Consider the following 57,671-nt stretch of genomic DNA (forward strand, 5'->3'; position numbering starts at 1 on the left):
TTGTTCTTGTACATTATGAAGTCAGCCGTAAATTAAACCGCAAGTTACTTGAGTTAGAAAAAGACATCACGCCTCCACAGATATATGCTCTTTCTATATTGATACAAGGAAAAGTATCACATGCTGAAGAGCTCAAACAAAGACTCTCTCTCAACCCAGGTGCCGCTTCCATTGCCCTCAATAAATTATGTGAGCAAGGCTACATTCAGAGAGAACGGGACAAGGACGATCATTCCCTTGTCCGGCTAGAAGCCACGGAAAAAGGGCTGGCTATTTACGAAAAGCATACACGTCTTTTTGGAAAGGTGATTCAGCATATGATGTCAGACTTCACAGAGGAAGACTTAAAGACCTTTCTAACGTATTTGCAAAAAATGAGACAGACCTTTCACGATGAATGAACCGCTCCTCTTTGTATAATCTGAGCGCTGTAGCACAAATTAAACAGGCAAAGGCATTTTATGAAAAGGGGGGAAATAGCGATGTCATTTTTCCAAAAGGATAAAAAGGCGAAAAGCGAGAAAGACCATCAGCAGGTAGATCAGCTGTTAGAAGAAGCAAGTAAAGAACTAGCAGGCGATCCGCTTCAAGAAGCTGTCCAAAAGAAGAAAAACAACCATCAATAAGCTGACAAAAAGGCGGAGAATCATTTCTCTGCCTTTTTTCTATGTTTTTCCCTTTGACAGATATGAGAATGTTTGATAACCTTCGTGTAGTAAAAATGAATAGAAATCCTCACGCTATGTCTCAGTGAGGTAGAGGTTGCGCGGATGATGAGTCACTCATGGGAGAGATGGAATCGTTGATCATGAGAAAAAAGGCATCAGCGCCGAAGTGTAGAGAGAGCTCCAACTTTCTTTATGCTGGGTCTGCATTGAACAAATGCAGGACTGCCACGTCTTTGAAGCGTGGAGGGCTATCCGGAGATCAAGGTGTATGTTTTGAAAAGCATGGACTTTTGTTCAGGCTTTTTTTTATGTTCTGATTGCCTAAGAAAAGGGTATGCTGGTAAGAAAGTGACCCAACATGAACATAAAGAATGCAAGTCATTGCTTCACAAATATATCAATGAAGATACTGCCGGGTCTGGTCCAAAGTGAATATAACGGAGGTACGAAAATGGAACAGACAAAAAAATGGGGTTTTTGGTTATTGACGGCTTTTGTCGTCGGAAATATGGTAGGTTCAGGCATCTTTATGCTGCCTAGTACACTTGCCCAGCATGCAAGTCCTTTAGGTGTGACGATGGCATGGCTTGTCACAGGTGGCGGCGTACTGATGATTGCCTTTGTGTTTGGACATTTGTCCATTCATAAACCGCAGCTGACAGCTGGACCACAAAGCTATGCAAGAGCGCTTTTTAAAGATCCGAAAAAAGGAAAAGCAGCCGGTTTTACAATGGTTTGGGGATATTGGGTGGCAAGCTGGATTAGTAATGTCGCCATTATCACAAGCCTAGCTGGTTATTTAACAACCTTTTTCCCAATTTTAACCGTGAAAACGGAGATCTTTACTTTTGGAAAAGAAGCGATCACACTTGGTCAGCTCACAACGTTTATCGTATGTACAATCCTTCTATGGGGGACTCATACGATTTTAATTACAAGCTTAAGCGCAGCAAGTAAGTTGAACTTTATTACGACCTTTTCAAAGGTGCTTGGATTCGTCCTTTTTATTGTCGCAGGCTTATTTGCATTCCAAACCGCATTATTTGAACATTATTACTTCCCTGTTGAAGCAGCAAGTGGTGAAGGAGTGCTCGGACTTGGAGGCCAAATTCATCATGCGGCCATCTCCACACTATGGGCATTTATCGGCATCGAATCTGCTGTCATTTTATCAGGAAGAGCTTCCTCGCAGCGTGATGTCAAACGTGCGACGATTACAGGACTTTTAATTGCACTGTCTATTTATATGATTATTACCTTGATTACAATGGGCGTTCTGCCGCATGATCAATTGCAAGGTTCTGATAAACCATTCGTAGACGTGCTTCAGCTCATTATCGGGCCGGCTGGCGGAATTGTCATGGCACTTCTTGCGATCATTTGTTTATTTGGTTCGATGCTTGGCTGGATTTTGCTTGGTTCTGAAGTCCCTTATCAAGCAGCAAAAGCTGGCGATTTCCCAGCAGTGTTTGCAAAAACAAACAAAAAAGGTAGTCCTGTTTTTGCTTTGACTGTCACAAATATCATGTCACAGCTGTTTATTTTCTCAGTCATGTCACGTACGATTAATGAAGCCTTTACTTTCTTAACAACATCAGCGACACTTGCGTATCTCATTCCGTATATCGTGTCGTCGATCTACAGCTTTAAGGTCATCATGCAAGGTGACACATATGAGCTCCAAAAAGGAAACCGGACAAGAGACGGGATCATTGCGCTTGTGGCCATGGGGTATTCCGCTTGGGTCATTATTTCAGGCACAGCTGATTTAAAAACATTTGGTCTTGGGATTGGATTGTTCTTAGTTGGCATTTTACTCTACCCATTCATGTCTAAAAAATTTGCCAAAGGTACAGTTTAAAAAATACGTTTCTCCAGCATTGGAGAAACGTATTTTTTTATGAGGCAGATGTTAATCGATCCACAATAAATTCGAGCTGACCTTCTAGTGACACAGGGTCATTAAAGAAGTAACCGACTGTATCTGTTTCAAATACGCGTTTGTTTTGGACAGCAGGAAGTGATGCCCAAATGCTGCTTTTATATACTTGATCGCCATTACTTTTTGAACCGCTCCATGGGCTTGTGAAAATATAATCACCTGCAAATTCTGGAAGCTTTTCAAGAGAAATGTTTGCATAACCGACACCACTGTCGATGGCTTCTTTTTGGACAGCCTTCGGAGCTTTTAATTTCAGCTCGTCATAAATGATTTCACCACCGCGTGCAAAAGTGTTACCGAAAATGTAAATGCCCTTATCGAATGGTGATACGATCGAAACGGTTTTGTTTCCTACAGCTTTTGTTACTTTTGGTTTCACTTCAGCAATTTTGGCATCCCATTTTGTGATCCAATCCGTTGCTTTTTTTGATGTACCTGTCATTTTACCGAATTCTTTTAGCTGGTCTTTAAACGAATATTGATTGTATTGAATGGCAACTGTAGGTGCAATTTTTTTGTATTGATCAAATTTCTCATCTTCTCCCCAAGCAATGATCATATCCGGCTTCAAAGAGGCTACTTTCTCAACAGAGGGAGATTTTCCAATATTTTTCACTCCATCTGTTTTTCCTTTATAGAAAGGGTTTTTAAAGATGGGCGCAGTGGCAGCAATTGGGGTTTTGCCTAGTGTGACGAGATCCCCGTAATAGCTTTCCGCCAGAAGCACAATACGTTGTGGGTTTTGAGGCAGTTTCACTTCACCCTTTACATCTTGATAGGTGATCGTGTCACTTTTTTTGGCTCCCGATTCTTTATTGGAAGTGCTGCCGCAAGCAGCAGTAAAAATCATAAGGGTCATGAAGGAAATCAAAAGAAGTCCAGTTCGTTTTTTCACTAAAGTTCGCTCCTATTCAATTGTTTGTGATAATGATTCTCATTCGCGATTATATCTTAACATGATAGAAGAAAAAATGCATCGGCTATTTTATGACCAAAATGAAAATGGTGAAATTCTCCCGGTTTTTTGATGAAAATAAAGAAATTTATCAGAACAAGGATTTCAAAACGTGAAGAAAGTGATATACTAGACTCCGAGATTGATAATCATTATCACTAATAACGAATAGATATGAACGGAAAGGAAGAGACTGGTTTTGGGCTCACAATCGAATAAACAGCTGTCAGCTAAAGATGATGCGATAGATATTGTGACAAAGCCTTTTGGTACAGCAGCTGTTGTCATCATAGGAATCATTGCTTTAGCATTTGGTCTTTTTTTATCAGTATCGCTAGGAGCGGCAAACATTCATTTACACACGGTATGGGAAGCCGTCTTTCATTTTGACTCACAACAAACCTCACATCAAATCATTAGGGAACTAAGGCTGCCGCGTACAGTTGGTGCCGCACTTGTCGGTGCCTTTTTAGCAGTATCGGGTGCCATCATGCAAGGCATGACAAGAAATGCGCTTGCGTCTCCTGAAATCATGGGTGTGACAAATGGCTCTGCATTTGCGATTGCCATTGCGTTTGCTTTTTTCCCAGGCCAATCTTCTTTTACATTAATTCTTTGGTCATTTTTGGGGGCAGCACTTGGCGCCTCTATTGTATTTGGGGTTGGAACCCTTTCAAAAGGGGGACTTACTCCTGTGAAGCTCGCATTAGCCGGTACGGCTGTTGGCGCACTTTTAAGCTCAATTTCCTCAGCGATTGCCATTCGATTTGACGTCGCGCAAGATATGAGTTTTTGGTACGCAGGCGGTGTGGCTGGTGTGAATTGGAGCAATATTAAGATCATCATTCCAGTTGCGGCTGTAGGACTGATCATCGCAATGATTCTTGCCCGCTCCATCACGGTTTTAAGCTTAGGTGATGAATTAGCAAAAGGGCTTGGACAATATACACGAACAGTCAAGGTACTTGGCATATTGGTCGTGATCCTTTTAACAGGTGCAGCCGTGTCAGTTGCAGGTTCTATTGGCTTTATCGGGCTTGTGATTCCTCATGTTACGCGTTTCTTGGTCGGCGTTGACTATCGCTGGATTATCCCTTGCTCAGCTATTTTAGGGGCTATTTTGCTCATTTATGCAGACATTGCGGCAAGGCTTGTCAATGCGCCGTTTGAAACGCCAGTTGGTGCCATTACAGCCATTATAGGCGTTCCTTTCTTCTTATATTTAGCGAGACGTGAAAGGAGCGGAATTTAAATGGAAATGGTGCAGCAGGCAAAGAAAAAGAAATACAAACGAACGATGGTCATGATCTTTTTAGCCATCGTGGCTGTGTTCCTGATTAGTTTAAATACCGGAGAGATACGGATTTCTCCGATGGATACATTCAAAACATTTTTTGGACTCGGAAGTGAAATGGATGAGCTTGTATTATTCGAGTTCAGACTTCCAAGGATGGTCATCGCTTTACTTGTTGGCGCTTCTATCGCTGTATCAGGAGCCATTTGGCAAGGTGTTTCTCAAAATGGTTTAGCTGATCCCGGCATTCTAGGTGTAAATGCGGGTGCAGGTTTTGCGGTTGTTTTGTTTATCTTTGCCTTTCAGGGCTCGATGTCGAACTTAGGTGATTTTTCAATATTTGTACTGCCGCTTTTCGCTTTCGTAGGTGCCGCCTTTGCTGCATTCCTCATCTATGTGCTAGCGTGGAAAAAGGGCATTACGCCTGTTCGATTGATTTTAACTGGTATTGGGATCAATGCTGCATTTTCGGCAGCAATTGTGGTCATTCAATTAAAGATGAGCCCAAATGATTTTAACCAAGCCATTGTGTGGCTGTCAGGAAGTATTTGGGGCTCAAGCTGGACATATGTCTTATCAGTCGTGCCGTGGATGCTGATTTTTCTTGTATTAGCGATGGTGAGGGCACGCTACTTAAATATCATGAATTTGGGTGATCAGATATCTTATGGCTTAGGGATTTCAGTTCATAAAGAAAGAAGTTTTCTCATGCTGATTGCAGTTGCATTAGCCGGTGCAAGTGTCGCTGTTGCAGGGAGTATATCGTTCCTAGGGTTAGCGGCACCACACCTCGCAAGAAAGCTAGTTGGACCGAAACATCAAGGAATGATACCGGCGTCCGCTATGATTGGTGCACTGCTGTTATTACTTGCAGATACACTTGGGCGTGTCATACTTGCTCCATCAGAGGTGCCCGTTGGACTTGTCGTTTCTGCCTTAGGCGCACCTTACTTCATTTACTTATTGATGAAAACGAACTAATGAGGAAGGAGAGTACAACAGATGAAATCACTTGAAACAGAAAAGCTTTGTATCGGCTATCATGACCGTTTGATTGTAGACGATTTAAATATCAGCATCCCAAAAGGCAAGGTGACGACATTAATTGGGCCGAATGGGTGCGGGAAGTCAACGATTTTAAAAACAATGTCTCGTATTATGAAATCCCATCAAGGTGCTGTTTATTTAAATGGCCAGGCTATCCATCAAACACCAACAAAAGAAATTTCAAAACAAATGGCCATCTTACCGCAGACGCCTGAAGCACCAAGTGGTCTGACCGTTTATGAGCTTGTGTCATATGGACGTTTCCCACATCAAAATGGATTTGGCCGTTTATCAAATGAGGACAAACGAATCATCAGGTGGGCACTTGAGGAGACGGGAATGATTGCATTTCATGACCGGCCAATTGAAGCACTCTCCGGTGGACAGCGTCAGCGGGTATGGATTGCGATGGCACTCGCTCAGGAAACAGAGCTGCTTTTATTAGACGAACCAACGACGTATTTAGATCTTGCTCATCAGCTGGAGATCCTTCAGCTATTAGAACGCTTAAACAGAGAGCAGGGCAGAACGGTGCTGATGGTGATTCATGATCTGAATCATGCTGCACGTTTTTCACATTACATGATTGCCCTCAATCAAGGGAAAGTCATTAAAGATGGTACGCCTCATGAGGTCATGACAAAAGAGGTGCTCAGTCAGGTGTTCCACATCGATGCAGAAATTGTTCTTGATCCGAGAACGAATAAGCCGATCTGTTTAACATATGACTTAATGAATCATGAAAGAAAGCTTGAAGCTGTGAACGGATAATAGATGGACAAAAAACTCGGTATGTATGACCGGGTTTTTTTGCATTTTTTGATATTACCTTGTTATGCCATTTTCTCCAGTTGATCTTTTTTCGCTTTTATGCAGAAAAGAGGTACTTTTTTACTTTGGACAATGGTAATATACGGTTAGAGATCATAGCTAGAAAGGAAAGAGATGCGTGGAAACAGCAAAAATATTGATTGCAGATGACGAAGAAGCAATTGTAAAAATGGTTGAACGCGTATTAAAAAAAGAAGGGTTTCAACATATTTATAAAGCCTATCATGCAGATGAAGCATTAGATATTGTCAAAAACGAGGACATCCACCTCTTACTTCTAGATGTGATGATGCCCGGTAAGTCAGGCTTTGATGTTCTGCCTGAAATCAGGAAAATGACGAAGGCACCGATTTTCTATTTAACAGCAAGAACGTCTGATGTAGACAAATTGACTGGATTTGCACAAGGTGCAGACGATTACATCACAAAGCCATTTAATCCGCTAGAGCTAGTAGCTAGAATTAAGGCGCACTTAAACCGAACTTATATCTCCTTACAGGAGGAGCAGGAAGAAGCGCACAGTCAATATGAATATGCTCATTTCTCGTACCATCCTCATGCAGCCGAGTTAAAAGTAAGGGGAAAGGTGACGGCTTGCTCAGCTCAGCTTTTGTCCTTGCTGAAGTATTTTTGTGACCATCCGAATGTGGTACTTTCAAAAGATCAAATCTATGAGAAAGTATGGGGTGTTCCGTCATATGGTGACAACAACACCGTCATGGTTCATATCCGAAAGCTGAGAGAAAAAATAGAGTTAGATCCAAGCCAGCCTGAATATATTGTGACGATCCGTGGTATGGGCTATAAGTTCATTCCCCAACCTGTGAAGGTTCTTCAATAGTTTATGAATTTACGAACAAAACTTTTCTTTCACTTTGTCGGACAAATGTTTATTGTCATCGTCATTCTGACGATCGGGCAAACATTCTCTGAAAATCTTTATTTTCAAAAGCGCTATGAGAATATGACTGAAACTGGTTTAACGAAGGCAGATGGAGATACACTCATGAGCTGGCTTTATTTTAACGAGGATGGAAAAATGGAAGCCGATGATCAGCTCAAACAAGCAGTGGAAAAACGTGATGGCTGGCTGCAAGTGATTGATTCCAAAAAACGCAATGTCTATAGCTATCAACTCCCTAAAAATATTCCAACATCCTATCAAAAGGATGAAATGATCAAGATCTTTGAAAAAAGACAATTTAAAGATTACAAGATGTACTTCTGGCCAATTGAGATTGATCAAGAAAGCTTTATCGTCTTATATGGATTTAAAACGAACAGCACAAAGGTAGCCAATTATCTCAAGCAGCATGAAAAAAACCTGGCTGCATTGTCTCAATATTCAGTTGAAACAAAAGAATTTTTGAAAAGAATGAATGGATCGGTGCATCTTTTTAATGAAGAAGGAAAATACTTAAAAGGTATCCGAGCCAAAAATAATTTGAAAAATAACGTAACGGATGTTGAACTGCTCAAGTATCAATCAAAGCCTTGGGAGTTTAGAAGTGACCTGTCTTATATCAGAGTGAATAAAGATCTGTATATGATTGTTTCGGTGCCAAACAAAGTATACAGCCCAGACGAGCTTTATGATAAAGAGACAGAGGCTTTAAACCAATATACAACGCTCTTGATTGCAGGTCTTGCGCTCACGATTATTATCGTTATGACATTATGGTACTCGTATCGCTATGGGCTACCGATCTATCACATTATCCGCTGGCTGATTTTCTTATCAAGAAATAAATTGCAGGAGCCAACAAATAGAAAAGGTATTCCAGTAAGTAAAAATAAAAAGGGCCGTATTAAGCGAGAGTATCGGCTGTTTGAGGATATCCTTAAAACAATGGATCAGCTCACCAATACGTTAAAAGAGAATGAAGCAAACCGAAGAAAAATTCAAACCACAAGGGAAGAATGGATCGCAGGGCTGTCTCATGATCTAAAAACGCCTCTTAGCACGATTTACGGCTATGGATTAATGCTAGAATCAGATCAATACCAATGGTCCAAGGAAGAAGTCATGGAAATGGGACAAGTCATTCGTGAGAAATCAGAATACATGTCGACCTTGATTGAGGATTTAAACCTCACGTATCGATTGAAAAATGGTGCATTGCCTATTAATCGAAAACCTGTTGAGCTTGGTGAATTTTTAGCCTCCATTATGGACGAGTTTTCAAGAAGCACGCTTTCTGAAGATTATATGTCATCCTTTGAAGATCAAACAGAGGGTGTCATGTTTGAGATCGATAAAGCCTGGTTTAGACGAGTCATTGAGAACCTGCTGGCAAACGCAGTGAAGCATAACCAGAAAGGTACTCTTATTCAAGCTGTTCTATCTGAAACAAATGATGAAGTTCGGATCGAAATGAAAGATAACGGACGCGGAATGGCGCAAGAAACGGTGGATCATTTATTTAATCGTTACTATAGAGGGACAAATACGAATGATCCAACAAATGGAACAGGATTAGGACTGGCGATTGCAAAAGAGCTTGTCTTGCTGCACGATGGCGATATTCAAGTAGAAAGTGAATTAGGTCAAGGAACAACTATTGCGATTATCCTAAAGAAAACACCATCTGTAAAATAGCCAAAAAACGATTTTCTTTTCTAAAGGAGATCGTTTTTTCTTGTTTTAGGATTGAAATCGATTTTGTAAACGATTACAATAAAATTGTTAACGTGAACAAATTGATTTTCATCATTATAAGAGATGGGGGAGTTTGATGAAAGCCTTTTTAGATGAGCAGTTTTTATTAAACAGTCAAACGGCGGAAAAGCTATACCATGAGTTTGCAAAGAACCTTCCGATTATTGATTACCATTGTCATTTAAGTCCAAAAGAAATCTATGAAAATAAAACGTTCCAAAATATAACCGAAGCATGGCTTTACGGAGATCATTACAAATGGCGCGCCATGAGAGCAAATGGGATACCTGAAACACATATCACAGGAGATGCCTCAGATTATGAGAAATTTTTAGCATGGGCGAAAACCGTTCCGATGACGATTGGAAATCCTCTCTATCACTGGACCCATCTAGAGCTAAGACGATATTTTGATGTCGAAGAACTGTTGAATGAAGAAAGCGCAGACATCATCTGGAAAAAAGTAAATGAAAAGTTGCAAGGAGACGGATTTGGTGCGAGAGATTTCATTGTGAAATCAAATGTTGAAACGGTTGTGACGACAGACGATCCGGTTGATTCGTTGATTTATCACCAACAACTGCGGGAAGAAGGCTTTTCTGTGCAAGTACTGCCAGGGTTTCGGCCAGATAAGGCATTAGATATCACAAATGACTTGTTTATCGAGTATGTTCAGCAGCTGGCGGAGGTTTCATCTATCCAGATCGAATCCTATCAAGACTTCATAAAAGCACTTCATATGCGAATCGATTTCTTTCATGAACAGGGCTGTTTGATTTCAGATCATGCCATCAATGAAATGACGTACGAAGACACGACGGAAGAAGAAGCTACGATCATTTTTCATAAAAGAATGTCTGGACATCCATTGACGGAAAAGGAGAAGGTTCAATTTAAAACGCACACATTCATTGAACTCGGTCAGGCATATGCTCAGCGGGGATGGGCGATGCAGCTTCATATCAATGCGCTCAGAAACAACAATTCAAAAATGTTTGAGCGGCTTGGACCAGATACCGGATATGATGCAATGAATGATGAAGACATTGCAAAACCTCTTTGCCGCGTATTAGATCGGTTAGAACAAGCACATGCATTGCCAAAAACCATCCTCTATTCCTTGAATCCAAGGGACAATGTGGTGATTTCAACGATAGCTGGAAGTTTTCAAGATGGAAAGACTCCTGGGAAAATGCAGCATGGAACAGCTTGGTGGTTTAATGATACAAAGCAGGGAATGACAGAGCAGATGATGACACTCTCCAGTATCGGACTGATCAGCCGATTTATTGGGATGCTGACAGATTCACGAAGCTTCCTGTCTTACACAAGACATGAATATTTCCGTAGACTGTTATGTGACATCATTGGAGATTGGGTGGAAAAAGGTGAAGCGCCTAATGATCTCAATTTGCTAGGGGGAATGGTAAAAGGAATCAGCTATGAAAATGCAAAGCAGTATTTTCAATTTGAACGGGCAAATGAGCTTCCGCATAAAAGCAAGATGATATGAACAAAAAGCAAGATTATGTAAGCGTTTTTATGATAAGATGATAAAAAATCATAAAAGGCGGAATAGCATGACAGTCACAATCAAAGATATAGCAAAATTGGCAAACGTTTCTCATACCACAGTATCAAGGGCTTTGAATAATAGTCCTTTTATTAAAGAGAAAACAAAACAAAACATCTTGTCGATTGCAAAACAGCTGAATTACTCACCGAATGTCCATGCCAGAGGCCTTGTCTCGCAAAAATCATTTACAATTGGTCTGTTTTTTACGAGTTTAACAGAAGGCACATCCTCAAGTTTCTTTGTTGATGCATTAAAAGGCGTCAACAGTGTGATAACAGAAAACTATCATTTGGTTGTAAGAGGAATTGACGATTTTCACGATTACACAACCATTCATAAACAGCGGTATGATGGTATTTTGCTCATGAGCCAAAGCGAGCATGATGAAGCGTTTATCCATCATGTGAAAAAGCAGGGCATTCCAATTATTGTACTGAATCGCCGTGTAGAAAGTAATCAAGTGATGAATATATTAGCAGATGATGGTGAAGGTGCATACCAAGCTGCACACTATTTCATTCAGCAGGGGCATAAACAAATTGCCATTATTGAAGGGAAAGAAGGGTTTAAATCCACACAGGAAAGAAAAGCTGGTTTTCTGCAAGCACTCATTGACCATCATGTACCCATGAAGAAAGAATACATGATCACAGGCGACTATCATATGAAGAGCGGCTATGAATCAATGGAAGCCTTACTCACTCTTGATGATCCACCAACTGCCCTTTTTTGCTCAAACGATGACATGGCGATTGGTGCGATGAATGCATTGTTTGCAAAAGGTAAAAGGTGTCCTGATGATCTCTCTATTATCGGTTTTGATGATATTTCATTTTCATCTTATACAACGCCTGCCCTCACAACAGTCAAAAAGCCAATTGAAAAAATGTGTGCGCTTGGAGCAGAAGCCATCCTTTCAGTCATCAACGGTGAAAAACAAGAAGACGATCATCTGGAAAAAGTGTATGTCCACACAGAGCTGATGATTAGAGATTCAGTAAAAAAGGTGCAGTAATCAGCATCTTTTAAATAAAAATGTTCACGTGTGCAAAAAATGCGGGGAGGAAAAGCGTTTGAGACGATTATCCAAAGATGTGTACCCAGTGGCTGAATATCCTGAAACCATTCTACAAATTGGCGAAGGGAACTTTATGCGGGGATTTATGAATTGGCAGATTCAGAAGCTAAACGACTGTACAGATTTTAAAGGAAGAGCAGTGGTTGTTCCTCCTCGAAAAGGATCAGTGACCGCTCTAAATGAACAAGATGGTTTGTACACTTTATGTATTCAAGGATTTCATGACCAAAAAGAAATGAACGAACGGATCGTCATTCAATCCATCAGCAGGGGAATCAGCACATATACAGATTATGAAGCCTTTTTACATGTAGCGGAAAGTCCTGATGTGCGCTTTGTCTTTTCTAATACAACAGAGGCAGGACTTGTGTTAAGAAAAGAGGACCGATTAGAAGATCGGCCGCAAGCAAGTTTTCCAGGAAAGCTGACAGCCTTCTTGTATCACCGCTTTAAAGCTTTTTCTGGAGATGAGAAAAAGGGCTTGATCATCTTACCTTGTGAATTGATTGAACAAAACGGTGATCGATTAAGAGAATATGTGATCACTATGGCAGCTGAGTGGAATCTTCCGCCTGATTTTGTGGCTTGGGTCAAGGAAGCCAACACGTTCTGTAATACGTTAGTTGATCGGATTGTCCCAGGCTTTTCTCAGGAAGTAGCGGAGACTGTTCAAAAAGAAGAGGGGTATATCGATGAATTGCTTGTCACGGCAGAATATTATCACCTGTTTGTCATTGAAGCACCTCCGTTTGTTCAAAAAGAGCTTCCTTTTCAAGAAGCAGGGTTAAACGTGCTTTTTGTGGAAGATATCGCTCCCTATCGTATGAGTAAGGTTCGGATTTTAAACGGTGCACATACAGCGATGGTGCCGATTGCATATGCATGTGGCTTGGATACTGTCAAAAAAGCGGTGGATGATGAGCATGTTGGTGTGTTCATTCGCCGCATGCTTGAGGAGGAAGTGTTGCCAAGTTTGCCACTTCCTGAAGAAGAGCTGCTTCTTTATACACAATCCGTCTGGGATCGATTCTGCAACCCTTTTGTCAAACATCAATTACTCGATATTGCCTTAAATGGTGTATGTAAATTTAGGGCGCGTATTCTCCCGTCTCTTCTAGATTATATAGAGCTAAAAAAACAGTTGCCTACGAAGCTTATGTTCTCACTGAGCAGTTTGATTTATTTTTATCAAGTCCATGCAGATCAAATAAAGGATGATGAGTCTGTGATGACATTCATGAAGGAAGCATGGGATGAAGTGGACCATTCCTATGAATTAATGGTCGATCAACTTCTTTCAAACGAAGTTTTATGGGGGATGGATTTGACGAGGATCGCAGGGCTGAAGGATGCAGTAGCCGAGCAGCTCACCTGCATACATGAAAATGGCATGAGAGCTGCTGTTCACCAAATACTTCAATATGAAAGTCAGGGGGAGAAGGCATGAGGGACTTTGTTGTGATTCATCCTTCAGATAATGTTGGCATCGCTTTAAAAGTGCTTGAGCAAGGCGAAGAGCTTCAGCACCAAGGTCATACAATCATTTTAAAAGAAACCGTTGCTAAAGGTCATAAATTTGCATTGACTGAGATCAAAGAAAAAGAGAATATCATCAAATATGGCTACCCCATTGGTCATGCATCCACTGCGATTTCGACTGGAGAATGGGTGCATACGCACAATATCAAAACGAATCTATCAGGTAAGCTCGATTACGAATACCGCCCTTCTTTAACAGAAAACCCCTATGAAAAAACGAATCTGACATTCAAAGGGTATAAACGGAAAAATGGCGCAAGTGGTATACGAAATGAGCTTTGGATTGTCCCAACAGTTGGGTGTGTCAATGGCATTGCCGATCAAATCATTCAAATATTTACCGCTGAAATGGGGGGAAGCATCCATCCTTTTGAAACGGCGTTAGTATTAAAGCACAATTATGGATGCTCACAACTTGGGGATGATCATGAAAACACAAAAACCATTCTTCAAAATGCCGTAAAGCACCCAAATGCTGGAGGGGTTCTCGTTCTAGGTCTTGGCTGTGAAAACAATGACATTGAGGATTTTCAGGCAACATTAGGGGAGTATGACCAGGCGAGGGTGAAATTTTTAAGAAGCCAAGAAGTAGGGGATGAGATTGAGACGGGTGTCGCTTTGCTCAAGGAAATTTATGACGCAGCGAAAGAAGATCAGCGTGAAGACATTCCGTTATCTGAGCTGAAAATTGGCTTGAAATGCGGAGGATCAGATGGATTTTCAGGCATTACCGCAAATCCACTTTTAGGCAGACTGTCCGATTTCATTGTGGCTCAAGGCGGAACCACCGTATTAACAGAAGTGCCGGAAATGTTTGGAGCTGAAACGATCTTAATGGAGAGAGCGGAATCAAAAGCGACATTCGACAATATTGTGCAGATGATCAATGATTTTAAACAATACTTTATGGATCATCGACAGCCAGTATATGAAAATCCTTCCCCGGGAAATAAAGCAGGAGGAATTTCGACATTAGAAGATAAATCTCTCGGCTGTACACAAAAAGCGGGTACTTCCGTTATAAAGGATGTTTTAACATACGGGGAGCTGCTAAAACGAAAAGGATTGAATTTATTAAGTGCGCCTGGGAATGATTTGGTTGCTTCATCTGCTCTCGCAGCGTCTGGCTGTCAGCTCGTCCTCTTTACAACAGGCAGAGGCACACCGTTTGGCACATTTGTTCCAACGATGAAGGTATCGACCAATACCGCGTTATACGAAACAAAAAAACATTGGATTGACTTTAATGCGGGGGAATTGCTTGAGGATGTACCAGAAGATGTGGTGCTAGAGAAATTCATTGCCACGGTGATTGATGTGGCGAGTGGAAAGCTGTTAAATCATGAAAAAAACAATTTTAGAGAGTTGGCTATTTTTAAAACAGGTGTGACACTTTAAGGCGTCTGGGGGATGATGAAATGTCTAAAAAACGAAATTTGATGTATGTGACAGCAGGAACAGTACTAACAGGAATTGGACTCGCACGTTTAGCAAAGCAAGGGAAAAAAGACAAAGAAACAAATGGCATAGATCAGGTGTTAAAGCAGATAAAAGCGCCAAAGTTCCCAGATCGTGAATTCAATGTCATTCATTATGGTGCAGATAACAAAGGGATAGAGCTTTCGACAAATGCTATTCAGTCTGCCATCGATGATGCACATCGTTTGAAAGGAGGGCGTGTGCTGATTCCTGAAGGGACATTTTTGACAGGCGCTCTTGAATTGAAAAGCAATGTAGAGCTTCATCTTCATAAAAACGCCTATGTGACCTTCAGCCAAGATACACGTCATTATCTCCCGCTTGTTCTAACAAGATATGAAGGAATTGAGCTTTATAATTATTCACCACTTATTTATGCCCATCATGCAGAAAACATCGCGATTACAGGAGCAGGCACGCTGGACGGGAGAGGGGATGAACACCACTGGTGGCCTTGGAAGTATGGAACAAATGGTCAGCCCTCTCAGGACCGGGATCGTCAGCTCCTTTTTGATATGGCTGAAAAAAGAATACCAGTGGAAGAAAGAGTGTTTGGCGAAGGACATTATTTAAGATCAAGCTTTATCCAGCCATACAATTGCCAAAACATTCTCATTGAAGGAGTAACAGTAAAGGATTCACCGATGTGGCAAGTCCATCCGGTGTTAAGTGAAAACGTCATCGTCCGCGGGGTGAATATCATCGGTCATGGCCCAAATACAGATGGTGTGAATCCAGAGTCGTGCCGACATGTGCTCATTGAAGATTGTTATTTTGATAATGGCGATGATTGTATTGCCATTAAATCGGGCAGAAATGAGGACGGCCGGAGAATTGGTGTTCCATCTGAAAACATCGTCATTCGTAGAAATACGATGCGTGATGGTCACGGAGGAGTAACGATCGGGAGTGAAATCTCTGGAGGCGTCAAGTATGTATATGCAGAGGATAATGTCATGGACAGTCCAAATCTCGACAGGGCATTTCGCATTAAGACCAACTCTGTCAGGGGCGGTACCATTGAACACATCTATTTTAAAAACAATCTAGTGAAAAGCTTAAAGCATGAGGTGGTCTGTATCGACATGATGTATGAGGAAGGGGATGCCGGCCCGCATAGGCCTGTAGTCCGTCATATTGAAGTAGAAGGGTTAAAAAGCAGCGGAGGGCGATATGGCGTGAAGATCGCCGCATACTCACATTCCCCGGTCACACACTTTAAAATGAAAGACTGTGTCATTGACGATGTCACGTACCCTCTTTCATTGGAACATGCAGTATCTCCTTCATTTCAGAAAGTTGTCATTAATGGTGAACATATCAACCAATAGCGGAAGTGAAAACAGCCACGTCAAAGGCTGTTTTTCTTTTATCAGGGCAAAAAAACGTATTGGCCGTCACATATACAACCTATCTGCACTGTAGTATAATATTCCCGAAATTAGAAAAGAATTGACGAAAGAGATGACGTCAAGCAGTACATAAAGCAGGGGGTTTATTGATGAAGAAGTTAACTGGTATTTGGCTATCATTGTTACTTGTGATCGGTGTTTTAGCAGGGTGTGCAGGTGCGGAAACGGACCAAAAAACAAATAGTTCAAAGCCTAAAGAGACAGCGGCTGCGGCATTTCCTGTATCCATTAAAGATGCAGCTGGTAAAACAGTTGAAATCAAAGAACAGCCTAAACGAATTGTTTCGTTAATTCCAAGTAATACAGAGGTTGCCTATGCCCTTGGCCTTGGAGATAAAATCGTGGGTAGATCAGATTTTGACAACTATCCAAAGGAAGTAGAAAAGGTAGAGAAGATTGGCGGTCTTGATTTCAATGTAGAGAAGGTTATTTCCTTAAAACCTGATCTTGTCTTAGCACATGCATCACAAATGAGTTCAAAAGACGGATTTAAACAGCTTGAAGATGCAGGTATTCAAGTGCTGACTGTTAATGATGCAGCTTCCTTCAAAGATGTGTATAAGTCTATTAATATGATTGGTGAAGCAGCTGGCGTAAAAGAGGCATCAACGAAGCTTGTAGATGAGATGAAATCAAAACTGAATGACATCAAAAAACAAGCAGAATCCATCTCCAAAGACAAACAAAAAACAGTTTTTGTCGAAGTATCAGGTGCGCCTGAAATTTATACAACAGGTAAACAAACGTTTATGGACGAAATGTTGTCTGTCATTCATGCAAAAAATGCTGCTGGCGACCAAACAGGCTGGGTGCAAATGACGGAAGAATCAATTATTAAACGAAATCCTGATGCTATCGTTACGATTGATGGCGCAAGTTTAGCTGATCTGAAAAAAAGAGACGGCTGGAAGGCGATCAAAGCAGTCAAAGAAAAACAAGTCTTTCAATTGAATACGGATCTGGCATCACGACCGGGACCGCGATTGGTTGAAGGAGTGGAGGCTCTTGCGAAAAGCATCTATCCTGACACGTTCAAATAAAATCATCATCGCATACACAGCAAGTGCTTTACTTCTTGTCGTGAGCATTGGAATGGGAATCTCATTTGGCAGTTTAGGGATTCCCATTCCTTCTATACTTCGGATCTTTGTTCATGAAGTATTTGGAATTCAGGCCGGAACCATTGATGCAATTGACCGCAATATTATGATGAATATCCGGCTGCCGAGAGTGATATTAGCGGCGTTAGTCGGAGCAGCTCTGGCGTTATCTGGTGCAGCCTTTCAAGGTTTATTAAAAAATCCTCTCGCTGACCCTTATACACTTGGGGTATCTCAAGGGGCATCTGTGGGGGCTGTAGCCACATTGTTTTTCAGTTTGCAGTTTCCTTTGCTTGGCAGTTTTACACTGCCTTTTTTGAGTATGACAACAGCGCTTGTCACACTATGTCTCGTCCTCTTTTTTGCCCGTATGGTTCACCGAGGAATGAGCATTTCTTCTTTAATTTTGACGGGGGTCATCTTTAGCTCTTTTTTAGGAGCCCTCATTTCATTAATGATTGCGTTAACAGGTGATGATTTAAAAGAGATTATTCATTGGCTTCTAGGCAGTGTGTCTATGAGAGGCTGGCGATATATTGCTCTTTTCCTGCCTTTTTTCCTCATTGGTACATTTGCACTGATCTTGATGGGAAGAGATTTAAATGTGATGACATATGGCGAAGAAAAGGCAAAACTGTTAGGGGTGCATGTGAAACGGAGCAAATATGTGGTGTTGCTTGCTGGTTCGATTCTGACTGGAAGTGCGGTGGCTGTGTCAGGAACGATCGGATTTGTAGGACTGGTGATTCCGCATTTTATCCGTCTTTTATCCATTACGGATCATCGTCATTTGCTGCCTTTGTCGATGCTGAATGGTGCTTCCTTTCTCGTTTTAGCAGATGTGCTCTCCCGTACGATCATTGAACCGACTGAATTGCCTATTGGCATCATTACAGCGTTAATTGGTGCACCTGTCTTTGGCATCATCCTCATTCGCAGATATAGAGGAGGGACGCATCTATGATTCAAGTGAAGGAAGTTAGAGGAGGATATGGTGAAAAAGAGGTCATTCACGGCGTGAGTTTTGAAGTGGAGCGAGGGGAATTCCTCGGCATCCTTGGTCCGAATGGGAGCGGTAAGACGACGCTACTTAAAATGATCGCAGGTATTTTAGCACCTGAGAGCGGCCAAGTAACACTAAGTGGCCACCCAGTTCAATCCTACCGGCCAAAGGCACTTGCGCAAAAATTGGCGGTTCTTCCCCAGAAGACCGATCAAGCCTTTTCATTTACAGTGGAAGAAACGGTCCAGTTTGGGCGTTATCCTTATCAGAAAGGGTGGCTGCAATCTGTTACGAAAGAAGATATCGAGATTGTCAGCAAGGTGATGGACCAAACAGATATTGCTCAATTTAAGAATCAATCCATCCATGAGTTAAGCGGTGGAGAACAGCAGCGGGTTTACTTAGCTCAAGCGCTGGCTCAGTGCCCTGACTATTTATTGCTGGATGAACCAACCAGTTTTCTTGATTTAGCCTATCAAAAAGAGTTACTCGATTTGATTAAACAAGAGACCACTTCCTCTAACTTAACGGTGATCGGTGTGTTTCATGATGTGAACATTGCCAGTTTGTATTGTGACCGTCTGCTTTTGCTGAATGAAGGAAAGACGGACATGCTGGGAGAACCGCATCATGTGTTGACCACCGAACGGGTGAACCGGGTGTATGAAACAAATGTAACACCTCTCCAACATCCACTGCGGGCAAACCCTCAGCTGGTAATTGAACCTGCGTCCATCTCTGAACATTCAAGGCTGAACTTAGCGGATGGGTGGAAAACATATGGCGCAAACGGAATGACATTTTCTACTCATCAGCCATTGCGCATCCTTTCATCACATGAGAAAAGCGGGGGTTTCTTTTGGACACGGTCCCTTGGAACGGGAACTGAAGCACTCCATGACATGCTGGATGATGAGGAAGAGTACTTATTTCTTGGTCAATCTGATGGGCCGAAGCAATACGCCGCTGAAGATGATGATGAAGATGTCCTTCTTTATGGGATGCATCAAGAAGGAGAGCTGTCCGTTTGGCTTGTGCTGAAAGGAACGATATCAGATGGTGCGTCTGTCCAGCTAATGGGCGAGCTGATGCACTTCATTAAACAAGAGACAAGTATCCAGGTACATCATCTTTGTATCGCTGCTGCCAATGCAGAAGAAAAGGAGCATACTGCTCATTTACATGAAAGAGTCAGACAGAAAGTGAAGCATCTTCTTCATACGTTAAATGCAATGAAAAAGTGAACCGGCTGGTTCGCTTTTTTGCTTAGGGATTCATGATTTTATATTTAAATCAGTGACTTTAGTAAAACAAATACATCCTGTCCACTTCAGGGTATACTAAAAGGAACAAGCAATGGATAAGGGGGAACCTCAATGAAACTTTATACAAAAACCGGAGATAAAGGTCAAACAGGCTTGATTGGCGGGCGGGCTGATAAAGATGACGCAAGAGTAGAAGCGTACGGTACATTAGATGAGGCGAATAGTTTGATTGGACTAGCCCATGCAAACTTAAGGCAGCATGGCGAATTGTTTCAAGATATTCTATCTGAGCTGATGGTCATTCAGCATGAACTGTTTGACTGCGGCGGTGATTTGGCAGCGGTGAAACCACCGAAAGAAGGCAAGTTAAAAGAAGAATCTGTCACAGTCCTTGAAAAGCGAATGGACGTGTATGTAGAAGAAGCCGCGCCGCTGACTAAATTTATTTTACCTGGGGGCCAGGAAGGTGCTGCCCTCTTACATGTAGCGCGAACAGTCGTCAGGAGAGCCGAGCGGCATATTGTGACACTCGCAAAGCAGGAGGAAATTCCAGCAATTACGCTCACATATGTGAACCGTCTATCCGACTATTTATTTGCTGCCGCCCGTATTGTGAATCATCGGCTCGGTGAAGCAGATGTTGAATATGAACGAAGTGCAGATGTGTTTCGTTCTTAATGAGGAAAAGCACTCTTCTAGTCGAAGAGTGCTTTTTCTATAGATTCAACCGCTCAGTCTGAGCCATGTTACGACTCTGGTCGCAATCAAAGATCAATCTACGACACGTTTTGCCGGCTTCCTTTTTTGACTATAGTTAAAGCAAGGAGCAAGAAAGGAGGCATGAAGATGAAAATCACAAGTAAAACCATCATCGGTTCAATCCTGATGTTTATCGGTTTATCCATCTTCTTTGGTGGTTCATTGGGCGGGCTGATCCCGACTTTGATTGGGGCGTGGCTCATTTATGTAGGTGTCAAAAAATATGATAAAGGCAGTAAAACAACAGGGGTCATACTCTCTATTATCGGTGTATTGCTCGTCGCACAGTCACTGCCGTTTTTACTCGGAATCGCATTTGCTGGAGTACTTCTCTACTTTGGTTGGAAGATGATCAATGGTGAATCTGCAAAGGAATCATCCGGCAGAACAACATATATGGAGCCAAACACGGCACCGAACATGGAAGAATCTATGCACACGTCATTTGATCAAGAATGGGAAGACTTTTTAAAGAAAAAATAAAGGGAGGAATATGAAATGGTATTAAGAAGAGTACGTGATATGTTTGTTGCAACAGTCAATGAAGGCTTAGATAAATTGGAGAATCCGCGTGTCATGCTGAATCAATATGTTCGTGATATGGAGGACGATATTGCCAAAGCGAAGCATGCGATCATTAAACAGCAAACCATTCAGCAAGGTTTCTTGAGAAAAGCAGAAGAGACAGAAGCATTTGCTGATAAGCGAAAGAAACAGGCGGAGCTGGCGTTTCAGGCAGGAGAAGAAGAACTTGCACGGAAAGCACTGACTGAAATGAAGTATTTTGAAGAAAAGCACAACGAATATCAAGATGCCTATCAGCAATCTGTTAAACAGCTGAAAGAGCTGAAAGAACAGTTGCAGCATCTAGAAACAAAACTGTGTGATGTTAAAGACAAGAAGCAAGCGCTGATTGCAAGAGCCAATGCCGCACAGGCAAAGCAGCATATGAATGAATCTATGAATAAGGTTGATAGTGAAAGTGCTTATAAAGAATTTCTACGCATGGAGAACCGTATAGAGGAAATGGAGACAAAAGCGGGTAGCTATGCACAATTTGCCGATCAGGGTGCTTATGCTCATCTTGATTACGCTGATGAGGTTGAAAAGGAATGGCAAAAGCTTAAGCGATCAAAGCAGCTTGAGAAACAGCCGGCAAACTAATGGAAATGTGTCAAAACGGAAGAAAAACAGGATTTTTCTTCCGTTATTTGATTTCTTTCTGTTTCGCTTTTCCTTATAATAAAAAGGTCAAAGGATAAAGGGATGATATAAATGAAACGGTTCATTGGTCTAATTTGTATACTTGTTGGTGTTTTTTTGATGATTGGGATGCTTTTCAAAAATGGAGATCTCTTTCATTTGAGCTTTTCTCGTGATAAAGCGGTCACAACAGCTTCAGCGAAAAAGGATGAGGTTGAACAATTAGATATCTCTCTTTCTGGATTTCGCATCAAGGTGAAGCCGGAAGATCGTTCGGATATTTCTGTGATGGTTGTGAATGGAAAAGGGAAAATGTATGCGGAACAAACAGGCGGAACATTCAAAGTCCGTGCTGAAAATAATGGATTTTTGTTTTTCTCTGCATTTGAAAAAGGAGAACTCTTAGTCAAAATTCCAACAGATTATCATAAAGATGTGAAAATAACAGGTGGAATCGGCGTGAGCGAAGTAAATGGCGAAGGAAAGCTGTCTCTTCAAGATGTGACGCTCAAATCAACGAGCGGAAACCTCACAGCTGAGAACTTCTCAGCAAATCGTGTGGAAATCAAAGCGACTTCTGGCAGACTTTCAGTGTCTCATATTGATGCGAAGGAAAGTGATATTGGTGCCACTTCTGGTCGTGCTGATATTCAAGATGTAAAAGGAAAGCTGCAATTAGGCATGACAAGCGGCAGGCTGACAGCAAGCTTTGATACAATTGATTCACCAGTCGACTTTCACATGACATCAGGCAGTGCGAAATTTAACTTGCCAGATAAGGGAGATTTCAAAGTCCAAGTGAAAAAAACGAGTGGACGTATTGATCATTCGTATGATTTTGACCAAGCGGATAGTGAAGGCCGAGGTTTTACAGGCACGCATGGGAAAGGGACACACTTAGTCGATATTGAGATGACAAGCGGAAACTTAAAATTGCGGTAAACAAACGTAAAAAGGAAGGAGGCGAGTCAACTGCGTTTTTCTAGAAATCAAATTTTAGGCATCATTGTGATGATTTTCGGTATAAATCTTTTTCTCAAAATTATTGGGATTGGGGCAGACTTATTTTGGCCAGTGTTTTTTGCTCTAGCTGGTTATTGGCTGCACTCTCGATCTAAACGTTGGCTCGGTTCGGTTTCCTATATTTTTGCAGGCTTTCTCTTCTTGAAGTTTCTACTAAATATCACGTTTAGTTTGACTGGGTATTTATTTGCTGCCTTTTTGATCTATGCGGGCTATCGTTTATTGAAAAACAAACCTGTTTTTGATGTCGATAAAAAGGAATCATCAGACGATGGAAAGCCTTCACTGAAAGTCAATCTTGAAAAAGAGGGCGATCAGAAGAAAACAAAAAGCCAGACAAAGCCGCGCAAAGAACATGATTTCTTCATCGGTGAAGTCAGGCTGATGAAAAAACCATTTCAATTAAGCGATTTGACCATTTCAGGTTTTATTGGCGATGTCAAAATCGACTTATCAAAGGCCATCATTGCTGAGGAAGAGAGCACGATCGTCATTAGTGGGCTCATCGGAGATGTCGATATTTATGTACCTCAGGATATTGAAGTATGTGTGAGTGCTTCGGCTGCGATTGGTGATATGAAAATCATTGATGAAAAAAGAAGCGGGTTCGGCAGTAAAGTGTATGTCATGACAAATGATTATGATGAGAGCAAGCGAAAAGTGAAAATCTCCATTTCTCTCCTGATTGGGGATGTGGATGTGAGGTACTTATGAGGAAACTGCATTTAGGCATCCAGTGGCAATCTGTTCGTCTTGCAGTCGGTATCTCGCTTGGTGTTGTCATCATGACGACACTCCCAATGTTTTTTTATTACCAGCTTGATCCCATGATTTTGCTGTCTACGCGGTGGTTCGGCATCCCGTTTTTTTGTATTTTGCTCATTATTAGTCTAGCCATTGGTGTATCAGCGGGGCATGTGTTTGGCTATCAGCATAAGAAGCGGCTGGATCAGCTTGTAGAGTCGATTTTGAAGTTTGAAAATGGGAATTTTGCCTATAGACTGCCTTCTCTAGGTGATGATGAAATTGGTTTGGCGGCAGATCAATTAAATGAAATGGCGAAACGAGTGGAAGGGCAAGTAGCCTCCTTACAAAAGCTTTCAAATGAGCGAGCTGAATGGCAGGTTCAAATGAAAAAATCGGTTGTCTCAGAAGAGCGTCAGCGTCTAGCGCGTGAGCTGCATGATGCAGTCAGCCAGCAGCTATTCGCCATTTCGATGATGACGTCTGCGATTCTTGAAGGGATGAAGGAAAAGGATGAAAAGATTTTAAAGCAAATGCGTCTTGTGGAACGAATGGCTGGCGATGCACAAAATGAGATGCGTGCACTCCTTCTGCATTTAAGACCGATCACCCTTGAAGGAAAAGACTTGAAAAAAGGCTTGATTGAGCTACTCAATGAATTTCAGGCAAAGCAGCCAATTGATATTGATTGGGAAATAGAAGATGATGCTCCGCTGTCTAAAGGGGTGGAGGACCATCTGTTCCGAATTGTGCAAGAAGCCCTTTCCAATGTGTTTAGGCATGCAAAGGCGACAAAGGTGACAGTACGTCTGCTTATTCGGAACCGTCAAGTTCAGTTGAAAATTATCGACAACGGGATTGGTTTTCAAACAGATCATGTGAAGACTGCTTCCTACGGACTTGAATCGATACGAGAAAGAACAAGTGAAGTAGGCGGTGTCGCAGAGATTATGTCATTTGAGGGAAAAGGCACACAAATTGATGTGAAGGTTCCTATTTTTGATGAAGGAAAAGGAGAGAACGTTCGATGATTCGAGTGCTTTTAATTGACGATCACGAAATGGTGAGAATGGGTCTTGCTGCTTTTTTAGAGGCACAGGCGGATATTGAAGTCATCGGTGAAGCGTCAGATGGACAAAAAGGTGTAGAACTAGCGGTTGAATTAAAGCCAGACGTGATTTTAATGGACCTTGTTATGGAAGGCATGGATGGCATCGAAGCAACGAAAAGAATTTGTCAAGAAATAGAGGATGCTCGGATTATTGTACTGACGAGCTTTATTGATGATGATAAAGTGTATCCAGTTATTGAGGCTGGTGCTTTAAGCTATCTTTTAAAAACATCGAAAGCAGGGGAAATCGCTGATGCCATCAGATCTGCGAGTATCGGTGAACCAAGACTTGAATCAAAAGTAGCTGGAAAGGTCATGAACAAACTCCGCCATTCATCAAATGGGTCCATTCTGCACGATTCGTTAACCGCAAGAGAAATGGAAATATTAAAGCTGATTGCCGATGGGAAATCGAATAAGGTCATTGCTGAGGAATTGTTTATTACCATCAAAACAGTCAAGACGCATATTACCAACATTCTTTCCAAGCTTGATGTAGAAGACCGCACACAAGCAGCCGTGTATGCACATCGCCATAAGCTGATTCAATAAAAAAACAGCTTTCAAATGAAAGCTGCTGGAACATGCGCAAAATTAGTCCTTCTGTCCTGTGATTGGACGTTCGGATAGTTGATGGAGCTCAGGAACTGGAAAAGCCTCCTGCTCCTCGGCCGATTTGTCTTCCAGGGTTTTCTTCATCTCGGAAAGCAGTTTGACGCTTTCCTTTGCCACTGCCGCTTTTTTCTCTTGCAAATCAATGATCTGTGAAAGTCCAACAAATAAACCGCCTCCAATCAGAAGGAGCGCAGGGGTTTGTCCATAATAAATCACGATCAAAAATGTGCTTGAAAAGCTGTCGGCTTCAATGAAGAAATCTTCTTTTGATTGCATGAATACCACGACTAACAGAAGTATTCCTAGAATCAAAAATAGAATGCCGGCCGAAAGTAAAGCTCGTTTCATGATTGACACCCTTTTTTTCTTACCATTTTAACATACTCTATAAGGATTGTGTTGCGCCCTTAGTCCCGAAGTCACGGATTTTCACATTTACCTTGTAACGAATATCCGATTCACTGAAAATGTCATCCCAATGTTTTGCTTCTTTTCGGAATTCCTTCGGATAGGCAATACTCGCTTTTTGATAAAATCCACAAATATCTGCTTTGATCTCATGCTGTAATTCCCCGATAAAATCTTTTACATTTTCCTCCAGTCGATGTGCCACGACTTTCTCAATTTCTTGGAGGTATTTTTCATTAAATGAATTTTCCCGTTCATTCCAATCCTCAGACAATCTTCCATCAAGCTCCACTGACACATCAAATTCATATTTGCCACTGGCTGTTTTATGGGTGTCAATGTTGTGTTTGATTTTAAAGATCTCAAAAGAATAAATGCTATTTTCATATTGGAATTCAATCACTCCGCCTGTTGCATCTCCAGTCAGCAGGTTGTAGGACTGCACCGCTAAAGGAGAGATGTTGGTGAGAAATCGTTTGTTCTGAATAATCGAGGCACCATCCAGCATTAATTTGCCCTGACTGACACTGACTTTCGGAATGGCAAAGGATACGTTGTTTTGCATAGCAGAAGAAATATCTCCTAAGGAAACGGGCTTGAACATACGAATGGTCGTTTTTGTATTCGAAGAAATATCGTATAAGGTGGAAGCGGCAGGCTGGCCGTCGTCATTGATTTTCAGCATATCTCCAGGTTTCTCAGAAGCCATAAAGACAAGGCTTCCTCTTCGTGTTTCATTGTCCCGAATGAATTGATTGATGACCAAATCGAAATTATTTTCATTGATAAGGTCTTGAGAAAACAAATAAACCCTCAGCTGCTGAGCAAAAATGCGGTGTGTTTTTAGGGCCGTCGTACGAAAAATTTGGTGTATGGAATCACCGCTTGTTTCAATAATCTTCGTCGGATCTTTCACGCTTGATTCTTGCTCAATTTTTTGCGGAACGAGCACCTGCATAGACAGCTTCAATTTATGTCCGTTATCTCCTTTATCTACAGCAAATCCAATTGCCATGTTGAGCTCCTCGATATTTGTACTATCCCAGCACCCACATAATAGAATCAGTGAGAAGAGCGCAAGAACCGCTTTCTTTTTCATGCTGTTTTCCGCCTCCTTTTGAAAAATACGATGATAAATAAAAGAAACGGGAGTATACCAAATAGAAGAAAGAACAAGTTGTTTACGTAGGTTAAATAGTCTCGGACCATATCAACATCTTTTGGGAAAAGAGCGGCAAAGAAGATCACAATGCCCATCAAGGCGAGCGCGATTTTTTTAGGGAATTTAGTCAATTTGATGACTCCTATCGTAGCAAAAAACGTATATCCTACAAAGCTCGTATAAAGCTGGACAAGCCAAACAATCAGCAAAAAGGATTCAATCCGTTCAATAAAAATCCCCTGAATATCAAATGATTGAAATAAGGCAATGGTCGGCCACGTCAGAGTCGCCGTTTCTTTCACCGTGAGCGCACCAACCACAAGAATATAGGTGAAAATATAGATGATCGCAGGAATCAAAAAGCCGATGGAGCCATATGCAAAAGTGTGTTTTTGCGTATTCATATAGGCAGGCATGAAAAGCATCATTTCAATGCCGACAAACGAAATGGCCGAAGCATTCAAGGAATTGAAAACAGGGGAAATGCCCTCTCCTAAAACTGGCCGTAGGTTATCGAGCTTAAACTCTTGTACACTAAGTCCGTAGGCTACAAATAAGATGATGAGTGTGACAATCAGAAAAAAAGGGCACAGTCGGGCAAAATCACCAATCCCCCCAATCACAAGGTAAAAACCAACCAAAATAAAGCTGATCATCGTCACGGCTACAGGTGTGTTTTGAAGTAGAAAGAATTTCACCATCTCAGACATGGCTCGTACTTCATAGCTGGCAACGCCGAGAAAGTAAATAATAATCAACAGGTTGGCAAGTGAGCCAATCCATTTCCCAAGTCCTTCTTTTGTATAGTCATAGTAGGAAGAAAAGGAAACCTTTTTCATCATGAGCACATTGACAAAAATGAACACAATGTATATCACACTCATGAGTAAGAGTGCAATCCAGCCGTCAGGTGTAGGCGCAGCTTGAGCCATTGATCTTGGCAGAATCATCATACTTGCACCTAGTGTGGTATTGGCGATAATGGCACTTGCCTGATAGCTTGTGATCGACTCTTTATGATTGACCATGTCGTTCCCCTTTCTTTTGATTTTTCAAAGGCAATCTGATGATGGAATTGTCCTCATTTTTATAACTGAACACAAAATCTGGTGAAAAATATGGGGTGCCAAAGCTTTTTTGTCTTGTCAAATGAGTGAGTAAGACGAGCATAAACAGGACAAGTCCATATAAACCGAATGCAGCTGCAGTAAACATGGATACAAAGCGAAGGACACGAAATGATATCCCCATTCCATATTGAGGAAAGGTAAAGGATGCAAGTGCAATGACGCTGACAATAATGACCATAATGGAGCTGACGATATGGGCTTGTACGGCTGCCTGCCCAATGACAACACCGCCCACAAGTCCGATTGTTTGTCCAAGTGGATTAGGAAGCCTTAACCCAGCCTCTCGCAGCAGCTCAATGGTCATTTCCATGATGAGTGCTTCCACAATAGGAGGAAAGGGGACATTCTCTCGTGTACTTGAGATGGAAATAGCTAAAGTTGTGGGCAAAAGGCCTTGATGGAAGGACACAAGGGCAATATAAATGGCTGATAAAAACAATGTGAGAAAGATGGACGTAAAACGTAGCAAACGAATAAGAGAGGCGGCGATCCATCTTTCATAATAATCATCAGGTGACTGCATAATTATCGCAAGGGAAGCAGGCACAATTAAGATAAAAGGCGAATGATCAACAAAGATGGCGACGCGCCCATTGTTTAAAGCAGATGCGACTTTATCAGGCCGTTCTGTGTTTTGAATTTGCGGAAAAGGAGAATATACATTGTCTTCAATGAGCTCCTCAAGAACGCCTGAGTCTTGAATATCATCAATGGTGACTTGTTTGAGACGCTTTTTTACCTCTTTTAAAACAGAGGGCTCAACGATCCCGTCAATGTACATGATCGATACTTGGGTGTATTTCTTTTCGCCGATTTTCATATCTACTGTTTTGAGATCAGGGTTTTTCAAACGCTGTCTGACGAGAGCTAAGTTCGTGTTGATATCTTCAATGAAACCAATCTTTGGTCCTCTTACGACGGTTTCAGATGTAGCATCTCCTAAACTGCGTTTCTTCGTTCCGTGCGTTTCTAAAATATAAGCGTGCTGAAATCCATTAATCAGTACGACACAATGTCCTTGAAAAATGGCATCTACCAGCTCTTCAGAGGTTTTCACCGTACGAGTTGTCATCATTGATAAATTGGATTCTAGCTTCTCTTTTGTTAGAGTTGCATGATCTTGCAATAACAGTTTTAAGAAGGTTTGAATCTGCATCGTTTCGTTCATTTCTTTAATGTATAAATAGTAGACAACCTGTCCATGAGGCAATGTTTTTTTCTCATGGATCAAATCATCCATGTCCTTTAACTGAGGGAGAATGACAGAGAGATTATCGTATAAGTGCTCTTTCAATGGAGTTTGATTCAAATGGATCACCCGCCTCAATTTCTTTTTCTTAGCATTACCTGCTTGAAAAAACAATATTCTGTGTTACATTATTTTGTGGTATATGAAAGAATCACGGTGTTGGAGGAAAGAAGATGGCGCAAATTCGTTTAGCAGGAACAAAAGAGGAGATCGACCTTATTCTACAGTCGTTTGACAAGCATTATGAGGTGACTTATACGTCAAAAGATTACGGAAAAACAAATCCAAAATACAAATATTCCAAAGATGTTCGTGTTTATATTGAACTAAAATTAAAATAAAGATAAAATTTTAATTGAAAACGCTTAAAGGATTTTCGTTTTTTGTATAGAATAGAGTTGAGTGATGAAGCTATGGAGGGATACATAATGACAGAATTTAGAATCGAAAAAGATACAATGGGCGAAATCAAGGTGCCACAGGACAAGTTCTGGGGTGCACAAACACAACGAAGCAAAGAAAATTTCAAAATCGGTTCTGAGAAAATGCCAAAGGAAGTTGTGAATGCGTTTGCAATTTTGAAACGTAGCACAGCGATTGCGAACGAACGTCTAGGCAACTTAGAAAGTGAAAAAGCAGAAGCGATTGCTGCTGTATGTGATGACATCATCAGTGGAAAATATGACGAGCATTTCCCGCTTGTTGTATGGCAAACAGGAAGTGGAACACAAAGTAACATGAACATGAACGAAGTCGTTGCAAATAGAGCAACTGCTTACTTGAAAGATAAAAATAGTGAATTCAGCATTCACCCGAATGACGATGTCAACCGCAGCCAAAGCTCAAATGATACATTCCCAACGGCTATGCACGTGGCAGCTGTTTTAGCTGTGTACAAAAAGCTATTGCCTGCGATTGACCAGTTAAGAGCGACGCTTGATGAGAAAGCAAAAGCATACCAAGAGATCGTGAAAATTGGCCGTACGCATTTGCAAGATGCAACACCTCTTACAGTGGGCCAAGAGATTAGCGGCTGGGTGTACATGCTTGATCGTTCAAAAGAAATGATTTTAGAATCTACTGAAAAAATGAGAGAACTTGCCATTGGCGGAACAGCTGTTGGTACGGGAATTAACGCACATCCTGAGTTTGGTAAATACGTGGCAGAAGAAATCAGCCAGTTAACAGGTCAAACGTTCAATTCTTCACCAAACAAATTCCATGCGCTGACAAGTCATGATGAAATCACATATGCACACGGTGCGCTTAAAGCACTTGCAGCTGACTTAATGAAAATTGCCAATGATGTGAGATGGCTTGCAAGTGGTCCTCGCTGCGGAATTGGTGAATTGATCATTCCTGAAAATGAGCCAGGCAGCTCCATTATGCCAGGAAAAGTCAACCCAACTCAAAGTGAAGCTTTAACAATGATTGCCGCACAAATCATGGGGAATGATGCAACGATCGGTTTTGCCGCAAGCCAAGGAAACTTCGAGCTGAACGTATTTAAGCCGGTCATCATCTATAACTTCCTGCAGTCAGTTGAATTGCTTGCTGACGGTATGAACTCATTCCATGACAAGTGTGCCGTTGGAATTGAACCAAACCTAGAAACAATCGAGAAAAACCTAAACAATTCATTGATGCTTGTGACGGCACTCAACCCGCACATCGGATATGAAAATGCAGCAAAAATTGCGAAGCTTGCGCACAAAGAAGGATTAACACTAAAAGAAGCTGCCCTTCAATTAGAACTATTAACAGAAGAGCAGTTTGAAGAGTTTGTGAAACCAGAAGAAATGGTGACACCGAAAGCAAAATAAGACACCAGAGGCCTCTGTGCCTCTGGTTTTTTTATGGAAACTCCCTGAAATCACAGAAAAGAAGTTTGATTGTTTGTCACAATCATAAACCCAGGGCAACCAAGCCCTGGGTTTTATAAATGATCTTCTTTTAGAATGCGTAATAAGGAGCCTGAGACCGGCTGAAGTGGTGTGTATAATTTCAATTGGTAAAGCATGCCTTTGACGATGACTTGTCTTGGTTTTTGTTTGTTTAACTCATTTTCTAAAATGCCAAGCGCTTCAAATAAATCTGGCTCGTCTTTCACTTCATAATGTGCTTCTGCCAGCTCTCTTAATTCTTTTAATAGAGATTCTGTGAGCGGGTCAAATGATCGTTCATAAATCGGGCCGAACCAGTCGCTTGCTTGGTCCACAGAAATGAGTGGATGGTCATTGCGCTTCATCATACCGCCCATTAGATCATCGATACGGTGAATCATTGTTGCGGCAAGCTCCTCTGCTTCGAGCTGAAAATCATATAAAATGGCAAGCTCAAAGTAAACGTGACTCATGCCCTCAATCGTTAAACATAGATCAGCCATATAAGGAATGGCTGCATCTCCATACACTTGCTTAATGTTATCAATGTGCAACTGAATCGTCGCAAGTCGAATTTGCTTTGCGAGCTGCTGCGTTTCTTCGTTCAATGGGAGCGCCCTGTCGCTTAGCTGCATTTTAATAAAATCTTTTTGCTGCAAAATATTATCGTAATAGACAGTGAGCTGTTTCCGGTAGGCCTCTTTTGGTGTGCCGCCCTCTGTTTGAACCTCGTGAATCCGGGTAAATACCTTATCGTAATAGTAATGCAAGATCGAAATAAGCAGTGCTTCCTTCGATTTGAAATAAAGGTAAAACGCACCCTTTGACATGTGGCATTCATCTGCAATTTCCTGAACAGACGTTGTATTATAGCCTTTGCTGGCAAATAACTTCATACCAGCCTCAATAATCATTTTTTCTTTCTTTTTCAATATGAATGTCATCCTTTCTTACCGAGAGACAAATGTCTTAGGAAACGTGCGCAAAGAGATGTGACTTATCGGTCATAAACGACAAAACTTTTCAAAAATTAATCAGATTGTAACTTGTTTTTTACAGTGTAATTCTTTATATTATAAAGTAAGGTGACCAACCGGTCAAAAAATGTGAAAGGATGATGTTCCATGAGAGAAATTGATGATATGATTAGACGCTTGAAAGCAAAAGGAATTCAAGTAGAAAAAGTCAAAATGCCGAAAGAGACAACCATTGAAAAGAAATGGATGTATCAAGCTGGCAAGAAGATCAAAGCCACATACCGTGATTTCAATGGGTATTCATTCATCTAAAAAAAGACTGCGGTGTAAAACCTACAGCCTCTTCTTTGGAACAGTGATCGTATAGCGTACACCTAGTTCATCATTTTCAATTGATATGGACGCTTGATGCATTGAAAGAATTCGTTTGACAATGCTTAATCCAATGCCGAATTCGCCCTTTTTTCCCTTACTAAAAGGTTCGTATAGGCTGGATAGCATGTGTTCTTCAATTGGAGGGCCATCATTACGAATGACGATGCGAATTTGATCCTCTTCCTGCTTCATATGAATATCAATTTTACTTTTTGCGTAACGCAGTTGATTTTCTAATACATTTTCAAATAATTTGCTCCATTGTTCTGGATCGCCTTCAAGTGCAGCCTCATCATCTAAGTCCACGTTCCACTGCAATTCATTTTTCGACCAGCGTAAACGGTCAACCACTTCCAGCATTGTATTACTCACAAGGAAGGGAGAATGCGCCGGATGTTGTTTTGATAAATAATCAAGCTTTGTTAAATACAGCAAATCTTTGATTTTCTTCTCAAGCTTTTCCGCTTCGCCTTCAATCACTTCCACCGTTTGTTCAAGATCTCCTTTAGGGAAAATTCCATCTTTAATAGACTGCGTATAACCGCGGATGACCATCACAGGTGTTTTTAAGTCGTGTGATATATTTTGCAAAAGCGTTCGTTCTGTTTCATCCTTTTGAATGAGCTTTTGTCTCATTTCTTCAATCGTATGCCCCAGCTTGCCAATTTCATCTTGCCGGTCAACAATCACAGGATCGTCCCAGTCTTCTTGTGCAATGCGCTTGACGTGCTTTTCAAACGCGACGATTGGACGTGATAAGTAGCGGGCGAGCCAAATCGATGGAATCCAGCTTAGTAAAATAACCGTTCCTAAGATGAAAATAAGCTGTTTAAACAGTGTAAAGGACAAGTCATCTCGATAAGAATCGGGTGCATATGACAAGAGAATATATTGTGTATTGCCTGTTGAGACTTTTTTGATCACAAAAAAGATATGCTGGCCATTCACTTCTTCAGAATAGCGTTTTGTTGCGCTTTTTTGTTTTTTAACAAAGGACTGCACTTTTTCAATAAAGGCATGCGGGAAAAACTGAGCCATTTGATTTAATTCATCTGACGGAATCAGAATGTGCTGAACCGAGCGGTTTTCTGGTGTCGACTTTGGTGAGCCGTCTCGATTCAGAGGGTATTCTGTTAACACTTGCTGCTCGTTTTCGATGTTTTTATAAATTTCATTCGTAAAGAAGCTGCGTAATGTATTTGAAAATAAAATGATCAGGACAATCGAGATGGTGAGTAAAATGCCAGAGATGACAACCCAAATTTGAAAAGCGAGTGGTTTATTCTTCATCCTTTTAGCATCCTATAGCCAAATCCATAAATGGTCTCGACTTTTAAGTCAGGCATTTTTTTGCGCAGCCGTCTGACAAGATCATCGACCACACGATCTGTCCCGAAGTAATCGTGCCCCCAGATCTTGACGAGGATATCTTCCCGGGAAAAGGCATGTCCTTGATGATGGGTAAATAAGAGCAGCAAATCAAATTCCTTAGACGTTAAGTTAATCAGCTGATCTCCTTCATACACCTCTCTTACGTCCTCATGAATGATATAGGAAGAAACGGGTGTGACGCTTTGCTGCGGTGTGTCACTGTTTTTATATACAAGCTCCAGCAGCTTTTGCACGCGGATGATCAGCTCGCGCGGAAGAAAGGGTTTCGCAATATAATCACTGCTCCCGAGTTCTAAGCCAAGCACACGATCAATATCTGCATCACGTGCCGAAATAAAAATGACCGGTACGTCAGGCGAGGCTGCTTTGATTTCTTTAATGAGTGTGTAGCCGTCTGTATCAGGCAGCATAATATCTAAAATCCATAGATGCGGGGGCTTGTTCATTGCTTCGCGTGCCGCTTCTCCGGTTAAAAAAGAGGACACATTCCAATTTTCACTCTCTAAATATTTGGTTAACAGTTCATTTAAATTCTGCTCATCTTCAACTAAATAAATGGTGTACGACAAAGTCTTCCACATCCTCTCAACGTCATTATAACGGGATACAAAGGCGGCATGTCAACAATCACACGCTTTTTTCACAATTTCACATATTCTTCTCATCATTATCCCATAATGTTTGTTTATGATAAGCTCAAGGGAAAAAAGGGCATAGACAAAAGGCTAATGAATAGGTGCTTTTCACCAATGTGCACACCTTGCTTTTTTTCTATGAATAAGTATTATATAATTTGACATATTGTCATAAAGAATTTTTCAATGATATTGCCATTAAGAGGACATGAGTCCTGTCTAGACATATGAATGAAGCATTTCATGAAAATGATGCAAAGGAGTGCAAGCGATGGATTTCCGAAGAGAAGATGAAGAGAAAAAGATGAATGATCAAGAACACGCACATCAAGAGAATGAGAAACAAATAGAAGAACCAGAAAAAGAGAAAGAACTCGTTTTTCACCACCATGAAAACGAAGCATCTGCCTCTCAGGAGAGGGTGTCAAACGGGTCTCCTCAAGTGATTGATGACCGTTCGTCTAAAAAGGAGAAAAAACGGAAGGCTGCATGGCTGAGTCCTATTCTTGGAGGGATTATTGGTGGCGGTCTTGTGCTTGGCATTACACCGCTTTTACCGCAGTCACAAGATACAGTGGCAAACACTCAAACCCAAACAGCATCAAGCGAACCGGCTTCATCTGAAAATTTCTCAACAAAACAAATCACCAATGCGACGAATGTTGCTGATATGGTAGAAGATTTAGAGCCGACGATTGTAGGGGTCTCAAACTATCAATCTACACAAAACTCGTTCGGTCTTAGCGGTGATTCAACTGAAGCAGAAGCTGGAACGGGTTCTGGTGTCATCTTCAAAAAAGATGGCAAAAAAGCATACATTATCACAAATAACCATGTAGTCGAGGGTGCCAATAAATTAAAGGTCACACTATACGATGGAAAAACAAAAGATGCGAAGCTTGTCGGCAGTGACGTAATGACAGATTTAGCTGTCGTGGAAATAAATGCTGACGGCATTGATAAAGTTGCAAGTTTTGGAGATTCTTCTAAGCTTCGTGCTGGAGACAAAGTCATCGCAATCGGGAACCCGCTCGGTGCGCAGTTCTCTGGTACAGTAACAGAAGGGATTATTAGTGGTCTCGATCGTACCGTTGAAGCCAATACATCATCTGGAACCGTTGAGATGAATGTGCTTCAAACAGATGCAGCCATTAACCCTGGAAACAGTGGCGGTCCGCTGATCAATACAGACGGTCAAGTCATCGGCATCAACAGTTTGAAAATTAGCGAAAGCGGAGTAGAATCACTCGGATTTGCGATCCCAAGTAACGATGTAAAACCGATCGTAGATCAGCTGTTGAAAAATGGAAAAGTCGAACGTCCTTACCTTGGCGTACAAATGATTGACCTTGAGCAAGTGCCTGAAACGTATCAGGAAAATACACTTGGCCTATTTGATAAACAAATCGGTAAAGGCATTTATGTAAAAGATGTTTCAAAAGGATCTCCTGCACAAAAAGCAGGCTTGAAGTCTGGAGATGTCATCATCAAGTTCAAAGGAAAAGATGTAGCGAACAGCTCACAACTGAAAGAAATCCTTTATAAAGAAACAAAAATTGGCGATAAAACGACAATGACTGTCATCCGTGATGGAAAGAATAAAAATCTTGATATTACCCTTGGGCAGTCTGATAACGAATAAAAGAAAACAGGTGGATAATCGATCCACCTGTTTTTTTGTGCCTATTTTTTTGAAGATAGTGTCCGTAAAATAATGTTTTCCCATACATTCCAAGGCAGGAGCTGCTTTGCTATGAATGAAAGCCGAACACCTTTCCCGACAAGATACCTTAGCTTCTTTAGCCGCTTCTTCTCTGCAAGCGAAACCACAAGCTCTGCAACTTCGCCGGGATCTCCATAGTTGTTTTTTTGCGCCTCTATATAGGACATCATGTTTTCATAAATAGTTGTGTATTTAGAACCTGCTGCGGGTGGTGTCATTTGCTCATTCATGGAGGTGTTCCAAATGTTCGTTTGGAAAGAACCCGGCTCAATCAAAGCGGCCTGAATGCCAAACGCAGCCAGCTCAATTCGCAAACTCTCTGTATAGCCCTCTAGCGCAAACTTTGACGATACATATGGAGAGAGTGCGGGCATTCCCATGAGTCCGCTGATACTGCTCATATTCAATATTTTTGCACCGCTCGTCATCAACGGAAGGACTGCTTGTGTCATTTCCATCACACCAAAGACATTCACTTCAAATTGCTCACGGTACTGATCAACAGGCACCTCTTCAGCAAAACCAGCATAGGCCGTTCCCGCATTGTTCACAAGCAGGTGAATGGGAGCATAGGCATTAAGCCTTTTCTGAAATGCTTGAATGGACTGTGTATCTGTCACATCTAATGCTTCAATATGTATCGATTCGGATAAAGCGGCGTTCTTTACTTCTTCGGCAAGCTTTTTCGCATTGGTTTCCTGTCTTACGCCAGCAATCACAGTGTACCCTTGCTGAGCAAGACGCAATGTGATGAGCTTTCCAAATCCGCTGTTGGCACCAGTCACAATGGCTGTTTTATTCATCATCCGGTTCTCCTTTTTGTTTTAATCTACCATAGTCTGCTGTTTTATTGAATAACGAAAAGGGGCTTGGAGAAGAATAAAAAACGATGCTATGAAATAGGAGGAAATACATGATGTGCTGGAAGAAGGCGGGACTGCTAGGAGTGCTGTTCTTTATGCTGTCTGGCTGTCGTTCAATCGAACCAATACAACATCCGCATGAAGCAGAAGCTGAAAGTCTGTCAGCTGTTCAAATGAAGGAACTGCCATTTCAGCATTTGCAATTGCACGTACAATATGGACAAAAAAGCGAATTATATGAAGCTACCTACCGTCAAGCTGGTGGAAGAGAAGAAGCACTAATTCGAGATCATATGAATGGTGTCCGCTATGAAGGAGAAGAAGCTTTACGTGAAATGAAGATGAAGCTCAATGATATGTCGATTCCTAGTGCAAAGCTGAATGAAACATATGTCAATGAATTATTATCTGCTTTTAATTTAGATGATGATTATCAGCGGATACGAGTCGATATCAAGCTCGAAGATGGGACAAAACGTGCATTCGAAAAGAAAAAGTAAACGAGACTTTCTCATTTTTTAATTGAAAATGATTTTCAAGATCACTTAAATCTGATACACTAAATTGAGATAAGTGATCTTTGACGTCTACATAGACGATATTCAATATAAAAAATTTGGATGAGAAAAGGAGCGTTTGAGCGGAATGAGTGCCATTTCTACTGAAGGTTTAAGCTTAGGTTACGGAGAAACAATGATCATAGACGAACTAAATGTGTCAATCCCTAAGGGTGAAATCACAGTATTTATTGGCAGCAATGGATGCGGTAAATCCACGCTACTTCGCTCTTTGGCCCGTCTCATGAAGCCAATGGGTGGTTCTGTCCTGCTTGAAGGTCATTCCATTGCCAAATTACCAACAAAGGAAGTGGCGAAACAGCTCGCCATTCTTCCGCAAGGGCCAGAAGCGCCAGAAGGATTAACGGTACATCAACTCGTCAAGCAAGGGCGATATCCTTATCAAAATTGGCTGAAGCAATGGTCAAAGCAAGATGAAGAAGCGGTAAATCGTGCACTGAAGTCAACGAAGATGGAAGACCTTGCTGATCGAACGGTTGATTCATTATCAGGTGGACAAAGGCAGCGTGCATGGATTGCGATGACATTGGCACAGGAGACGGATATTATTCTATTAGATGAGCCAACAACGTATTTAGACATGACGCACCAAATTGAAATCCTGGATCTTCTTTTTGATTTAAATGAAAAAGAGCAGCGCACGATTGTCATGGTTCTGCATGACCTCAATCTCGCTTGCAGATATGCGCATCACCTTGTGGCCATTAAAGACAAGTCAATTTATGCAGAAGGAAGACCGGAAACTGTCATTAACTGTGATCTTGTGAAAAATGTCTTTGATATGAACTGCCAAGTAACAACAGATCCTTTATTCGGAACACCGTTATGTATTCCGCACGGCAGAGGACGCTGTATTGTCCAACAGGCACAAGCTGAGACATTTCTTGCTGCAAGATAATCGTATGTGAAAAGCCTGACATCTGTTACACGCAGAGTCAGGCTTTTTTCTGAAAAAAGGAGCGGAATACAAATGGGAAATGAATTAGATGAAAAGCTCGAAGGCCTGCTTGATAAATATACAGAGCTGCTGCTTGGTGAAACGAATGAGGAACTGAAAAGAGATGTCTCGCAGTGGATCATCTATTCTCATATTGCCAAAAGCATGCCGCCTTTAGCCAAGCATTTTAATGACACGTATCCAGAGGCAAAAGAAGACATCAAAGAAACGATTCAGCGGATCAAGCAATTAAATGAAGCTCATCGTGCCAATAAAGACCGTTAAAAAACTGCCAGTACGAGCTGGCAGTTTTTCTTTATGGCATGGGTGATGATCCGTACGGTGATTGATCTGTCAGTGTTTGCTGGAACTTCTGATGTGCCTGCTGGAGCTTCTGCTGGTCAGCGGCTTCGACAGAGTACCAGCCATATTGGAACATGACATCATATAAATGTCTTTGCGTTTTTTGTGTTTCTAGCGCAATTCGCTGAATATCTTGGTAAAGAGATTCATGGCTGAATTCATTGAGCGCTGTGTTATATCCGCTTGTCATATATTTTTCAGTCGACAAAAGGTCTGTGACAAAGTCGCGATCGTTCATGTTTGTCGTTGTTGGAACCGGCGTTTGTGGATTCCCGATTTTTTGTTGGTTTTGCTGTTCCATGTCTGTTACCTCCTATTGCATAAAGCCAGAAGACTGGCCTTGCCCTGAGCTGCCTAAATGTTGAAGTATTTGTGTGTAATGCTGATGGTGCATTTGACCAACTTGATTGAGTTCTTGTTTCAATGTTTGATCCTGACAATGCTCGGCCATAAAGTGGGCTTTTTTCATCGCGATCAAATTCCAGTTCAGCATATCCTCTAGGTACAAGGAATCCTTTACTGAAATTACCTGTGGGGGCATATTCATTTGCTGGTTGTTCAAGATGTGTTCCTCCTTACGATTTCTTTTTATATTGCTGATTTTGACTGGTCTTTTTACCACCTAGGTCTGCTTCTTGTGATGGACCTGCGTTTCCTTTCACACTTGCAGCACTTACGCCTGCTTTTGATGGGTTCTTTTGCAAACGAGACATGTGGACATCACCTCCATTCTTACAATTCCCCCTCGTCTTTAATTCATACGCTGTAAAGAAAGACGCATGAGAATGTGTAAATTTTTGAAATCTGCTATTGAACTGTTTCGGAAAATCTTTTAAGATAAAGAAAGAGGCATTGCTTTTTTTTGGACAAAAAATGAATGACTGTTCATTCAAAATGTTTAGGGGGATATTTATGGGCAAACATATTCGCAAGGCGGCTGTCATTGGTTCAGGTGTCATGGGCTCAGGCATTGCTGCACATCTAGCCAATATCGGGATACCAGTAACATTGCTAGATATTGTGCCACATGAACTGACAAAGGAAGAAACGGCAAAAAAGCTAACGCTTGATCACCCTAGTGTTCGGAATAGATTAAGCCAAGACGCAATGAAAAAATTGTTAAAGCAAAAGCCAGCACCTCTTACTTCAGCCAAAAACCTATCATACATCACACCCGGAAATCTCACAGATCACCTTTCCTTATTACACGATGCTGACTGGATCATTGAAGTCGTCACTGAAAAGCTCAGCATTAAACAACACGTATTCTCTCTCATCGACGAACACCGCAAAGAAGGCAGCATCGTATCCAGCAATACATCCGGTATTTCTGTTGAAAAAATGGCAGAAGGCCGATCAGCTGATTTTAAACGCCACTTTTTAGGCACTCACTTTTTTAACCCAGCTCGTTATTTAAAGCTGTTAGAAGTAATTCCTATTCAAGAAACAGATCCAGAAGTACTCTCATATATGAAAACATTTGGTGAAGATGTACTTGGCAAGGGTGTGGTCGAAGCAAAAGATACACCGAACTTTATTGCCAACCGAATTGGCACTTATGGTCTTCTTGTCACAGTGCGTGAAATGCTTGAGAACAAATACACGATCGGAGAGGTCGATTCTGTCACAGGTCCTCTTATTGGCAGACCGAAAAGTGCGACCTTCCGCACACTTGATGTGGTGGGGCTCGACACATTTTCTCATGTAGCCCGCAATGTGTATGAACAGGTAGAAGGAAAGGAAAAAGATATTTTTCAGCTGCCTGAGTTTATGGAAAGAATGCTCGAAAAAGGGTGGATCGGCAGCAAAGCAGGGCAAGGATTTTATCAAAAAAACGGAAAGACCATTTTAGAGCTTGATCCTGTCACACTCACATACGGAGAACGGACAAAGCTGAAGGATCCTGGCATTGACATTGCCAAGCAGCAAAAGGGGACAAAAGCGAAATTGAAAGCGCTTATTTATCAAGATGGCCGTGCTGGGCAATTGCTTTGGAATATGACCGCACCTGTTCTTCTTTATTCAGCTCAACTAAAAGGCGACATTGCGGATGATATTCAGTCCATCGATAACGCCATGAAATGGGGATTTGGCTGGCAGCATGGCCCGTTCGAGCTGTGGGATGCGATTGGCGTGAAAAAAGCCGTCAGTCGAATGGAAGCGGAAGGGCACAGCATCCCGACCTGGGTGCGAGATATGCTTTCACAAGGACATGACACATTCTATCAAGAAAATGCCGAAGGAGACCGTGCATTTTATCAGAATGGTGCTTATGAACAGGAAAAGGGAAACGAAAAGAATATTTCGTTAGCTAGATTGAAAAAGAAACACGATGTCATTTTTAAAAATACGGGTGCAAGCTTGATCGATATCGGGGATGATGTTGCCTTGCTTGAATTTCATTCGAAAAGTAATGCCATTGGGCTTGATGTCATTGATATGATCAATCGTGCTGTAGATGAAACGGAAAAGAATTATAAAGGACTGGTCATCGGTAACCAAGGAAAGAACTTCTGTGTTGGTGCGAATCTCGCCTTAATTTTAATGGAAGCACAGGACGACAATTTCTTTGAAATTGATTTTGTCATTCGCAGGTTCCAGCAGGCGATGATGAAGGTGAAGTATAGTGACCGTCCAGTTGTGGCTGCACCATTTGGTATGACACTTGGCGGAGGGACGGAGCTTTGTCTACCAGCAGCCGCTATCCAAGCGTCCAGTGAAACGTATATGGGGCTTGTCGAAGCGGGGGTCGGACTCATACCGGGCGGAGGCGGAAACAAGGAACTCTATATTCGCCATCTGCAAGGAGCGGAAAAGCCATCAGCAACTGCGATCCAAGATGCTACGCTACAAACCTTTGAAGCCATTGCGATGGCAAAGGTATCTACATCAGCAGAGGAAGCGCGTGATATGAAGATGCTCCGAGTGAATGACCGGATCAGCATGAATGGTGATCATTTAATCCATGATGCGAAACAACTCGTTCTTTCTCTTGATGAAGCGGGTTATCGTGCACCGCTGAAGCGAAAGGTGCCCGTGATGGGGGAAACAGGCTACGCAGCAATGGTGCTGGCTGCTGAAAACATGAGATTGTCTGGATACATTTCAGACCATGACATGACCATTGCGAAAAAACTAGCACATGTCATTTCTGGCGGCAAATTGCCATTTGGTACAGAGGTGGATGAACAATACTTATTAGAGCTTGAAAGAGAAGCCTTTTTAAGTCTTGTAGGGGAAGTCAAATCTCAGGCACGCATGCAGCACATGCTCGTTAAAGGAAAACCTTTACGTAACTAGGGGGGAGTCAAAATGAGAGAAGCAGTGATTGTAGCTGGCGCAAGAACACCAGTAGGGAAAGCCAAAAAGGGATCATTAAAACATGTCAGACCTGATGATATGGGCGCATTGTGTGTAAAAGAAACGCTAAAGCGTGCCGGTGATTATGATGGAACAATCGATGATTTAATCATCGGATGTGCGACACCAGAAGCAGAGCAAGGACTAAATGTGGCCCGGAATATTGGGGCATTAGCAGGTTTGTCATATACAGTACCTGCTATCACCATTAACCGCTACTGCTCTTCTGGTCTGCAGTCAATTGCTTATGCAGGTGAACGAATTATGCTTGGGCAGGCAGAAACCATTTTGGCCGGAGGCGTCGAATCGATGTCGCAAGTCCCAATGATGGGTCACTCCATTCGTCCAAACGCTCTTTTGGCAGAGCAAGCGCCTGAATACTATATGAGCATGGGCCACACAGCGGAGCAAGTGGCGCAAAAGTATCAGGTCACAAGGCAAGATCAAGATGCTTTTGCGGTGAGGAGCCATCAAAAGGCAGCAAAGGCACTTCAAGAAGGGAAATTTTCAGATGAAATTGTTCCCGTTGATGTGACAGAAAGACGGGTAGGAGAGCAGCATCAACTAGAAGAACGGCAATTTACGTTCTCACAAGATGAAGGTGTCAGAGCGGGCACAACAGAGGAGGTTCTCTCAACGTTACGACCTGCCTTCTCAACAAAAGGCACAGTGACTGCAGGAAATTCTTCGCAGACGAGTGATGGAGCGGCATGTGTCATGATGATGGATCGCGAAAAAGCATCTTCTCTTTCTCTTCAGCCGCTCGCCAAGTTCAGGGCGTTTGCTGTTGGTGGTGTACCACCTGAAGTCATGGGAATTGGGCCGGTTGAAGCTATTCCGCGTGCGCTGAAAATCGCTGGTCTAGAGCTGAAGGACATCGGGCTGTTTGAATTAAATGAAGCATTTGCTTCTCAGGCGATTCAAGTCATTCGTCATTTAGGGATCGATGAAGAGAAGGTAAATGTCAACGGCGGCGCCATTGCATTAGGACATCCGCTAGGCTGTACAGGAACGAAACTCACGCTGTCCCTCATTCATGAAATGAAACGGCGAAATGAACAATTTGGTATTGTGACGATGTGTATTGGCGGGGGCATGGGAGCAGCAGGCATTTTTGAATTGATCTAAAGGGGGAAAACAGGATGAAAGCAATGGAAGAAGTAAAAAAGGGTGGCAGTTTCTTAATTGATGAGACGAATTATGAGCATATCTTTACACCAGAGGATTTCTCTGATGAACATCAAATGATCGGGAAAACAACAGAAGATTACATTTTACAAGATGTCGTTCCGCACATCGATCAAATTGAAAATCATGAATTCGAGCATTCTGTTCGTCTCTTGAAAAAGGCTGGAGAGCTTGGCCTGCTTGGTGCGGATGTTCCTGAGGAATTTGGCGGGCTTGGGCTAGATAAAATCAGCTCAGCCATCATTACTGAAAAATTTGCAAGAGCAGGCAGCTTCTCTCTTTCTTACGGCGCCCATGTTGGGATCGGTTCTTTGCCGATCGTGCTGTTCGGCAATCAAGCGCAAAAGGAAAAGTACCTGCCAGGACTCGCCTCTGGAGAAACAATTGCGGCATATGCCCTAACAGAGCCAGGGTCAGGTTCTGATGCGCTAGGTGCGAAAACAACGGCAGTCCTGAATGAAGCTGGAACACATTATGTCCTCAATGGGGAAAAACAATGGATCACAAACTCCGCATTTGCCGATGTGTTTGTCGTGTATGCGAAGATTGATGGTGAACACTTCTCTGCTTTCATCGTAGAAAAGGATTTTCCTGGAGTCAAAACAGGACCTGAAGAGAAAAAGATGGGCATTAAAGGGTCCTCGACGAGAACGTTAATCCTTGAAGATGCCGAAGTGCCAAAGGAGAATTTGCTTGGTGAAGCAGGCAGAGGTCATGTCATTGCCTTTAACATTTTGAACATTGGACGCTATAAACTGGCTGTAGGGACAATCGGTGCATCAAAACGAGTCATTCAATTATCGGCAGAGTATGCCAATCAGCGCAAGCAGTTTAAAACACCAATTTCTCAATTTAGCTTAATTGGCGAAAAAGCAGCCAACATGTCGGCAAAGCTTTATGCCATGGAAAGTGCTGTATACCGCACAGTCGGGTTATTTGAACAAAGAATGGGTCTGTTAAGTGACGAGGAGCAAAAGGATGGGAAACAAATTGCGCAATCCATTGCAGAATATGCGATTGAATGCTCTCTTTGTAAAGTGCTTGGCTCTGAAACGCTCGATTACATTGTGGATGAAGGTGTGCAGATTCACGGCGGATATGGTTTCATGCAAGAATACGAAGTCGAAAGAGCCTATCGCGATTCACGAATTAACCGTATTTTTGAAGGAACGAACGAAATTAACCGATTGCTTGTGCCAGGCACCTTCTTGAAGAAAGCGATGAAAGGAGAGCTTCCGCTTCTTCAAAAAGCGCAAACCCTACAGGAAGAGCTGATGATGATGATGCCGGAAGAGCCGGGTGATCAGCCGCTTGATCAAGAGAAATACTTACTTGCCCATGCGAAAAAGATCGCCTTGATGGTGGCAGGTATGGCGGCGATGAAATATGGGAAAGCATTAGACAAAGAGCAAGAAATCCTTGTGAATATAGCAGATATCGTCAATGAACTCTTTGCTGCTGAGTCGGCGGTCTTGCGTACGGAAAAAGCAATCGCAGCATCAGGCACAGAAAAAAATGCACAAAAGCTGGCGTATACACAAATTTTCACACAGGAAGCCTTTTTAAAGATTGAAGCTCATGCGAAAGAATCATTGATTGCCATGGAAGAAGGAGATTCACTCCGTATGAGTCTGTCAGCCCTTCGCAAGCTGACAAGATTCACGCCAATGAATGTCATCGCGAAAAAGCGTGAGGTGGCGAAACGAATCTTTGAAGCAGAGAAATATATCGTATAAGACGGCTGAAAAGGTGCGGATATCATGTCGCACCTTTTTGTAAGCATACATTTAGGTTTTTCATATGTTTTGTGATAAAATGTTGTCACTATTTGCAGGAGGTGAAAATGGTGGCTTTAGATTTTTACGAATACCCATCTTGCGGTACATGCCGAAAAGCAAAGAAATGGCTGGAAGAACACAATAAAGACATCAACAGCATACATATCGTCGAAGAGACGCCTGATAAAGAAACATTAAAAGCCCTTTACGAAAAAAGCGGTTTAGAGCTGAAGAAATTTTTTAATACGAGCGGTCAGAAATACAGAGAGTTGCAGCTGAAAGATAAACTTCCTGCAATGTCAGAGGACGAGCAGCTTGAATTACTTGCGTCTAACGGAATGCTGATCAAGCGTCCAATTACAACAGACGGCAAACGAGTGACAGTTGGATTTAATGAAGATACATTTAAAAGCGTCTGGAAATGATGTAACTTTCATTCAGATTGTGGTATCTTCAATATAGATTGTAAGAAAAGACTGGAGGGGTATGAAATGAGCACACCAAAAGATTTACGTTATTCAGAAGAACACGAATGGGTCAAAGTAGAAGGAGATAAGGTGCGCATCGGTATTACGCATTTTGCTCAATCTGAGCTAGGCGATATCGTGTTCGTTGAGCTTCCTGAAGTAGGAGACAAAATTACAGCGGACGAGCCTTTCGGAAGTGTAGAATCAGTCAAAACAGTTTCTGAACTATACGCACCGATTAACGGCACAATCGTTGAAGTAAACGATGAGCTTGATGACAGCCCAGAGTTCGTCAACGACTCTCCATACGAAAAAGCTTGGATGATCGTAGTAGAGCCAGCGGATGCATCTGAAATCGAGAACTTAATGACTGCTGAGCAATATGAAGAAATGACAAAAGAAGACTAATTCATGTGAAATTGGACACTCTACCTTTATGGGGGGTGTCCAATTTGTCTTTTCAAAAAGAACAGGTGGATATAACAGAGCATGTCACTGGACGATTCAAAGAGAGTGGTATGGTGCTTTACCATCAAAACGAAGAGATTGGTACGATGATTAGTGAAAATCAATATGAATTAAAATCAGGTTATTCCTATGATCAAAACCGTTTTTATCGTCTGTCAGATACATTGACCCATGGGACTGAAAAATATGTAGACTGTGACGATGAAAATGGCTGGTGCTGATCACAGATAAGGCTGCAGTGAGTGCTGCAGTCTTTTTGTTGATCAATTGCCCAATCTTTACAACCTGAATGAAAGATTGTAATCTAAGGAAGAAGTGAATCAACGTCAAAAGGGCCGGGTGATCGTGATGAATGTCGAGATAGAAAAGGTCATCATTGTAGAAGGTAAATCAGATAAACAGAAGCTAAAAGAAGTCATAAGTGAACCTGTTACCATCATTTGCACCAATGGCACGATCAGTACATCGAAGCTGGATCAGCTTGTGGACGATTTATTCGGGAAAGACGTTTACATATTAGCAGACAGTGACGATGCTGGCGATAAACTGCGGAAGCAATTTCGAAAAGAATTCCCTGAAGCACTGCATCTTTTTGTCGACAGAACGTACCGCGAAGTGGCCGCTTCACCGTCAGCCCATATTGCATCTATTCTATTAGCTGCAAACATTGATGTTCATTCGAAATATTTATAAGGGTGACGTATATGAAAGAGATTGAAGAGCATGAATTCAAGGAGATAGAGGACGATTTATTTCTTTTGTACTTATATACACCATTTTGCGGAACATGCCAGCTGGCAAAGAAGATGCTGGCAGTGGTTGATGCCATGCAGCCGGAAGTTCCTTTTTATGAGAATAACTTAAATTACTCGCCAAGTTTTGCGAAAGCATTTGAGATCGAAAGTGTCCCTTGCTTTCTCCTGTTTAAAAAGGGTGAAATCGTGCAAAAAGGCTATGCCTTTCACTCCGTTCCATATCTTCATGAAATGATTGAAACCGCTAAATAAAGCGGTTTTTTGTCATATTTCAAGCAATTCATTTGAAAATTTGTCGAGCTATTTATAAAGGACAAGCCGATGTTTGTAGAGAAATGTTATGTATAACCAAATGACAGGGAGGTTATACATGTGGAAAATGTGAAAGCCCATGGAAGTGCAGGGCAGCGATTATTGTTAAAGCCGTTGCTCTCATCATCATCCTTGAAGATTACATTTGAGGCGGAAACGGACTCTTGTACATTGATTGTGGATGAACGTGGTGAAGTGAAGAAACTACCTGCAATTGAGTTATCGGATCTCATCTTTTATGGTGAGCGAAAAGAGATTTTGCAATTATTAGATGGAGACATGTCCTTACAGCAGCTGATCAGCAGAGGACAAGTGAAAGTGAAAGGCTCATTTCGAGCACTTCTTCGACTAGAAGCAGTACTTTGGCTGACGAACGGTTTTTTTCGAAAAATGATAACGTAGTCGTTTACTTGGAAATTAGCGATTTACAGCGTTGACATATCTCAGATAGCATGATATTCTACGTTAGTAAAAACATGAACATCACATAAAACAACATATTTTCTCTTATTAAGAGAGGTGGAGGGACGTGCCCTATGAAACCCGGCAACCGTCAGCATAGCTGAAATTGGTGCCAATTCACTCAAAGCCGCAATGCTTTGAAAGATGAGAGAAAGGCGTATTTGATATAAAAGGCCTTTCTGCTTGCGTTGCAGTTAGGTCTTTTTTACTGACCTGGCGTCAGGCTAGCGTCATAACAGTCGGAAGAATAATTGAACGTATGTGATGGCAACCTATAGATTCAGCAAGAAAGCAGGTGAACAGACTGTGATCCATTTACAGAATGTATCAAAAACGTATCATTCAAAAAGCGGAAATGTTGATGCCGTAAAAGACGTCAACTTGGATATCGATAAAGGTGAAATATTCGGAATTATCGGGTATAGCGGCGCAGGGAAAAGCTCCCTGATTCGCCTATTAAACGGTCTGGAGCTGCCAACAGAAGGAATCGTTGAAGTGGCAGGCAACCGAATCAATGAAGTATCGAATGCGAAACTTCGGAAAGCAAGACAAGAAATCAGCATGATTTTCCAGCACTTTAACTTGCTCTGGTCAAGAACAGTGAGACAAAATATTATGTTCCCGCTCGAGATCGCAGGTGTACCAACATCAAAACGGAGAGCTCGTGCAAACGAACTGATTAAATTGGTCGGTTTAGAAGGAAAAGAAAATGCCTATCCTTCTCAGCTCAGCGGCGGGCAAAAGCAGCGTGTAGGGATTGCGAGAGCATTAGCGAATGACCCAAAAGTTCTGCTATGTGACGAAGCGACATCTGCTCTTGATCCACAAACAACAGATTCCATCCTTGAGCTTTTAGCCGATATTAATAAACGACTAGGACTCACCATTGTATTGATCACACACGAAATGCACGTCATTCGCAAAATTTGTCACCGTGTGGCGGTGATGGAGAATGGCCGTATTGTCGAAGAAGGCGAAGTATTACGTGTCTTCAGACAGCCGAAAGAAGAAATGACGAAACGATTCGTGAAACAGCTTGCTGAACCAGAAGAAGCAAAAGAAACGATCGAGCACGTCCTAGAGAGAGTAAAAGAAGGTCAGGTCGTCCGGTTGTCCTTTATCGGAGATTCTGCCGAACAGCCGCTGATCACGGAAATCATTCGATCCTTCAAGGTCGATGTGAACATCCTGCAAGGAAAGATTTCTCAAACGCAGGAAGGCGCGTTTGGAACACTCTTTATCCATATTAATGGAGACGAGAACGAAGTTGAAAAAGCCATCGCCTATATCCAAAGCAAACAGGTTGAAATTGAGGTGATGACACATGTTTGAGAAATGGTTTCCGAACGTTGATCTAGAGGTTATTTGGAACGCCACGGGTGAAACGGTGTATATGACACTCATTGCATTAGCGTTTGCTTTTGCTATCGGCATCATCCTTGGGCTGTTGCTCTTTTTGACAAGTAGAGGCGGTTTGTGGGAAAACAAACCAATTAATGCTGTCATCGGCGCAGTCGTCAACATTTTCAGATCGATTCCCTTTATCATATTAATCATTCTATTATTAGGATTTACTAAACTAATTATGGGCACGATATTAGGCCCAAATGCAGCATTACCAGCCCTTGTCATTGGCTCAGCTCCTTTCTACGCACGTCTTGTTGAAATTGCACTGCGTGAAGTAGACAAAGGAGTCATTGAAGCAGCACGATCTATGGGAGCAAAAACGTCGACCATTATTTTCAAAGTATTGCTTCCAGAATCACTGCCAGCCCTTATTTCAGGAATTACTGTAACAGCAATTGCTCTGATTGGCTCTACTGCGATTGCAGGTGCAATTGGAGCAGGCGGACTGGGTGACCTTGCTTATGTGGAAGGATACCAATCTGGTAATACAGATGTCACACTTGTAGCCACTGTGTTTATTCTGATCATCGTCTTTATCATTCAAATAATCGGTGATTTGATTACAAATAAAATTGATAAACGTTAAGGGAGGAATTATTCATGAAGAAATTGATTTTAAGTGCACTATTTCTAGCATTTGCAGGCATTTTAGCTGCGTGCGGTTCATCAAATAACGCAAGCGATAACAAAACCATCACGGTTGCCGCTTCAAAAACACCACATGCCGAGATTCTTGAAGAAGCAAAACCACTTCTAAAAGAAAAAGGCTACGATCTAAAAGTGAAAGTACTGAGCGATTATAAAATGTACAACAAAGCATTAGCTGAAAAAGAAGTGGATGCGAACTTTTTCCAACATATCCCTTACTTGAACGAAGAAAATAAATCAAACAAAGATTACAACTTAGTGAGTGCTGGTGCCGTTCACCTTGAGCCTTTCGGTATCTACTCTAAGAAATACAAATCAGTAAAAGATATTCCAAACGGCGGCACGATCATCATGACAAACAACGTAGCTGAGCAAGGACGTATGCTTGCCCTATTACAAAATGCTGGTGTGATCAAGCTTGATCCAAAAGTAGATACAATCAACGCAACAGTCAAAAACATCAAAGAAAACCCGAAGAACCTAAAATTCAAAAAAATCGCTCCTGAACTAACAGCGAAAGCTTATGAAAACAGTGAAGGCGATGCAGTATTTATTAACGTTAACTATGCGATCCAAAATAAATTGAATCCGAAAAAAGATTCAATTGAACTTGAGCAAACGAAAAACAACCCATATGCAAACATCGTCGCTGTTCGCAAAGGTGACGAAAAATCAGAGAAGATCAAGGTATTAATGGAAGTTCTTCACTCTGATAAAATCAAAGAATTCATCGACAAAAAGTATGATGGTGCAGTATTGCCTGTATCTGAATAACAACTTGTAAACCTCGCTTTCATCAAAGCGAGGTTTCAACGTGTAGACAAACCCTCGCATTCGTTGTCAGGTCTGCGCTCCGGTGCTCACGAATGTCAAATTCGCTCTGCTCCGGTACTCGCCCTTCCTAGACTGCAAAGGTTTTCTATCACGCTGAAAAAAGAAGTCAAAGGGCTAAAATAAAGATCATTTTAGCCCTTTGTCAATCATCTGCAACCTCGCTTTCATGAAAGCGAGGTTTTTTTGTGTATTTTTTCAAATCTCGCTCATAATAAAAACGAACAAATGACCTGAAGGGATGGAATGAAGATGAATGAACAACATATGAGCGGATCGATGCAGCAATCACTGACGGATTATAAAACGGCAATGGGTGAATTTCAGAAGAAAATGCCGGTGTTTGGCAAGAAATTCAATGAATTTACGGAGCAGTGCTTTCAGAGCGATTCATTAACACAAAAAGAAAAACAAATGATTGCCCTCGGCATCAGCATTCATGCACAGGATGAATATTGCATGATCTATCATACAAAGGGAGCGCTCGATCAAGGCGCAACAGAAGAGAATTTGCTAGAGGTCGTCAGTGTGGCGGCAGCGTTTGGCGGCGGTGCTGCGCTAAGTCAAGGTATCACAGTTGTTCAGCAATGTATTGACGAATTTGGAGGACAGACGCATTAAGGGAAGGATAAGATGGTATTTATCCATCTCAGGGAGTTGAGTCGTTCTCAGCCTTTAGTGTGAGAAAATATGCCAGCATAGCGCGCTATATCCCTTTTGAGTGAAGCCGCATGTCTTTGATACAATGAAGCTACACTCGAAGAAGGGAATGGTTTATTATTTGTTCGGACCATAGTACACTGGGATTGGATTATACCGCCGAGATGGAAAAGGCCATGCATAAAGCTCATGGCATGAGCTATGCAGAGTACGAAAGAGACCATGACTTAAGGATGAAAGTGGAATATAAACGAGAGCAGTCCTATCGAGATGAGAAAAGGCAGCTCGCAAAAATGAATATACAAGGCTATTAAATAGCTAAGGGACGGGGAGAATAGTTTCCCGTCCTTTCTTTATGAAAACTGTCTTTTCGACATAAATCCTTTTATCTACCTGTATTTTTTGTTAGAATTTTGAGAGCATCCTCTCACGCTTGTCGTGAATGTGTTGTATTCACTTTTAATTTGTTATAAAATTAGAATGAGAATAAATTGAGAATAATGATTATTTTGGAGGTATCGATATATGACTGCTTCGACATTAACAATTAAGGACTTGCACGTTGAGATTGAAGGGAAAGAAATCTTAAAAGGTGTAAACCTAGAAATAAAAGGTGGAGAATTCCACGCAGTAATGGGACCAAACGGAACAGGTAAATCTACTTTATCTGCTGCTATCATGGGCCATCCTAAGTATGAAGTGACAAAAGGCAGCATCTTGCTTGATGGCGAAGATGTTCTTGAAATGGAAGTAGATGAGCGCGCGCAAGCGGGTCTTTTCCTTGCAATGCAATATCCATCTGAAATTAGTGGTGTGACAAATGCAGACTTCCTTCGTTCGGCTATTAACGCACGCAGAGAAGAAGGCGATGAAATCTCTCTCATGAAATTCATCCGCAAAATGGACGAAAACATGGAATTCCTTGAAATGGACCCAGATATGGCACAGCGCTACCTAAACGAAGGTTTCTCAGGCGGGGAGAAAAAACGCAACGAAATTCTTCAATTAATGATGATTGAACCAAAAATCGCCATTCTTGACGAAATCGATTCTGGTCTTGATATCGATGCGCTGAAAGTTGTTTCTAAAGGAATTAATAAAATGCGCGGCGAAAGCTTCGGCTGCTTAATGATCACTCACTATCAGCGTTTATTGAACTACATCACACCAGATCACGTTCATGTCATGATGCAAGGACGTATTGTGAAATCTGGCGGACCAGAACTTGCGCAGCGTCTAGAAGCAGAAGGTTATGACTGGATTAAAAAAGAGTTAGGAATTGAAGACGAAACTGTTGGTCAAGAAGCGTAAGCGTTAGGAGGATTATTGATGACATTAGAAACGAAATTATCAGTAGATCAAGATTATGTCAAAAGCTTCTCCGAGAAGCATCAGGAACCGGCATGGATGAGTTCCCTTCGCTTACAGGCTCTTGAAAAAGCAGAAGACCTTCCAATGCCAAAGCCTGACAAAACGAATATTTCTAAATGGAATTTAACCAATTTCAAACAGCATACAGTCGAAAGTGCGCCATTTGGATCTTTAGAAGAGCTTCCTGAAGAAGTGAAGTCACTTATTGATTTAGAGGACACAGATAAGACAGTCTACATTCAGCGTGATCAAACGCCAGCATACTTGTCTCTTTCTACGGAAGCAAAAGACAAAGGCGTGATCTTCACTGATATCCATACAGCGATTCGCGAACATGGAGACCTAGTGAAGAAATATTTCATGACAGATGCAGTGAAAGTGGATGAGCACAAACTTACAGCTCTACATGCTGCTTTAGTGAATGGCGGAGCTTTCCTCTATGTACCGAAAAACGTAGAGCTTGAAGCACCAATTCAAGCCGTTTATCTTCATGAGAATGACGAAACAACGTTGTTCAACCATGTCATCGTTGTAGCAGACGATCATAGTGCTGTGACATATGTCGAAAACTACATCAGTACGGCAACACCAGAAGAAGCGATCTTCAATATCGTGTCTGAAGTCTTCACAGGTGCAAATGCCCGCGTCACTTACGGTGCAGTGGATAACCTTGCAGAAGGTGTGACAGTCTATGTGAATAGACGTGGTATGGCAAATGGTCGTGACAGTAAAATCGAATGGGCGCTTGGTCTGATGAATGATGGAGATGTCGTGTCTGAAAACATCACGAAGCTTATGGGCGACGGTACATTCGGTGATACAAAATCAGTTGTTGTTGGCCGCGGGAATCAAACGGAAAACTTCACAACAAGCATCATCCACTTCGGTAAAAACTCTGAAGGGTATATCTTGAAGCATGGTGTCATGAAGGATCAAGCATCTTCTATCTTTAACGGGATTGGTAAAATCGAGCATGGCGCAACGAAGTCAAATGCAGAGCAAGAATCTCGTGTTCTCATGCTGAGTGAGAAAGCACGCGGTGACGCTAACCCAATTCTTTTAATCGATGAAGATGATGTAACAGCAGGACACGCTGCTTCTGTTGGGCGTGTTGATCCAATTCAACTCTATTACCTCATGAGCCGTGGGATTTCCAAAGAAGATGCAGAAAGACTTGTCATTTATGGCTTCTTAAATCCAGTCGTCAAAGAACTGCCGATTGAAGGAGTTAAAAAGCAGCTCGTTTCTGTGATTGAAAGGAAAGTAAAATAATGAATATCAAAGACGTTCGTGAGCAGTTTCCAATCCTTCATCAGCAAGTGAACGGACATGATTTGGTGTATTTGGACAGTGCAGCGACATCTCAAAAACCACGAGTTGTCATTGATGCAATGAATGAGTATTACCGGTCTTACAACTCGAACGTCCACCGGGGTGTTCATACCCTTGGCACAAGAGCAACGGACGCATACGAGGGTGCAAGAGAAAAAGTTCGAGCATTCATTGGCGCTTCTTCTGTCCAGGAGATTATTTTTACTAGAGGTACAACAACCGCACTGAACACAGTGGCAATCAGCTATGCTAGAGCAAACCTCAAAGAAGGCGATGAGATCGTCATTACGCATATGGAACATCATGCGAATATCATCCCTTGGCAGCAGGCAGCAAAAGCAACTGGCGCCACATTGAAATATATTCCGTTACAGGAAGACGGCACGCTGTCGCTTGAAGATGTGAAGCAAACCATCACACATCAAACGAAAATCGTTGCTGTCACACATGTTTCAAACGTATTAGGAACCATCAACCCAATTAAAGACATCGCAAAGATTGCTCACGATCACGGTGCAATTATCGTCGTCGATGGTGCCCAGAGCACCCCTCACATGCAAATTGATGTTCAGGACTTGGATTGCGACTTTTTCGCATTCTCTGGGCATAAAATGTGTGGACCGACTGGCATTGGTGTTCTTTACGGGAAGAAGGACCTTTTGAATAATATGGAGCCTGCTGAGTTTGGCGGTGAAATGATCGACTTTGTGGATCTATATGATTCTACATGGAAAGAGCTGCCGTGGAAATTTGAAGCGGGAACACCGATTATTGCAGGAGCAATTGGGCTCGGAAAAGCGATTGATTTCTTAAATGACATCGGAATGGAGGAAGTCAGTCGTTACGAGCATCAGCTTGCGACTTATGCACTTGAGCGCTTTAAGGAGCTTGAAGGTGCCACGGTTTACGGACCGCAGCACCGAGCTGGACTTGTGACGTTTAACTTAGACGACGTCCATCCTCATGATGCCTCAACTGTTCTAGATACGGAAGGTGTCGCCATTCGTGCTGGACATCACTGTGCACAGCCGCTCATGAAATGGCTTGGTGTATCAGCGACTGCAAGAGCAAGCTTCTATCTGTACAATACAGAAGAGGAGATTGACGAGCTCATGGCAGCGCTCCGTAAGACAAAGGAGTATTTTACGAATGTCTTTTAATGTAAACTTAGACACACTGTACAGACAAGTGATTATGGATCATTATAAAAATCCGAGAAACAAAGGTGTGTTAAACGACAGCATTGTCGTCGATATGAACAACCCTACGTGTGGTGACCGCATTCGTCTCACGATGAAAATCGAAGACGAAAAAGTCATCGATGCGAAATTTGAAGGAGAAGGATGCTCGATTTCGATGGCATCTGCCTCTATGATGACGCAGGCGATTAAAGGGAAAGATATTGAAACAGCTTTGAAAATGTCTCAGATTTTCTCCGATATGATGCTAGGAAAAGAATACGACGATTCCATTGATCTTGGTGACATTGAGGCGCTGCAGGGAGTCGCAAAATTCCCGGCACGCATCAAATGTGCAACATTATCCTGGAAGGCGCTTGAAAAAGGCGCATCTGCCGAAGATAACGGCAAATCATAAGATTGGAGTGAAAATGGATGGCTAAAAAAATGCCAGATGTTGGTGAATATAAATACGGCTTTTCTGATAAAGACGTTTCCATTTTCCGTTCAGAGCGCGGACTGACAAAAGAGATCGTTGAAGAAATTTCTCGTATGAAAGAAGAGCCTCAGTGGATGCTCGACTTCCGTTTGAAATCTCTTGAGCACTTTTACAACATGCCGATGCCACAATGGGGCGGAGATTTAAATGCATTAAACTTTGATGAAATTACGTACTACGTAAAACCATCAGAACGCTCTGAGCGTTCTTGGGATGAAGTACCAGAAGAAATCAAACAAACCTTTGATAAGCTTGGTATCCCTGAAGCAGAGCAAAAGTACTTAGCAGGTGTATCTGCTCAGTATGAATCTGAAGTTGTGTATCACAACATGAAGCAAGATCTTGAAGATCTAGGCATTGTGTTTAAAGATACAGACAGTGCATTAAAAGAGAACGAAGACATCTTCCGTGAGCACTGGGCAAAAGTCATTCCTCCGACTGACAACAAATTTGCTGCGCTTAACTCGGCTGTATGGTCTGGTGGTTCATTCATCTACGTACCAAAAGGCGTAAAAGTAGATACACCACTTCAAGCATACTTCCGAATCAACTCTGAGAACATGGGTCAGTTCGAACGTACACTGATCATCGTTGATGAAGGCGCACACGTGCATTACGTAGAAGGTTGTACAGCTCCAGTTTACACAACAAACTCACTTCATAGTGCGGTTGTTGAAATCATCGTGAAAAAAGGCGGCTACTGCCGTTATACAACGATTCAAAACTGGGCAAACAACGTCTTCAACCTTGTGACAAAACGTACAGTATGTGAAGAGAATGCAACAATGGAATGGATTGATGGAAACATCGGTTCTAAGCTGACAATGAAATACCCAGCTGTCATCTTAAAAGGTGAAGGCGCTCGTGGTATGACATTAAGTATTGCCCTAGCAGGTAAAGGTCAGCACCAAGATGCAGGTGCGAAAATGATTCACCTTGCACCAAACACATCTTCAACGATCGTATCGAAATCGATTTCCAAACAAGGCGGTAAAGTCACATACCGTGGAATCGTACACTTCGGACGCAAAGCAGAGGGTGCACGCTCAAACATCGAGTGTGACACACTCATCATGGATAACAAATCAACATCTGATACGATTCCTTATAATGAAATCTTAAACGACAACATTTCATTAGAGCACGAAGCGAAGGTATCAAAAGTATCAGAAGAGCAGCTATTCTACTTGATGAGCCGCGGAATTTCTGAAGAAGAAGCAACAGAAATGATCGTCATGGGCTTCATCGAGCCATTCACAAAAGAACTGCCAATGGAATACGCCGTTGAAATGAACCGTTTGATTAAGTTTGAGATGGAAGGTTCGATTGGTTAACCGTTGATATAGCGGGGATTAAAGGTGTTTAGACGTTATATTTATATTAAGCACCCACAAAGCGCCCACAAAATTTAATTATTGAACATACCGCAGATACAATTTCTTTGGTCCTCAATTTTTGGGTGACATGGAGATACGTGTCTGCGGTTGTTTTTTATACTAGAATGTCTTAACCTTTCCCATACATAGTTCTTATTCAAAACGTTTACAGCATGGCTATGCTCAATGCATGTCTTTTATAAACTTCTCTGAAATACTCTCTCACAACATTTGTTTTGAACCTTTTAAAGGAGAAATGATTTTACCTTTAAGGCCGCTAACAACTTCGAGGTTCAGATCAACTTTATTCAAAATAAATACTTGCCACATTCAAACTAGTACTGTATAGTTCTAATTATGACAAAGATAAAATTAATGAATCAAAAACGTGTGCTTGAAGTAGCTGCAACTTTATTTTTAGAAAAAGGGTTTGCTTATACGAGTATGGACGAATTAGTTCGTGTTAGCAAAGTATCAAAGTCTAATGTGTATTATCACTTTTCTAATAAGGAGGAATTATTAGAAGGGGTCGTTGATTATTGGATTGATATGTATCAATCTGCAATGGATGACGTACTGTCTCAGACCCAATTTTCAGTTG

62 protein-coding genes and 2 riboswitches (2 of these 64 running past the window's edge) are annotated in these 57,671 nt (G+C 41.8%); of the genes, 50 read left to right on the forward strand and 12 right to left on the reverse strand.

Going from position 1 to position 57,671, the window contains the following annotated elements:
• The 3 genes from MHH23_RS05015 to MHH23_RS05025 form a co-directional block, all read left to right on the forward strand.
• A protein-coding gene (locus MHH23_RS05015) for a MarR family winged helix-turn-helix transcriptional regulator (protein ID WP_007500254.1) crosses the window boundary here: on the forward strand, positions 1 to 401 show its 3' portion. 28 nt of this gene lie to the left of the window's left edge; the window shows 401 of its 429 coding nt (coding positions 29-429); its start codon lies off the left edge, out of view; its stop codon occupies positions 399 to 401.
• An 81-nt stretch (positions 402 to 482) separates the two neighbouring features.
• Positions 483 to 626, forward strand: a complete 144-nt coding sequence (gene sspJ, locus MHH23_RS05020; RefSeq protein WP_008347117.1) for a small acid-soluble spore protein SspJ — start codon at positions 483 to 485, stop codon at positions 624 to 626.
• Positions 627 to 748: 122 nt separating this feature from the next.
• A riboswitch (Lysine riboswitch) is annotated at positions 749 to 927 on the forward strand.
• Positions 928 to 1,119: 192 nt separating this feature from the next.
• Positions 1,120 to 2,529 (forward strand): amino acid permease, encoded by a 1,410-nt coding sequence (locus MHH23_RS05025; protein ID WP_035701368.1) that lies wholly within the window; start codon positions 1,120 to 1,122, stop codon positions 2,527 to 2,529.
• Positions 2,530 to 2,566: 37 nt separating this feature from the next.
• Here MHH23_RS05025 and MHH23_RS05030 read toward each other — a convergent pair whose 3' ends face one another.
• A complete protein-coding gene (locus MHH23_RS05030) occupies positions 2,567 to 3,505 on the reverse strand; it encodes an ABC transporter substrate-binding protein (protein ID WP_024719805.1) in 939 nt (312 codons plus the stop codon).
• A gap of 259 nt (positions 3,506 to 3,764) precedes the next feature.
• On the opposite strand from MHH23_RS05030, the gene MHH23_RS05035 reads away from it, so the two are divergent.
• From MHH23_RS05035 to MHH23_RS05130, 20 genes are all read left to right on the forward strand, one after another.
• Positions 3,765 to 4,817 (forward strand): FecCD family ABC transporter permease, encoded by a 1,053-nt coding sequence (locus MHH23_RS05035; protein ID WP_008347113.1) that lies wholly within the window; start codon positions 3,765 to 3,767, stop codon positions 4,815 to 4,817.
• Positions 4,818 to 5,840 carry a FecCD family ABC transporter permease gene (locus MHH23_RS05040; RefSeq protein WP_048003212.1) on the forward strand — a complete coding sequence of 341 codons (1,023 nt, stop codon included), beginning with the start codon at positions 4,818 to 4,820 and terminating at the stop codon, positions 5,838 to 5,840. It abuts the gene before it with no gap.
• Positions 5,841 to 5,861: 21 nt separating this feature from the next.
• Positions 5,862 to 6,677 (forward strand): ABC transporter ATP-binding protein, encoded by an 816-nt coding sequence (locus MHH23_RS05045; protein ID WP_017368048.1) that lies wholly within the window; start codon positions 5,862 to 5,864, stop codon positions 6,675 to 6,677.
• A 178-nt stretch (positions 6,678 to 6,855) separates the two neighbouring features.
• Positions 6,856 to 7,578, forward strand: coding sequence for a response regulator transcription factor (locus tag MHH23_RS05050; RefSeq protein ID WP_024719803.1), 723 nt, complete (start codon positions 6,856 to 6,858; stop codon positions 7,576 to 7,578).
• A gap of 3 nt (positions 7,579 to 7,581) precedes the next feature.
• On the forward strand, positions 7,582 to 9,336 hold the full coding sequence (locus tag MHH23_RS05055; RefSeq protein WP_024719802.1) for a HAMP domain-containing sensor histidine kinase: 1,755 nt from the start codon (positions 7,582 to 7,584) through the stop codon (positions 9,334 to 9,336).
• A 136-nt stretch (positions 9,337 to 9,472) separates the two neighbouring features.
• Positions 9,473 to 10,909, forward strand: coding sequence for a glucuronate isomerase (uxaC, locus tag MHH23_RS05060; protein ID WP_340959014.1), 1,437 nt, complete (start codon positions 9,473 to 9,475; stop codon positions 10,907 to 10,909).
• Between the two features lie 67 nt (positions 10,910 to 10,976).
• Positions 10,977 to 11,987 (forward strand): LacI family DNA-binding transcriptional regulator, encoded by a 1,011-nt coding sequence (locus MHH23_RS05065; RefSeq protein ID WP_017359253.1) that lies wholly within the window; start codon positions 10,977 to 10,979, stop codon positions 11,985 to 11,987.
• A gap of 58 nt (positions 11,988 to 12,045) precedes the next feature.
• Complete coding sequence (locus tag MHH23_RS05070; protein ID WP_340959016.1) at positions 12,046 to 13,497, forward strand: tagaturonate reductase; 1,452 nt, start codon at positions 12,046 to 12,048, stop codon at positions 13,495 to 13,497.
• Positions 13,494 to 14,987 carry a UxaA family hydrolase gene (locus tag MHH23_RS05075; RefSeq protein WP_340959018.1) on the forward strand — a complete coding sequence of 498 codons (1,494 nt, stop codon included), beginning with the start codon at positions 13,494 to 13,496 and terminating at the stop codon, positions 14,985 to 14,987. The genes MHH23_RS05070 and MHH23_RS05075 overlap by 4 nt, the downstream gene beginning before the upstream one ends.
• A gap of 20 nt (positions 14,988 to 15,007) precedes the next feature.
• Positions 15,008 to 16,399 (forward strand): glycoside hydrolase family 28 protein, encoded by a 1,392-nt coding sequence (locus tag MHH23_RS05080; RefSeq protein WP_340959020.1) that lies wholly within the window; start codon positions 15,008 to 15,010, stop codon positions 16,397 to 16,399.
• A 170-nt stretch (positions 16,400 to 16,569) separates the two neighbouring features.
• Positions 16,570 to 17,520: an ABC transporter substrate-binding protein gene (locus MHH23_RS05085; protein ID WP_045034579.1), complete on the forward strand. Its 951-nt coding sequence runs from the start codon at positions 16,570 to 16,572 to the stop codon at positions 17,518 to 17,520.
• Positions 17,486 to 18,544, forward strand: a complete 1,059-nt coding sequence (locus MHH23_RS05090; protein WP_047945401.1) for a FecCD family ABC transporter permease — start codon at positions 17,486 to 17,488, stop codon at positions 18,542 to 18,544. The genes MHH23_RS05085 and MHH23_RS05090 overlap by 35 nt, the downstream gene beginning before the upstream one ends.
• Entirely contained in the window at positions 18,541 to 19,827 is a 1,287-nt protein-coding gene (locus tag MHH23_RS05095; protein ID WP_340959024.1) for a heme ABC transporter ATP-binding protein, read from the forward strand. Before MHH23_RS05090 ends, MHH23_RS05095 begins: the two co-directional genes overlap by 4 nt.
• 132 nt (positions 19,828 to 19,959) lie before the next feature.
• A complete protein-coding gene (locus MHH23_RS05100) occupies positions 19,960 to 20,526 on the forward strand; it encodes a cob(I)yrinic acid a,c-diamide adenosyltransferase (RefSeq protein WP_340959025.1) in 567 nt (188 codons plus the stop codon).
• Between the two features lie 168 nt (positions 20,527 to 20,694).
• Positions 20,695 to 21,090 (forward strand): hypothetical protein, encoded by a 396-nt coding sequence (locus tag MHH23_RS05105; RefSeq protein ID WP_024719792.1) that lies wholly within the window; start codon positions 20,695 to 20,697, stop codon positions 21,088 to 21,090.
• Between the two features lie 15 nt (positions 21,091 to 21,105).
• A complete protein-coding gene (liaH, locus tag MHH23_RS05110; protein ID WP_340959026.1) occupies positions 21,106 to 21,771 on the forward strand; it encodes a stress responsive protein LiaH in 666 nt (221 codons plus the stop codon).
• Positions 21,772 to 21,882: 111 nt separating this feature from the next.
• Positions 21,883 to 22,752 (forward strand): LiaG family protein, encoded by an 870-nt coding sequence (liaG, locus tag MHH23_RS05115; RefSeq protein WP_340959027.1) that lies wholly within the window; start codon positions 21,883 to 21,885, stop codon positions 22,750 to 22,752.
• A 69-nt stretch (positions 22,753 to 22,821) separates the two neighbouring features.
• Complete coding sequence (gene liaF / locus MHH23_RS05120; protein WP_017359271.1) at positions 22,822 to 23,547, forward strand: cell wall-active antibiotics response protein LiaF; 726 nt, start codon at positions 22,822 to 22,824, stop codon at positions 23,545 to 23,547.
• Complete coding sequence (gene liaS / locus MHH23_RS05125) at positions 23,544 to 24,608, forward strand: two-component system sensor histidine kinase LiaS (protein ID WP_007500303.1); 1,065 nt, start codon at positions 23,544 to 23,546, stop codon at positions 24,606 to 24,608. Before liaF ends, liaS begins: the two co-directional genes overlap by 4 nt.
• On the forward strand, positions 24,605 to 25,240 hold the full coding sequence (locus tag MHH23_RS05130; RefSeq protein WP_007500305.1) for a response regulator: 636 nt from the start codon (positions 24,605 to 24,607) through the stop codon (positions 25,238 to 25,240). The genes liaS and MHH23_RS05130 overlap by 4 nt, the downstream gene beginning before the upstream one ends.
• 42 nt (positions 25,241 to 25,282) lie before the next feature.
• Here MHH23_RS05130 and MHH23_RS05135 read toward each other — a convergent pair whose 3' ends face one another.
• Genes MHH23_RS05135 through MHH23_RS05150 form a run of 4 tightly spaced genes read right to left on the reverse strand, consistent with a single transcriptional unit; the run spans position 25,283 to position 29,312 of the window.
• Entirely contained in the window at positions 25,283 to 25,651 is a 369-nt protein-coding gene (locus MHH23_RS05135; protein ID WP_007500307.1) for a hypothetical protein, read from the reverse strand.
• 37 nt (positions 25,652 to 25,688) lie between these two features.
• The gene (locus tag MHH23_RS05140; RefSeq protein ID WP_340959030.1) at positions 25,689 to 26,810 is read right to left on the reverse strand and encodes a Ger(x)C family spore germination protein; all 1,122 of its coding nucleotides are present in this window, start codon (positions 26,808 to 26,810) and stop codon (positions 25,689 to 25,691) included.
• Complete coding sequence (locus tag MHH23_RS05145) at positions 26,807 to 27,901, reverse strand: GerAB/ArcD/ProY family transporter (RefSeq protein ID WP_178929903.1); 1,095 nt, start codon at positions 27,899 to 27,901, stop codon at positions 26,807 to 26,809. Before MHH23_RS05145 ends, MHH23_RS05140 begins: the two co-directional genes overlap by 4 nt.
• Positions 27,888 to 29,312 carry a spore germination protein gene (locus MHH23_RS05150; protein WP_340959031.1) on the reverse strand — a complete coding sequence of 475 codons (1,425 nt, stop codon included), beginning with the start codon at positions 29,310 to 29,312 and terminating at the stop codon, positions 27,888 to 27,890. Before MHH23_RS05150 ends, MHH23_RS05145 begins: the two co-directional genes overlap by 14 nt.
• A 113-nt stretch (positions 29,313 to 29,425) precedes the next feature.
• Here MHH23_RS05150 and MHH23_RS05155 point away from each other — a divergent pair, with 113 nt between their 5' ends.
• Positions 29,426 to 29,593, forward strand: coding sequence for a YvzF family protein (locus MHH23_RS05155; RefSeq protein ID WP_017359274.1), 168 nt, complete (start codon positions 29,426 to 29,428; stop codon positions 29,591 to 29,593).
• Positions 29,594 to 29,680: 87 nt separating this feature from the next.
• Positions 29,681 to 31,075 carry a class II fumarate hydratase gene (gene fumC / locus MHH23_RS05160; RefSeq protein WP_017359275.1) on the forward strand — a complete coding sequence of 465 codons (1,395 nt, stop codon included), beginning with the start codon at positions 29,681 to 29,683 and terminating at the stop codon, positions 31,073 to 31,075.
• A gap of 113 nt (positions 31,076 to 31,188) precedes the next feature.
• Here fumC and MHH23_RS05165 read toward each other — a convergent pair whose 3' ends face one another.
• Entirely contained in the window at positions 31,189 to 32,067 is an 879-nt protein-coding gene (locus tag MHH23_RS05165; RefSeq protein WP_017359276.1) for a TetR/AcrR family transcriptional regulator, read from the reverse strand.
• Between the two features lie 192 nt (positions 32,068 to 32,259).
• On the opposite strand from MHH23_RS05165, the gene spxO reads away from it, so the two are divergent.
• Complete coding sequence (spxO, locus tag MHH23_RS05170; protein WP_008347070.1) at positions 32,260 to 32,424, forward strand: anti-adapter protein SpxO; 165 nt, start codon at positions 32,260 to 32,262, stop codon at positions 32,422 to 32,424.
• Between the two features lie 21 nt (positions 32,425 to 32,445).
• Here spxO and MHH23_RS05175 read toward each other — a convergent pair whose 3' ends face one another.
• Positions 32,446 to 33,777: a HAMP domain-containing sensor histidine kinase gene (locus MHH23_RS05175; RefSeq protein ID WP_017359277.1), complete on the reverse strand. Its 1,332-nt coding sequence runs from the start codon at positions 33,775 to 33,777 to the stop codon at positions 32,446 to 32,448.
• The gene (locus tag MHH23_RS05180; protein ID WP_017359278.1) at positions 33,774 to 34,448 is read right to left on the reverse strand and encodes a response regulator transcription factor; all 675 of its coding nucleotides are present in this window, start codon (positions 34,446 to 34,448) and stop codon (positions 33,774 to 33,776) included. The genes MHH23_RS05175 and MHH23_RS05180 overlap by 4 nt, the downstream gene beginning before the upstream one ends.
• A 337-nt stretch (positions 34,449 to 34,785) precedes the next feature.
• On the opposite strand from MHH23_RS05180, the gene MHH23_RS05185 reads away from it, so the two are divergent.
• Positions 34,786 to 36,156 carry a S1C family serine protease gene (locus tag MHH23_RS05185; protein ID WP_340959032.1) on the forward strand — a complete coding sequence of 457 codons (1,371 nt, stop codon included), beginning with the start codon at positions 34,786 to 34,788 and terminating at the stop codon, positions 36,154 to 36,156.
• A 41-nt stretch (positions 36,157 to 36,197) separates the two neighbouring features.
• Here the strand turns inward: MHH23_RS05185 and MHH23_RS05190 are convergent, their stop codons facing one another.
• Complete coding sequence (locus tag MHH23_RS05190) at positions 36,198 to 37,040, reverse strand: oxidoreductase (protein WP_144665985.1); 843 nt, start codon at positions 37,038 to 37,040, stop codon at positions 36,198 to 36,200.
• 113 nt (positions 37,041 to 37,153) lie between these two features.
• On the opposite strand from MHH23_RS05190, the gene MHH23_RS05195 reads away from it, so the two are divergent.
• The 3 genes from MHH23_RS05195 (at position 37,154) to MHH23_RS05205 (ending at position 38,900) form a co-directional block, all read left to right on the forward strand.
• Positions 37,154 to 37,600: a YusW family protein gene (locus tag MHH23_RS05195; protein ID WP_171465740.1), complete on the forward strand. Its 447-nt coding sequence runs from the start codon at positions 37,154 to 37,156 to the stop codon at positions 37,598 to 37,600.
• 145 nt (positions 37,601 to 37,745) lie between these two features.
• A complete protein-coding gene (locus tag MHH23_RS05200; RefSeq protein ID WP_008347057.1) occupies positions 37,746 to 38,576 on the forward strand; it encodes an ABC transporter ATP-binding protein in 831 nt (276 codons plus the stop codon).
• 72 nt (positions 38,577 to 38,648) lie between these two features.
• Positions 38,649 to 38,900: a YusU family protein gene (locus MHH23_RS05205; protein ID WP_017359282.1), complete on the forward strand. Its 252-nt coding sequence runs from the start codon at positions 38,649 to 38,651 to the stop codon at positions 38,898 to 38,900.
• A 31-nt stretch (positions 38,901 to 38,931) separates the two neighbouring features.
• Here MHH23_RS05205 and MHH23_RS05210 read toward each other — a convergent pair whose 3' ends face one another.
• The 3 genes from MHH23_RS05210 to MHH23_RS05220 are packed head-to-tail and all read right to left on the reverse strand — an operon-like array spanning position 38,932 to position 39,691.
• Positions 38,932 to 39,279 carry a spore coat protein gene (locus MHH23_RS05210; RefSeq protein WP_160758016.1) on the reverse strand — a complete coding sequence of 116 codons (348 nt, stop codon included), beginning with the start codon at positions 39,277 to 39,279 and terminating at the stop codon, positions 38,932 to 38,934.
• 12 nt (positions 39,280 to 39,291) lie between these two features.
• A complete protein-coding gene (locus MHH23_RS05215) occupies positions 39,292 to 39,543 on the reverse strand; it encodes a hypothetical protein (protein WP_060698253.1) in 252 nt (83 codons plus the stop codon).
• Between the two features lie 10 nt (positions 39,544 to 39,553).
• On the reverse strand, positions 39,554 to 39,691 hold the full coding sequence (locus tag MHH23_RS05220; protein ID WP_008347049.1) for a YuzL family protein: 138 nt from the start codon (positions 39,689 to 39,691) through the stop codon (positions 39,554 to 39,556).
• 199 nt (positions 39,692 to 39,890) lie between these two features.
• Here MHH23_RS05220 and MHH23_RS05225 point away from each other — a divergent pair, with 199 nt between their 5' ends.
• From MHH23_RS05225 to MHH23_RS05320, 20 genes are all read left to right on the forward strand, one after another.
• Positions 39,891 to 42,278 carry a 3-hydroxyacyl-CoA dehydrogenase/enoyl-CoA hydratase family protein gene (locus tag MHH23_RS05225; protein WP_268430645.1) on the forward strand — a complete coding sequence of 796 codons (2,388 nt, stop codon included), beginning with the start codon at positions 39,891 to 39,893 and terminating at the stop codon, positions 42,276 to 42,278.
• Positions 42,279 to 42,290: 12 nt separating this feature from the next.
• On the forward strand, positions 42,291 to 43,466 hold the full coding sequence (locus MHH23_RS05230; protein ID WP_268430646.1) for an acetyl-CoA C-acetyltransferase: 1,176 nt from the start codon (positions 42,291 to 42,293) through the stop codon (positions 43,464 to 43,466).
• 14 nt (positions 43,467 to 43,480) lie between these two features.
• Complete coding sequence (locus MHH23_RS05235) at positions 43,481 to 45,262, forward strand: acyl-CoA dehydrogenase family protein (protein WP_017359285.1); 1,782 nt, start codon at positions 43,481 to 43,483, stop codon at positions 45,260 to 45,262.
• A gap of 110 nt (positions 45,263 to 45,372) precedes the next feature.
• Positions 45,373 to 45,729: an arsenate reductase family protein gene (locus MHH23_RS05240; protein WP_008356673.1), complete on the forward strand. Its 357-nt coding sequence runs from the start codon at positions 45,373 to 45,375 to the stop codon at positions 45,727 to 45,729.
• Positions 45,730 to 45,795: 66 nt separating this feature from the next.
• Positions 45,796 to 46,179 carry a glycine cleavage system protein GcvH gene (gene gcvH / locus MHH23_RS05245; protein ID WP_008347039.1) on the forward strand — a complete coding sequence of 128 codons (384 nt, stop codon included), beginning with the start codon at positions 45,796 to 45,798 and terminating at the stop codon, positions 46,177 to 46,179.
• Between the two features lie 44 nt (positions 46,180 to 46,223).
• Positions 46,224 to 46,460, forward strand: a complete 237-nt coding sequence (locus MHH23_RS05250) for a YusG family protein (RefSeq protein WP_008347037.1) — start codon at positions 46,224 to 46,226, stop codon at positions 46,458 to 46,460.
• A 127-nt stretch (positions 46,461 to 46,587) separates the two neighbouring features.
• A complete protein-coding gene (locus MHH23_RS05255; protein WP_008347035.1) occupies positions 46,588 to 46,932 on the forward strand; it encodes a toprim domain-containing protein in 345 nt (114 codons plus the stop codon).
• 11 nt (positions 46,933 to 46,943) lie between these two features.
• Positions 46,944 to 47,246, forward strand: a complete 303-nt coding sequence (locus tag MHH23_RS05260; RefSeq protein ID WP_007500346.1) for a thioredoxin family protein — start codon at positions 46,944 to 46,946, stop codon at positions 47,244 to 47,246.
• Between the two features lie 120 nt (positions 47,247 to 47,366).
• The gene (locus MHH23_RS05265) at positions 47,367 to 47,708 is read left to right on the forward strand and encodes an SCP2 sterol-binding domain-containing protein (RefSeq protein ID WP_008347033.1); all 342 of its coding nucleotides are present in this window, start codon (positions 47,367 to 47,369) and stop codon (positions 47,706 to 47,708) included.
• Between the two features lie 102 nt (positions 47,709 to 47,810).
• Positions 47,811 to 47,919: riboswitch (SAM riboswitch) on the forward strand.
• Positions 47,920 to 48,074: 155 nt separating this feature from the next.
• Positions 48,075 to 49,100, forward strand: coding sequence for a methionine ABC transporter ATP-binding protein (locus MHH23_RS05270; RefSeq protein ID WP_024719778.1), 1,026 nt, complete (start codon positions 48,075 to 48,077; stop codon positions 49,098 to 49,100).
• The gene (locus MHH23_RS05275; protein WP_058336900.1) at positions 49,093 to 49,761 is read left to right on the forward strand and encodes a methionine ABC transporter permease; all 669 of its coding nucleotides are present in this window, start codon (positions 49,093 to 49,095) and stop codon (positions 49,759 to 49,761) included. Before MHH23_RS05270 ends, MHH23_RS05275 begins: the two co-directional genes overlap by 8 nt.
• A 14-nt stretch (positions 49,762 to 49,775) precedes the next feature.
• Positions 49,776 to 50,597 (forward strand): methionine ABC transporter substrate-binding lipoprotein MetQ, encoded by an 822-nt coding sequence (gene metQ / locus MHH23_RS05280; RefSeq protein WP_007500351.1) that lies wholly within the window; start codon positions 49,776 to 49,778, stop codon positions 50,595 to 50,597.
• A 309-nt stretch (positions 50,598 to 50,906) separates the two neighbouring features.
• Positions 50,907 to 51,275 (forward strand): carboxymuconolactone decarboxylase family protein, encoded by a 369-nt coding sequence (locus MHH23_RS05285; protein WP_003212803.1) that lies wholly within the window; start codon positions 50,907 to 50,909, stop codon positions 51,273 to 51,275.
• A gap of 215 nt (positions 51,276 to 51,490) precedes the next feature.
• Positions 51,491 to 51,628, forward strand: a complete 138-nt coding sequence (locus tag MHH23_RS05290) for a hypothetical protein (protein WP_162835676.1) — start codon at positions 51,491 to 51,493, stop codon at positions 51,626 to 51,628.
• Positions 51,629 to 51,839: 211 nt separating this feature from the next.
• Positions 51,840 to 52,625, forward strand: coding sequence for a Fe-S cluster assembly ATPase SufC (gene sufC, locus MHH23_RS05295; protein WP_007500355.1), 786 nt, complete (start codon positions 51,840 to 51,842; stop codon positions 52,623 to 52,625).
• A gap of 18 nt (positions 52,626 to 52,643) precedes the next feature.
• The gene (gene sufD / locus MHH23_RS05300) at positions 52,644 to 53,957 is read left to right on the forward strand and encodes a Fe-S cluster assembly protein SufD (protein WP_008347022.1); all 1,314 of its coding nucleotides are present in this window, start codon (positions 52,644 to 52,646) and stop codon (positions 53,955 to 53,957) included.
• The gene (locus tag MHH23_RS05305; protein WP_035389339.1) at positions 53,957 to 55,177 is read left to right on the forward strand and encodes a cysteine desulfurase; all 1,221 of its coding nucleotides are present in this window, start codon (positions 53,957 to 53,959) and stop codon (positions 55,175 to 55,177) included. The genes sufD and MHH23_RS05305 overlap by 1 nt, the downstream gene beginning before the upstream one ends.
• Positions 55,167 to 55,613, forward strand: a complete 447-nt coding sequence (gene sufU / locus MHH23_RS05310) for a Fe-S cluster assembly sulfur transfer protein SufU (protein WP_008347017.1) — start codon at positions 55,167 to 55,169, stop codon at positions 55,611 to 55,613. Before MHH23_RS05305 ends, sufU begins: the two co-directional genes overlap by 11 nt.
• Positions 55,614 to 55,630: 17 nt before the next feature.
• Positions 55,631 to 57,028, forward strand: a complete 1,398-nt coding sequence (gene sufB / locus MHH23_RS05315) for a Fe-S cluster assembly protein SufB (protein WP_007500362.1) — start codon at positions 55,631 to 55,633, stop codon at positions 57,026 to 57,028.
• 417 nt (positions 57,029 to 57,445) lie between these two features.
• Positions 57,446 to 57,671, forward strand: partial view of a TetR/AcrR family transcriptional regulator gene (locus MHH23_RS05320; RefSeq protein ID WP_340959034.1) — the 5' end (the start) only. The gene runs 341 nt beyond the window's last position; only the first 226 of its 567 coding nucleotides appear in the window; its start codon is at positions 57,446 to 57,448; the stop codon falls past the right edge of the window.

The organism is Bacillus sp. FSL K6-3458, from assembly GCF_038005045.1.
In the GTDB taxonomy this organism is placed as follows: domain Bacteria; phylum Bacillota; class Bacilli; order Bacillales; family Bacillaceae; genus Bacillus; species Bacillus altitudinis.

Bases quoted from the DNA above. Each gene is read 5' to 3' on its own strand.
- sspJ (WP_008347117.1), top strand. From the start codon at position 483: ATGTCATTTTTCCAAAAGGATAAAAAGGCGAAAAGCGAGAAAGACCAT.
- MHH23_RS05025 (WP_035701368.1), top strand. From the start codon at position 1,120: ATGGAACAGACAAAAAAATGGGGTTTTTGGTTATTGACGGCTTTTGTC.
- MHH23_RS05040 (WP_048003212.1), top strand. From the start codon at position 4,818: ATGGAAATGGTGCAGCAGGCAAAGAAAAAGAAATACAAACGAACGATG.
- MHH23_RS05045 (WP_017368048.1), top strand. From the start codon at position 5,862: ATGAAATCACTTGAAACAGAAAAGCTTTGTATCGGCTATCATGACCGT.
- MHH23_RS05055 (WP_024719802.1), top strand. From the start codon at position 7,582: ATGAATTTACGAACAAAACTTTTCTTTCACTTTGTCGGACAAATGTTT.
- uxaC (WP_340959014.1), top strand. From the start codon at position 9,473: ATGAAAGCCTTTTTAGATGAGCAGTTTTTATTAAACAGTCAAACGGCG.
- MHH23_RS05065 (WP_017359253.1), top strand. From the start codon at position 10,977: ATGACAGTCACAATCAAAGATATAGCAAAATTGGCAAACGTTTCTCAT.
- MHH23_RS05075 (WP_340959018.1), top strand. From the start codon at position 13,494: ATGAGGGACTTTGTTGTGATTCATCCTTCAGATAATGTTGGCATCGCT.
- MHH23_RS05080 (WP_340959020.1), top strand. From the start codon at position 15,008: ATGTCTAAAAAACGAAATTTGATGTATGTGACAGCAGGAACAGTACTA.
- MHH23_RS05085 (WP_045034579.1), top strand. From the start codon at position 16,570: ATGAAGAAGTTAACTGGTATTTGGCTATCATTGTTACTTGTGATCGGT.
- MHH23_RS05095 (WP_340959024.1), top strand. From the start codon at position 18,541: ATGATTCAAGTGAAGGAAGTTAGAGGAGGATATGGTGAAAAAGAGGTC.
- MHH23_RS05100 (WP_340959025.1), top strand. From the start codon at position 19,960: ATGAAACTTTATACAAAAACCGGAGATAAAGGTCAAACAGGCTTGATT.
- MHH23_RS05105 (WP_024719792.1), top strand. From the start codon at position 20,695: ATGAAAATCACAAGTAAAACCATCATCGGTTCAATCCTGATGTTTATC.
- liaH (WP_340959026.1), top strand. From the start codon at position 21,106: ATGGTATTAAGAAGAGTACGTGATATGTTTGTTGCAACAGTCAATGAA.
- liaG (WP_340959027.1), top strand. From the start codon at position 21,883: ATGAAACGGTTCATTGGTCTAATTTGTATACTTGTTGGTGTTTTTTTG.
- liaF (WP_017359271.1), top strand. From the start codon at position 22,822: ATGATTTTCGGTATAAATCTTTTTCTCAAAATTATTGGGATTGGGGCA.
- liaS (WP_007500303.1), top strand. From the start codon at position 23,544: ATGAGGAAACTGCATTTAGGCATCCAGTGGCAATCTGTTCGTCTTGCA.
- MHH23_RS05130 (WP_007500305.1), top strand. From the start codon at position 24,605: ATGATTCGAGTGCTTTTAATTGACGATCACGAAATGGTGAGAATGGGT.
- MHH23_RS05135 (WP_007500307.1), bottom strand. From the start codon at position 25,651: ATGAAACGAGCTTTACTTTCGGCCGGCATTCTATTTTTGATTCTAGGA.
- MHH23_RS05140 (WP_340959030.1), bottom strand. From the start codon at position 26,810: ATGAAAAAGAAAGCGGTTCTTGCGCTCTTCTCACTGATTCTATTATGT.
- MHH23_RS05145 (WP_178929903.1), bottom strand. From the start codon at position 27,901: ATGGTCAATCATAAAGAGTCGATCACAAGCTATCAGGCAAGTGCCATT.
- MHH23_RS05155 (WP_017359274.1), top strand. From the start codon at position 29,426: ATGGCGCAAATTCGTTTAGCAGGAACAAAAGAGGAGATCGACCTTATT.
- fumC (WP_017359275.1), top strand. From the start codon at position 29,681: ATGACAGAATTTAGAATCGAAAAAGATACAATGGGCGAAATCAAGGTG.
- spxO (WP_008347070.1), top strand. From the start codon at position 32,260: ATGAGAGAAATTGATGATATGATTAGACGCTTGAAAGCAAAAGGAATT.
- MHH23_RS05175 (WP_017359277.1), bottom strand. From the start codon at position 33,777: ATGAAGAATAAACCACTCGCTTTTCAAATTTGGGTTGTCATCTCTGGC.
- MHH23_RS05185 (WP_340959032.1), top strand. From the start codon at position 34,786: ATGGATTTCCGAAGAGAAGATGAAGAGAAAAAGATGAATGATCAAGAA.
- MHH23_RS05190 (WP_144665985.1), bottom strand. From the start codon at position 37,040: ATGAATAAAACAGCCATTGTGACTGGTGCCAACAGCGGATTTGGAAAG.
- MHH23_RS05195 (WP_171465740.1), top strand. From the start codon at position 37,154: ATGTGCTGGAAGAAGGCGGGACTGCTAGGAGTGCTGTTCTTTATGCTG.
- MHH23_RS05200 (WP_008347057.1), top strand. From the start codon at position 37,746: ATGAGTGCCATTTCTACTGAAGGTTTAAGCTTAGGTTACGGAGAAACA.
- MHH23_RS05205 (WP_017359282.1), top strand. From the start codon at position 38,649: ATGGGAAATGAATTAGATGAAAAGCTCGAAGGCCTGCTTGATAAATAT.
- MHH23_RS05210 (WP_160758016.1), bottom strand. From the start codon at position 39,279: ATGGAACAGCAAAACCAACAAAAAATCGGGAATCCACAAACGCCGGTT.
- MHH23_RS05220 (WP_008347049.1), bottom strand. From the start codon at position 39,691: ATGTCTCGTTTGCAAAAGAACCCATCAAAAGCAGGCGTAAGTGCTGCA.
- MHH23_RS05225 (WP_268430645.1), top strand. From the start codon at position 39,891: ATGGGCAAACATATTCGCAAGGCGGCTGTCATTGGTTCAGGTGTCATG.
- MHH23_RS05230 (WP_268430646.1), top strand. From the start codon at position 42,291: ATGAGAGAAGCAGTGATTGTAGCTGGCGCAAGAACACCAGTAGGGAAA.
- MHH23_RS05235 (WP_017359285.1), top strand. From the start codon at position 43,481: ATGAAAGCAATGGAAGAAGTAAAAAAGGGTGGCAGTTTCTTAATTGAT.
- gcvH (WP_008347039.1), top strand. From the start codon at position 45,796: ATGAGCACACCAAAAGATTTACGTTATTCAGAAGAACACGAATGGGTC.
- MHH23_RS05255 (WP_008347035.1), top strand. From the start codon at position 46,588: ATGAATGTCGAGATAGAAAAGGTCATCATTGTAGAAGGTAAATCAGAT.
- MHH23_RS05260 (WP_007500346.1), top strand. From the start codon at position 46,944: ATGAAAGAGATTGAAGAGCATGAATTCAAGGAGATAGAGGACGATTTA.
- MHH23_RS05275 (WP_058336900.1), top strand. From the start codon at position 49,093: ATGTTTGAGAAATGGTTTCCGAACGTTGATCTAGAGGTTATTTGGAAC.
- metQ (WP_007500351.1), top strand. From the start codon at position 49,776: ATGAAGAAATTGATTTTAAGTGCACTATTTCTAGCATTTGCAGGCATT.
- MHH23_RS05285 (WP_003212803.1), top strand. From the start codon at position 50,907: ATGAATGAACAACATATGAGCGGATCGATGCAGCAATCACTGACGGAT.
- MHH23_RS05290 (WP_162835676.1), top strand. From the start codon at position 51,491: ATGCATAAAGCTCATGGCATGAGCTATGCAGAGTACGAAAGAGACCAT.
- sufC (WP_007500355.1), top strand. From the start codon at position 51,840: ATGACTGCTTCGACATTAACAATTAAGGACTTGCACGTTGAGATTGAA.
- sufD (WP_008347022.1), top strand. From the start codon at position 52,644: ATGACATTAGAAACGAAATTATCAGTAGATCAAGATTATGTCAAAAGC.
- MHH23_RS05305 (WP_035389339.1), top strand. From the start codon at position 53,957: ATGAATATCAAAGACGTTCGTGAGCAGTTTCCAATCCTTCATCAGCAA.
- sufU (WP_008347017.1), top strand. From the start codon at position 55,167: ATGTCTTTTAATGTAAACTTAGACACACTGTACAGACAAGTGATTATG.
- sufB (WP_007500362.1), top strand. From the start codon at position 55,631: ATGGCTAAAAAAATGCCAGATGTTGGTGAATATAAATACGGCTTTTCT.